Annotated in this window: 60 protein-coding genes and 1 tRNA gene (1 of these 61 cut by a window edge); 34 read left to right on the forward strand and 27 right to left on the reverse strand. The window is 66.5% G+C overall.

Translation table 11 applies throughout. From position 1 onward, the window contains the following. The 7 genes from BM282_RS02525 to BM282_RS18375 form a co-directional block, all read left to right on the forward strand. Positions 1-1945: the 3' portion of an elongation factor EF-2 gene (locus BM282_RS02525; RefSeq protein ID WP_089876471.1), read on the forward strand. 245 nt of this gene lie to the left of the window's left edge; the window shows 1945 of its 2190 coding nt (coding positions 246-2190); its start codon lies off the left edge, out of view; it ends in the stop codon at positions 1943-1945. 320 nt (positions 1946-2265) lie between these two features. Then, positions 2266-2820, forward strand: coding sequence for an amino acid-binding protein (locus tag BM282_RS02530; protein ID WP_089876472.1), 555 nt, complete (start codon positions 2266-2268; stop codon positions 2818-2820). Next, positions 2817-3776, forward strand: a complete 960-nt coding sequence (locus BM282_RS02535; protein WP_089876474.1) for a homoserine dehydrogenase — start codon at positions 2817-2819, stop codon at positions 3774-3776. The genes BM282_RS02530 and BM282_RS02535 overlap by 4 nt, the downstream gene beginning before the upstream one ends. A 188-nt stretch (positions 3777-3964) precedes the next feature. Further along, a complete protein-coding gene (gene tuf / locus BM282_RS02540) occupies positions 3965-5230 on the forward strand; it encodes a translation elongation factor EF-1 subunit alpha (protein ID WP_089876476.1) in 1266 nt (421 codons plus the stop codon). After that, complete coding sequence (gene rpsJ, locus BM282_RS02545) at positions 5231-5539, forward strand: 30S ribosomal protein S10 (protein ID WP_089876478.1); 309 nt, start codon at positions 5231-5233, stop codon at positions 5537-5539. 218 nt (positions 5540-5757) lie between these two features. Beyond that, positions 5758-5829, forward strand: a tRNA-Ala gene (locus BM282_RS02550). A gap of 492 nt (positions 5830-6321) precedes the next feature. Then, on the forward strand, positions 6322-6480 hold the full coding sequence (locus BM282_RS18375; protein WP_175501338.1) for a hypothetical protein: 159 nt from the start codon (positions 6322-6324) through the stop codon (positions 6478-6480). A gap of 43 nt (positions 6481-6523) precedes the next feature. On the opposite strand, the gene BM282_RS18380 is transcribed toward BM282_RS18375, so the two are convergent. Next, positions 6524-6691, reverse strand: coding sequence for a hypothetical protein (locus tag BM282_RS18380; RefSeq protein WP_175501339.1), 168 nt, complete (start codon positions 6689-6691; stop codon positions 6524-6526). A 172-nt stretch (positions 6692-6863) separates the two neighbouring features. Here BM282_RS18380 and BM282_RS02555 point away from each other — a divergent pair, with 172 nt between their 5' ends. Both BM282_RS02555 and BM282_RS02560 read left to right on the forward strand, forming a co-directional pair. Then, positions 6864-7268 (forward strand): CBS domain-containing protein, encoded by a 405-nt coding sequence (locus BM282_RS02555; RefSeq protein WP_089877316.1) that lies wholly within the window; start codon positions 6864-6866, stop codon positions 7266-7268. 64 nt (positions 7269-7332) lie between these two features. Beyond that, positions 7333-7566: a DUF7385 family protein gene (locus tag BM282_RS02560; RefSeq protein WP_089876480.1), complete on the forward strand. Its 234-nt coding sequence runs from the start codon at positions 7333-7335 to the stop codon at positions 7564-7566. A 41-nt stretch (positions 7567-7607) separates the two neighbouring features. On the opposite strand, the gene BM282_RS02565 is transcribed toward BM282_RS02560, so the two are convergent. Then, complete coding sequence (locus BM282_RS02565) at positions 7608-8930, reverse strand: ribonuclease catalytic domain-containing protein (protein ID WP_089876482.1); 1323 nt, start codon at positions 8928-8930, stop codon at positions 7608-7610. A gap of 53 nt (positions 8931-8983) precedes the next feature. Next, the gene (locus BM282_RS02570) at positions 8984-9559 is read right to left on the reverse strand and encodes a VIT1/CCC1 transporter family protein (RefSeq protein WP_089877318.1); all 576 of its coding nucleotides are present in this window, start codon (positions 9557-9559) and stop codon (positions 8984-8986) included. Positions 9560-9643: 84 nt separating this feature from the next. On the opposite strand from BM282_RS02570, the gene BM282_RS02575 reads away from it, so the two are divergent. After that, on the forward strand, positions 9644-10069 hold the full coding sequence (locus tag BM282_RS02575; protein ID WP_089876484.1) for a universal stress protein: 426 nt from the start codon (positions 9644-9646) through the stop codon (positions 10067-10069). A 16-nt stretch (positions 10070-10085) separates the two neighbouring features. Here BM282_RS02575 and BM282_RS02580 read toward each other — a convergent pair whose 3' ends face one another. After that, positions 10086-10394, reverse strand: coding sequence for a DUF7562 family protein (locus BM282_RS02580; RefSeq protein ID WP_089876485.1), 309 nt, complete (start codon positions 10392-10394; stop codon positions 10086-10088). Between the two features lie 152 nt (positions 10395-10546). Between BM282_RS02580 and BM282_RS02585 the strand changes: the two genes are divergently transcribed. After that, on the forward strand, positions 10547-11029 hold the full coding sequence (locus BM282_RS02585) for an RNA-binding protein (protein ID WP_089877320.1): 483 nt from the start codon (positions 10547-10549) through the stop codon (positions 11027-11029). On the opposite strand, the gene BM282_RS02590 is transcribed toward BM282_RS02585, so the two are convergent. Further along, on the reverse strand, positions 11026-11700 hold the full coding sequence (locus tag BM282_RS02590; RefSeq protein ID WP_089876487.1) for a DUF1028 domain-containing protein: 675 nt from the start codon (positions 11698-11700) through the stop codon (positions 11026-11028). The genes BM282_RS02585 and BM282_RS02590 overlap by 4 nt on opposite strands. Before the next feature lie 121 nt (positions 11701-11821). Here BM282_RS02590 and BM282_RS02595 point away from each other — a divergent pair, with 121 nt between their 5' ends. Further along, positions 11822-12175: a cell division protein SepF gene (locus BM282_RS02595; protein ID WP_089876489.1), complete on the forward strand. Its 354-nt coding sequence runs from the start codon at positions 11822-11824 to the stop codon at positions 12173-12175. Between the two features lie 98 nt (positions 12176-12273). After that, positions 12274-15222 carry an excinuclease ABC subunit UvrA gene (uvrA, locus tag BM282_RS02600; protein WP_089876491.1) on the forward strand — a complete coding sequence of 983 codons (2949 nt, stop codon included), beginning with the start codon at positions 12274-12276 and terminating at the stop codon, positions 15220-15222. Between the two features lie 27 nt (positions 15223-15249). Here uvrA and BM282_RS02605 read toward each other — a convergent pair whose 3' ends face one another. After that, the gene (locus tag BM282_RS02605) at positions 15250-15453 is read right to left on the reverse strand and encodes a hypothetical protein (RefSeq protein WP_089876493.1); all 204 of its coding nucleotides are present in this window, start codon (positions 15451-15453) and stop codon (positions 15250-15252) included. Positions 15454-15566: 113 nt separating this feature from the next. Here BM282_RS02605 and BM282_RS02610 point away from each other — a divergent pair, with 113 nt between their 5' ends. Further along, positions 15567-16553, forward strand: coding sequence for a WD40/YVTN/BNR-like repeat-containing protein (locus BM282_RS02610; protein WP_394327781.1), 987 nt, complete (start codon positions 15567-15569; stop codon positions 16551-16553). Between the two features lie 33 nt (positions 16554-16586). Here BM282_RS02610 and BM282_RS02615 read toward each other — a convergent pair whose 3' ends face one another. Next, complete coding sequence (locus BM282_RS02615; protein ID WP_089876494.1) at positions 16587-17345, reverse strand: hypothetical protein; 759 nt, start codon at positions 17343-17345, stop codon at positions 16587-16589. 117 nt (positions 17346-17462) lie between these two features. Between BM282_RS02615 and BM282_RS02620 the strand changes: the two genes are divergently transcribed. Beyond that, on the forward strand, positions 17463-18545 hold the full coding sequence (locus BM282_RS02620; protein WP_089876496.1) for a geranylgeranyl reductase family protein: 1083 nt from the start codon (positions 17463-17465) through the stop codon (positions 18543-18545). Between the two features lie 37 nt (positions 18546-18582). Here the strand turns inward: BM282_RS02620 and ygfZ are convergent, their stop codons facing one another. Beyond that, positions 18583-19677 carry a CAF17-like 4Fe-4S cluster assembly/insertion protein YgfZ gene (ygfZ, locus tag BM282_RS02625; protein WP_089876498.1) on the reverse strand — a complete coding sequence of 365 codons (1095 nt, stop codon included), beginning with the start codon at positions 19675-19677 and terminating at the stop codon, positions 18583-18585. Positions 19678-19827: 150 nt separating this feature from the next. After that, positions 19828-20127, reverse strand: a complete 300-nt coding sequence (locus BM282_RS02630; RefSeq protein WP_089876500.1) for a DUF6432 family protein — start codon at positions 20125-20127, stop codon at positions 19828-19830. A 175-nt stretch (positions 20128-20302) separates the two neighbouring features. Between BM282_RS02630 and BM282_RS02635 the strand changes: the two genes are divergently transcribed. Both BM282_RS02635 and BM282_RS02640 read left to right on the forward strand, forming a co-directional pair. Continuing rightward, positions 20303-21358: a DUF7093 family protein gene (locus BM282_RS02635; RefSeq protein WP_089876502.1), complete on the forward strand. Its 1056-nt coding sequence runs from the start codon at positions 20303-20305 to the stop codon at positions 21356-21358. 111 nt (positions 21359-21469) lie between these two features. Next, the gene (locus BM282_RS02640) at positions 21470-21850 is read left to right on the forward strand and encodes a DUF5611 family protein (RefSeq protein WP_089876504.1); all 381 of its coding nucleotides are present in this window, start codon (positions 21470-21472) and stop codon (positions 21848-21850) included. 80 nt (positions 21851-21930) lie between these two features. Here BM282_RS02640 and BM282_RS02645 read toward each other — a convergent pair whose 3' ends face one another. After that, positions 21931-22671, reverse strand: a complete 741-nt coding sequence (locus BM282_RS02645; protein WP_089877325.1) for an SDR family NAD(P)-dependent oxidoreductase — start codon at positions 22669-22671, stop codon at positions 21931-21933. Positions 22672-22840: 169 nt separating this feature from the next. Between BM282_RS02645 and BM282_RS02650 the strand changes: the two genes are divergently transcribed. The 4 genes from BM282_RS02650 (at position 22841) to BM282_RS02665 (ending at position 26469) form a co-directional block, all read left to right on the forward strand. Then, on the forward strand, positions 22841-23299 hold the full coding sequence (locus BM282_RS02650; RefSeq protein WP_089876506.1) for a universal stress protein: 459 nt from the start codon (positions 22841-22843) through the stop codon (positions 23297-23299). A gap of 113 nt (positions 23300-23412) precedes the next feature. After that, entirely contained in the window at positions 23413-24381 is a 969-nt protein-coding gene (locus BM282_RS02655; RefSeq protein ID WP_089876508.1) for an ROK family protein, read from the forward strand. 151 nt (positions 24382-24532) lie between these two features. Continuing rightward, entirely contained in the window at positions 24533-26035 is a 1503-nt protein-coding gene (locus BM282_RS02660; RefSeq protein ID WP_089876510.1) for an LVIVD repeat-containing protein, read from the forward strand. Between the two features lie 101 nt (positions 26036-26136). Next, positions 26137-26469, forward strand: a complete 333-nt coding sequence (locus BM282_RS02665) for a NifU family protein (protein ID WP_089877327.1) — start codon at positions 26137-26139, stop codon at positions 26467-26469. A 129-nt stretch (positions 26470-26598) separates the two neighbouring features. On the opposite strand, the gene BM282_RS02670 is transcribed toward BM282_RS02665, so the two are convergent. Beyond that, positions 26599-28026 (reverse strand): DUF402 domain-containing protein, encoded by a 1428-nt coding sequence (locus tag BM282_RS02670; protein WP_089876512.1) that lies wholly within the window; start codon positions 28024-28026, stop codon positions 26599-26601. Next, complete coding sequence (locus BM282_RS02675) at positions 28023-28400, reverse strand: DUF7532 family protein (RefSeq protein ID WP_089876514.1); 378 nt, start codon at positions 28398-28400, stop codon at positions 28023-28025. Before BM282_RS02675 ends, BM282_RS02670 begins: the two co-directional genes overlap by 4 nt. Positions 28401-28503: 103 nt before the next feature. Here BM282_RS02675 and BM282_RS02680 point away from each other — a divergent pair, with 103 nt between their 5' ends. Beyond that, positions 28504-29508 (forward strand): PrsW family intramembrane metalloprotease, encoded by a 1005-nt coding sequence (locus tag BM282_RS02680; protein ID WP_089876516.1) that lies wholly within the window; start codon positions 28504-28506, stop codon positions 29506-29508. Between the two features lie 19 nt (positions 29509-29527). Here BM282_RS02680 and BM282_RS02685 read toward each other — a convergent pair whose 3' ends face one another. Further along, entirely contained in the window at positions 29528-30196 is a 669-nt protein-coding gene (locus BM282_RS02685) for a riboflavin synthase (protein WP_089876518.1), read from the reverse strand. A 135-nt stretch (positions 30197-30331) separates the two neighbouring features. Between BM282_RS02685 and BM282_RS02690 the strand changes: the two genes are divergently transcribed. Next, on the forward strand, positions 30332-30979 hold the full coding sequence (locus BM282_RS02690) for a DUF502 domain-containing protein (RefSeq protein ID WP_089876520.1): 648 nt from the start codon (positions 30332-30334) through the stop codon (positions 30977-30979). On the opposite strand, the gene BM282_RS02695 is transcribed toward BM282_RS02690, so the two are convergent. Next, a complete protein-coding gene (locus tag BM282_RS02695) occupies positions 30980-32848 on the reverse strand; it encodes an SLC13 family permease (RefSeq protein WP_089877328.1) in 1869 nt (622 codons plus the stop codon). Between the two features lie 111 nt (positions 32849-32959). On the opposite strand from BM282_RS02695, the gene BM282_RS02700 reads away from it, so the two are divergent. After that, positions 32960-33199 (forward strand): DUF7533 family protein, encoded by a 240-nt coding sequence (locus BM282_RS02700; RefSeq protein ID WP_089876521.1) that lies wholly within the window; start codon positions 32960-32962, stop codon positions 33197-33199. 20 nt (positions 33200-33219) lie between these two features. Here BM282_RS02700 and BM282_RS02705 read toward each other — a convergent pair whose 3' ends face one another. From BM282_RS02705 to BM282_RS02730, 6 genes are all read right to left on the reverse strand, one after another. Then, entirely contained in the window at positions 33220-34386 is a 1167-nt protein-coding gene (locus tag BM282_RS02705) for a M24 family metallopeptidase (RefSeq protein ID WP_089876523.1), read from the reverse strand. A gap of 3 nt (positions 34387-34389) precedes the next feature. Continuing rightward, positions 34390-36249 carry a UvrD-helicase domain-containing protein gene (locus BM282_RS02710; protein WP_089876525.1) on the reverse strand — a complete coding sequence of 620 codons (1860 nt, stop codon included), beginning with the start codon at positions 36247-36249 and terminating at the stop codon, positions 34390-34392. 107 nt (positions 36250-36356) lie between these two features. Beyond that, positions 36357-36542 (reverse strand): HVO_0416 family zinc finger protein, encoded by a 186-nt coding sequence (locus BM282_RS02715; protein ID WP_089876527.1) that lies wholly within the window; start codon positions 36540-36542, stop codon positions 36357-36359. 110 nt (positions 36543-36652) lie between these two features. Beyond that, positions 36653-38137: a carboxypeptidase M32 gene (locus BM282_RS02720; RefSeq protein WP_089876529.1), complete on the reverse strand. Its 1485-nt coding sequence runs from the start codon at positions 38135-38137 to the stop codon at positions 36653-36655. Positions 38138-38280: 143 nt separating this feature from the next. Beyond that, entirely contained in the window at positions 38281-39819 is a 1539-nt protein-coding gene (locus tag BM282_RS02725) for a carboxypeptidase M32 (RefSeq protein ID WP_089876531.1), read from the reverse strand. Positions 39820-39895: 76 nt separating this feature from the next. Further along, positions 39896-40978: a M20 family metallopeptidase gene (locus tag BM282_RS02730; protein WP_089876533.1), complete on the reverse strand. Its 1083-nt coding sequence runs from the start codon at positions 40976-40978 to the stop codon at positions 39896-39898. A gap of 111 nt (positions 40979-41089) precedes the next feature. Here BM282_RS02730 and BM282_RS02735 point away from each other — a divergent pair, with 111 nt between their 5' ends. Then, positions 41090-42946 carry a PINc/VapC family ATPase gene (locus tag BM282_RS02735; protein WP_089876535.1) on the forward strand — a complete coding sequence of 619 codons (1857 nt, stop codon included), beginning with the start codon at positions 41090-41092 and terminating at the stop codon, positions 42944-42946. Positions 42947-43083: 137 nt separating this feature from the next. Here the strand turns inward: BM282_RS02735 and BM282_RS02740 are convergent, their stop codons facing one another. Then, the gene (locus tag BM282_RS02740; RefSeq protein ID WP_089877330.1) at positions 43084-43371 is read right to left on the reverse strand and encodes a MarR family transcriptional regulator; all 288 of its coding nucleotides are present in this window, start codon (positions 43369-43371) and stop codon (positions 43084-43086) included. A gap of 153 nt (positions 43372-43524) precedes the next feature. Between BM282_RS02740 and BM282_RS02745 the strand changes: the two genes are divergently transcribed. The 3 genes from BM282_RS02745 to BM282_RS02755 all read left to right on the forward strand — a co-directional run bounded on the left by BM282_RS02745 (position 43525) and on the right by BM282_RS02755 (position 45974). Beyond that, entirely contained in the window at positions 43525-43851 is a 327-nt protein-coding gene (locus tag BM282_RS02745; protein WP_089876536.1) for an EMC6-like membrane protein, read from the forward strand. 2 nt (positions 43852-43853) lie between these two features. After that, complete coding sequence (locus BM282_RS02750; RefSeq protein ID WP_089876538.1) at positions 43854-45686, forward strand: ribosome biogenesis/translation initiation ATPase RLI; 1833 nt, start codon at positions 43854-43856, stop codon at positions 45684-45686. A 78-nt stretch (positions 45687-45764) separates the two neighbouring features. Continuing rightward, positions 45765-45974: a hypothetical protein gene (locus BM282_RS02755; protein ID WP_089876540.1), complete on the forward strand. Its 210-nt coding sequence runs from the start codon at positions 45765-45767 to the stop codon at positions 45972-45974. Between the two features lie 61 nt (positions 45975-46035). On the opposite strand, the gene rtcA is transcribed toward BM282_RS02755, so the two are convergent. The 3 genes from rtcA to BM282_RS02770 all read right to left on the reverse strand — a co-directional run bounded on the left by rtcA (position 46036) and on the right by BM282_RS02770 (position 48102). Further along, positions 46036-47055, reverse strand: coding sequence for an RNA 3'-terminal phosphate cyclase (gene rtcA / locus BM282_RS02760; RefSeq protein WP_089876543.1), 1020 nt, complete (start codon positions 47053-47055; stop codon positions 46036-46038). Further along, positions 47056-47502: a universal stress protein gene (locus BM282_RS02765; RefSeq protein WP_089876545.1), complete on the reverse strand. Its 447-nt coding sequence runs from the start codon at positions 47500-47502 to the stop codon at positions 47056-47058. Between the two features lie 78 nt (positions 47503-47580). Then, positions 47581-48102 (reverse strand): archaemetzincin family Zn-dependent metalloprotease, encoded by a 522-nt coding sequence (locus tag BM282_RS02770; protein WP_089876548.1) that lies wholly within the window; start codon positions 48100-48102, stop codon positions 47581-47583. A gap of 39 nt (positions 48103-48141) precedes the next feature. Here BM282_RS02770 and BM282_RS02775 point away from each other — a divergent pair, with 39 nt between their 5' ends. The 6 genes from BM282_RS02775 to BM282_RS02800 all read left to right on the forward strand — a co-directional run bounded on the left by BM282_RS02775 (position 48142) and on the right by BM282_RS02800 (position 51424). Next, on the forward strand, positions 48142-48573 hold the full coding sequence (locus BM282_RS02775) for a UPF0146 family protein (protein WP_089876550.1): 432 nt from the start codon (positions 48142-48144) through the stop codon (positions 48571-48573). A gap of 25 nt (positions 48574-48598) precedes the next feature. Next, positions 48599-49474: a TIGR01548 family HAD-type hydrolase gene (locus tag BM282_RS02780; protein WP_089876552.1), complete on the forward strand. Its 876-nt coding sequence runs from the start codon at positions 48599-48601 to the stop codon at positions 49472-49474. A 31-nt stretch (positions 49475-49505) separates the two neighbouring features. Next, positions 49506-49889: a hypothetical protein gene (locus BM282_RS02785; RefSeq protein WP_089876554.1), complete on the forward strand. Its 384-nt coding sequence runs from the start codon at positions 49506-49508 to the stop codon at positions 49887-49889. Continuing rightward, on the forward strand, positions 49886-50077 hold the full coding sequence (locus BM282_RS02790; protein ID WP_089876556.1) for a DUF7534 family protein: 192 nt from the start codon (positions 49886-49888) through the stop codon (positions 50075-50077). Before BM282_RS02785 ends, BM282_RS02790 begins: the two co-directional genes overlap by 4 nt. 82 nt (positions 50078-50159) lie before the next feature. Further along, on the forward strand, positions 50160-50828 hold the full coding sequence (npdG, locus tag BM282_RS02795) for an NADPH-dependent F420 reductase (protein WP_089876558.1): 669 nt from the start codon (positions 50160-50162) through the stop codon (positions 50826-50828). Positions 50829-50980: 152 nt separating this feature from the next. After that, positions 50981-51424, forward strand: coding sequence for an ester cyclase (locus BM282_RS02800; protein ID WP_089876560.1), 444 nt, complete (start codon positions 50981-50983; stop codon positions 51422-51424). A gap of 45 nt (positions 51425-51469) precedes the next feature. Here the strand turns inward: BM282_RS02800 and BM282_RS02805 are convergent, their stop codons facing one another. From BM282_RS02805 to BM282_RS02815, 3 genes are all read right to left on the reverse strand, one after another. Next, positions 51470-52075, reverse strand: a complete 606-nt coding sequence (locus tag BM282_RS02805; protein WP_175501340.1) for a PepSY domain-containing protein — start codon at positions 52073-52075, stop codon at positions 51470-51472. 118 nt (positions 52076-52193) lie between these two features. Further along, positions 52194-52502 carry a phosphoribosyl-ATP diphosphatase gene (hisE, locus tag BM282_RS02810; RefSeq protein WP_089876564.1) on the reverse strand — a complete coding sequence of 103 codons (309 nt, stop codon included), beginning with the start codon at positions 52500-52502 and terminating at the stop codon, positions 52194-52196. Between the two features lie 54 nt (positions 52503-52556). Next, positions 52557-53810: an MFS transporter gene (locus BM282_RS02815; protein ID WP_089876566.1), complete on the reverse strand. Its 1254-nt coding sequence runs from the start codon at positions 53808-53810 to the stop codon at positions 52557-52559. Positions 53811-53831 lie beyond the last annotated feature (21 nt).

The raw sequence follows: 53831 nt of genomic DNA on the forward strand, positions 1-53831 counted from the left end.
GTACGAGGACCGCAACCACCTCATCAACCTCATCGACACGCCCGGCCACGTCGACTTCGGTGGCGACGTGACGCGTGCGATGCGCGCCGTCGACGGTGCGCTCGTCGTCGTCGACGCCGTCGAGGGTGCGATGCCGCAGACCGAGACGGTCGTCCGGCAGGCGCTCCGCGAGGGTGTCAAGCCCGCGCTGTTCATCAACAAGGTCGACCGCCTCATCTCGGAACTCCAAGAGGGTCCCGAGGAGATGCAGAAGCGTCTCACCGACGTCATCGGCGACGTCAACGAACTCATCCGCGGGATGACCGAGGACATGGACGACGTCGACGACTGGACCGTCTCCGTCGAAGACGGCACCGTCGCGTTCGGGTCCGCCCTCTACAAGTGGGGCGTCTCGCTCCCGTCGATGCAGGCGACGGGCATGTCGTTCGGCGACATCATCGACCTCGAACAGGCCGACAAGCGCCAGGAACTCCACGAGAAGACGCCGCTCTCGGACGTCGTTCTCGACATGGTCGCCGAGCACTTCCCCAACCCGCTCGACGCCCAGCCTCGTCGTATCCCGCGCGTCTGGCGCGGTGACGACGACCTCGACATCGCGCGCCAGATGCGCGAAGTCGACGACGACGGCGAAGTCGTCTTCATGGCGACCGACATCGGGATGGACCCCCACGCGGGCGAAATCGCGACCGGTCGCGTCTTCAGCGGGACTATCAAGAAGGGCCAGGACCTCTACGTCTCCGGGACGGCCGGGACGAACCGCGTCCAGTCCGTTGGTATCTTCATGGGTGGCGAACGCGAGGAACTGGACCGCGGTGTCCCCGCGGGGAACATCGCGGCCGTCACGGGTCTCCGTGACGCCATCGCCGGTTCCACCGTCTCCTCTATCGAGATGACGCCGTTCGAGTCCATCGAGCACATCTCCGAACCCGTCATCACGAAGTCCGTCGAGGCAGAGAACATGGACGACCTGCCGAAGCTCATCCAGACGCTCCAGCAGGTCGCAAAAGAGGACCCGACCATCCGCGTCGAGATTAACGAGGACACGGGCGAGCACCTCATCAGCGGTCAGGGTGAACTCCACCTCGAAGTCATCACCCAGCGTATCCAGAAGAACCAGGGCATCCCGGTCATCACCGGTGAGCCCATCGTCGTCTACCGCGAGTCGCCGCAGAAGCAGTCTCGCGAAGTCGAGGGTGTCTCCCCGAACCGCCACAACAAGTTCTACATCACCGTCGAACCCCTCTCGGAGGACATCGTCGAGCAGATCAAACTCGGCGAAGTCTCGATGGACATGCCCGAACTGGAGCGCCGTGAAGCGCTGCAGGAGGCCGGCATGGACAAGGACACCTCCCAGAACGTCGAACACATCCACGGGACGAACATCCTCATCGACGAGACGAAGGGTATCCAGCACCTGAACGAGACGATGGAACTCGTCATCGAGGGTCTCGAAGAGGCGCTCGACGACGGTCCGCTGGCGGCCGAACCCGTCCAAGGTGCGCTGCTCCGTCTGCACGACGCGAAACTCCACGAGGACACCATCCACCGCGGTCCCGCACAGGTCATCCCCGCGACGCGGGAGGCCGTCCACCGTGCGCTCATCGACGGTGACATCAAGCTCCTCGAACCCATCCAGAACGTCCGCATCGACGTTCCGTCCGAGCACATGGGTTCGGCGTCCGGCGAGATTCAGGGTCGCCGTGGCCGCGTCGACGACATGTTCCAGGAAGGTGACCTCATGGTCATCGAGGGCATCGCGCCCGTCGAGGAGATGATCGGATTCTCCTCGGACATCCGCTCTGCGACCGAAGGTCGCGCGTCGTGGAACACCGAGAACGCCGGCTTCCGCGTCCTCGCGGACAACCTCCAGCGCGAGACCATCATGGAGATTCGAGAGCGCAAGGGAATGAAGCTCGAACTCCCGCAGTCCATCGACCAGTTCTAAACTGAGACCCGCCGACCGCGCGCCGCCTTCCCGGCGCGCTCACGGTCGGCCTTCCGCCGCGGTCCGCGCCCGGCGGTGACCGTCGGCCCACGACGTTTCGCTTTTTTCGACGCGCCAGCGACGCCGCTCTCGGTACGGTGTCTCTCCCGCACCGGCGAGACGCCGGACAGATTTGCAATCGACGAAGGCTTATAACGCGCGGAACGAGTGTGAGGTAGTATGCTGACGGGGTCATACCGCCCGGCACGCATCGGCACGAAGCCACACAGCGACCGCTTCGAGCCGACAACAGGGACAGCGCGTGCCACGGAGGTGGCGCGATGACCGAGACCGAAGCCGTCCCCGAGACGGACGGCGGCGAGCAGCCGAAGCCGCACACGATTCGGCTCGAACTCGCCGACGAACCCGGTCAACTGTTGGACGCGCTCCGCCCCATCGCCGAGAACGGCGGGAACCTCCTGTCGATATTCCACGAACGGGGCAACCTCACGCCGCGGGGTCGCATCCCCGTCGAGGTGGATTTAGAGTGTCTCCCCGACCGGTTCGACGCCATCGTCGACGCTCTGCGCGCGGAGGGCGTGAACGTCATCCAGGCTGGTGCCGAACACTACGGCGAGACGGTGACCGTCCTCCTGGTCGGCCACCTCGTCGACAGCGACCTCTCGGACACGCTCCGCCGCATCGAGCAGTGTTCGTCGGCGTCGCTGTCGGACATCTCGCTGAGCGCCCCCGAGGGCCGAGACGACGTCTCCAGCGCGAGTCTCCGATTGGCGACGTACACCGGGCGGACGGAAGACGCGCTCGAAGTCGTCCGGAAGGTGGCCCGCGAGAAGGACCTGCACGTCATCGAGCCGTTGACGGAGGTGAGCCAATGAGCGACGGCAAGCGACTCGCCGTCCTCGGTGCGGGCGCGGTCGGCGGGTCCGTCGTCGAACTCGCCGCGGAGTACGGCCATACCGTCACGGCGTTCGCCGACTCCGCTTCGGCCGTCGTCGACGCCGACGGCATCGACACCGCGGCGGCCCTCGGGTCGAAGGCGGAGACGGGACGCGTCGGCACCGCGGACCCCGATGCGGCACTCGACGCCGACTACGACGTGCTGGTGGAGGCGACGCCGACGACGCTCGATGACGCGGAACCGGGATTCTCGCACGTGCGAGACGCCCTGGAACGTGACCGCCACGTCGTGCTGGCGAACAAGGGACCGGTCGCCGAACGCTACGCGGACCTGATGGCACTCGAACGAGAGAGCGCGGGCGACGTGCGGTTCGAGGCCACCGTCGGCGGCGCGATACCCGTGCTCTCGACCATCGAAGACCTCTCGCCCGCGCACGTCACCGCCGCGCGCGGCGTCCTCAATGGGACGGCGAACTTCATCCTCTCGCGGATGGCTGCGGAGGGACTCGGCTACGAACACGTCCTGGCCGAGGCGCAGGACCTGGGCGTCGCGGAAGCCGACCCCTCCTTCGACGTGGACGGCACCGACGCCGCGCTGAAGTGCGTCATCCTCTCGAACGTCCTCGCGGACGGCGACCGCGAGTACACGCTGGCGGACGCCGACGTGGAGGGAATCAAGAACGTTCCCGGGAGCGCCTTGGAACTCGCCGCGGAGGACGGGCAGACGATTCGACTCATCGGCGAGGCGACGCCGGACGGGGCGCGCGTGAGTCCGCGCCTCGTCTCACAGAACGCTGCGCTCGCCGTGACGGGCACTCGAAACATCGTTCAACTGGAGTCTGAGCACGCCGGGCAACTCAACATCAGCGGTCGCGGCGCGGGCGGCCCGGAGACGGCGTCGGCCGTGTTGGCCGACGTCGGCCGCCTCGACTGAGCGGTAGACCGGCGTCTCCACTCTCCTCCCGCACGATTTTCGCAGGGCGTGATACTCGTTCTCGCCCGTGGCATACGGTCCCACAAAACGCGATATGCGGCCGTCTCGGCGCGTATACGTATCGAAATGGTTTTAGGGCATTCAGGCCAAACACGGCATCACAGAGCGCCTTAGCGCGTGACCTATCCATGAGTGACAAACCGCACCAGAACTTGGCCATCATCGGCCACGTTGACCACGGTAAGAGTACGCTGGTCGGACGACTCCTGTTCGAGACAGGGTCCGTTCCGGAACACGTAATCGAGCAGCACCGCGAAGAAGCAGAAGAGAAGGGCAAGGGCGGGTTCGAGTTCGCCTACGTGATGGACAACCTCGCCGAAGAGCGTGAGCGTGGTGTCACCATTGACATCGCCCACCAAGAGTTCGACACCGACGAGTTCTACTTCACCATCGTCGACTGTCCGGGCCACCGTGACTTCGTCAAGAACATGATCACGGGTGCCTCGCAGGCTGACAACGCGGTTCTCGTCGTCGCCGCCGACGACGGTGTCGCGCCGCAGACCCGCGAGCACGTCTTCCTCGCCCGCACGCTGGGCATCAACGAACTCATCATCGCCGTCAACAAGATGGACGTCGTTGACTACAGCGAAGACACCTACAAGGAAGTCAAAGAGGAAGTCCAGAACCTCCTCAAGCAGGTTCGCTTCCGCTCGGAGGACGCGACGTTCGTCCCCATCTCGGCGTTCGAAGGCGACAACATCGCCGAGGACTCCGACAACACCGGCTGGTACGACGGGCCGACGCTGCTGGAAGCCCTCAACGACCTGCCGGCTCCGGAGCCGCCGACGGACGCACCGCTCCGTCTGCCCATCCAGGACGTCTACACCATCTCGGGTATCGGTACCGTCCCCGTCGGACGTATCGAGACGGGTACGCTCAACCCCGGTGACAACGTCTCCTTCCAGCCGTCCGACGTGGGCGGCGAAGTGAAGACGGTCGAGATGCACCACGAGGAAGTCGACCAGGCCGGCCCCGGTGACAACGTCGGGTTCAACGTCCGTGGCGTCGGCAAGGACGACATCCGCCGCGGCGACGTCTGTGGCCCCGCCGACGACCCGCCGAAGGTTGCAGAGACCTTCAAGGCGCAGATCGTCGTCATGCAGCACCCCTCGGTCATCACCGCTGGCTACACGCCGGTCTTCCACGCCCACACGGCGCAGGTCGCGTGTACCATCGAGGCCATCGACCAGAAGCTCGACCCCGCGTCGGGTGAGGTCGCAGAGGAGAACCCCGACTTCATCAAGTCCGGCGACGCAGCAGTCGTGACCGTGCGACCGCAGAAGCCGCTCAGCATCGAACCGTCCGGCGAGATTCCGGAACTCGGTTCCTTCGCAGTCCGCGACATGGGTCAGACCATCGCGGCCGGGAAGGTCCTCGAGGTCAACGAGCGATAGATGCAGCAGGCACGCGTTCGTCTCGCCGGGACCAGCCCGGAGGACCTCGACGACATCTGCGACGACGTCCGCGAAATCGCAAACAAGACGGGCGTCAACCTCAGCGGACCGATTCCGCTGCCGACGAAGACCCTCGAAGTTCCCGCCCGCAAGTCCCCCGACGGTGAGGGGACGGCGACGTGGGAGCACTGGGAGATGCGCGTCCACAAGCGTCTCATCGACATCGACGCTGACGAACGCGCCCTGCGCCAGCTGATGCGGATTCAGGTGCCGAGCGACGTCAGTATCGAGATCGTCCTCGAAGACTGAACTCGCCGCACCGTCGCATCGAATCGCTGCGTCGAGGTGACCCGCCTTCGGGCGGTGTCACCCCACGACGCTAAGGCGCGATGCCGTTCTTTCTCTCTTTGCCGACGCGTGAGCGACGGCGTCGTCGGTCCCACCACCGGCTCCGACGTGTGCGACCGACTGGCTCGGTGGCCGCGAAACAGAAGGTACAAATGAGCGGGTGCCTTCAAACAGAGTGCGGGCTCGTAGATCAGTGGCAGATCGCTTCCTTCGCAAGGAAGAGGCCCGGGGTTCAAATCCCCGCGAGTCCATCTCCTTCCGTCGCTTCACTTCGTCAGTCGATGGACTCGCTTGCCCCCACTCGCTTCGTCGCCGGCGCTACGCGCCGGCTTCCGGCGGGACCGAAGGTCCCGCACTGCTCGTGGGGACCCCGCGAGTCCATCATGCTTCTCGGTTGTCGTCGTGTGCGATAGCTTCTGATTCGGGTCGTCTACGAGGCGCGGCTATTTCGACGCGAGAATACGACTGCTGTTAGTGTGGGTTCCCCCTCGACGGCGGTGAGACGCGAGAGGTGACGGGTGAACTCGACGTGACTCGTGCAGAGATGCGTCGACACCTCGCACGCGAGGCTCGGTCGTCGCCGTTCGAGACGCCGGAGCAGTCGCTCGGGAACAACGTCGAAGTGTAAGAGGGACCTACGAAATGACCCTACCTAATCCTAAATTGGGAGTCCTCGTAGGTCCCGTTCGTCACTCGCGCACCCGCGCACGTAAGCGTACTGACTGCGCGGAGGTGGTCGACTCGTGACGCTCGTTGCAGAGGCACCCGTCACGACCATCTCCCACGGCACCGCGTGGTACCGCGAGTTCGGACACGACGGCGCGCTCCGGTACGAGAGCGGCATCGAACTCTACCGCGACTACGTTCGTCCCTGTGACTCGGCCGTCCTGTGCCCCCCATAAGAGAACGTTAGTGGAACAGCATCTCGACGCGTACCGACCCGCTTCACTCCCGATAGTCGGTCCCGTCGGGTTCCTGCAGAACACGCTGAAGGTCCCCGACGCTGTCTTCGCGCCACTTTCGCGTACACTCCTCACAGACGTAGTCCGCGCCGTCGGCGTCGTGCGGGTCCGCCTCTTGCAACGCGTGGCCGCAGTTCGGGCACTCGGTCATGTCCGGAGAGTCGACGCAGGCGGCATTCAAACTGGTGGCACCGCTCGCGACGGACGAAGACGCGGACAGCCCTGACGACGACTCCCCGACAGAACCGAACCGAGACGGAATCGCGGTCCGGCGACTCGATTCTCGGCGCTACGCTTATCAGTCGAGACTGTTAGATACGTTCATGGATGATATCTTCGTCGCCCGACTGATGTCCACCGAACTCCACACAGTCACGCCCGACACGCTCGTCGAGGACGCCGCGAAGGTGATGATGGAGGAGGGAATCGGGTCGGTTCTCGTCGTCGACGAGGAGAACCAGTTAGCGGGTATCCTGACGAACACGGACTTCGTCCGCATCGTCGCCGAACGGCAACCGAAAGACCAGACGCCCGTCTCCGAGTACATGACGCGCGACGTGGTGACGACGACGGCGCAGGTGGCCATCACGGACGTCGCGGACACGATGATGGAACGGGGCTTTCACCACGTTCCCGTCGTCGACGACGACGAGGGCGTCATCGGCATCGTCACCACGACGGACCTCGCGGCCTACGTCTCGACGGCCGAAGCACCCAGTCCGTCGTAGAACACGGCGACCGCGCCACGGTGTGCATCGGTACCACTAAGCGTACGCCGCTCGCACGGAGCGTATGGACGACGCGGAGTACGACGAACTCACCACCTCGTTGACGCCGAACGAGTCCGTCGACGGGGTCACGACGTACAGAAACACCGTGAGCATCGCCTGTCCGGCCTGCGAGAAACCGTTCGACGACCTGGTCGTCTGCGAGGACGAGTACAGCAGTCTCGAACTCAGTCGGATGTTGGACCTCTGCGTAACCACGCACGAGGACGAAGTCGTGCTGTTCACGCACAAGAAGTAATCGCGGCAGTCGCGACCGGAGGGCGTCTTCGGTCGGTCGGACTACTCTTCTTTCGGCGGGAGGCCGTCTTCGTCGACGACGGTGCCGTCCTCGTCGACGGTGACGATACCGCGGTTGTTCACCGCGTAGGGGTCGAGTCCGACCTCTTCGAGGAACTGCTTGTACAGTCGCTCTGCGGTCTCGGCGTCTTTCTGGCGGTCCGAGGCGCGGTCGCAGAGTTCGATGAGGTCCTCGGGGACGTCGTTCTCGTGGACGATCCAGTGGTTGATGAGGTCCGAGAGGCGTCGGATGGGCGAGGTGAAGTGGCCGTAGATGTCGAAGTTCAGCGCGTGGTGTCCGCCGAATGGGTCGTTCATGTACTTCGCGCGCGGCATCACCTTCAGCACGGCGCGCTGAATCTTGTTCAGCGCGCGTCCGGGCGAGTCTTCGAGCGCCGCGTTGACGGCCTTCCGCGGGTCGTCGAACGACGCGCTCGGAATCTTCACGCCGTCGAGTTCCATGATTTCACGGAGCGCCTTGTCCCACTGGTCCGGGGTCGGTTGCGGGTGGACGCGGTACATCGCCTCGACGCCGCGACCCCACATCAGTTCGTGCGTGACGGCCTTGTTCGCCTTCAGCATGCACTCTTCGATGATGGTGTGCGCGCGGTCACGGCTGGGATTCAGGACGAGCGAGCCGTCTTCTTTGCGCTGTTCGTGCATCTGGTCTGCGAGTTCGAAGACCAGCGCACACTCCTCGTGGAGGGGGAGACTCTCGTCGTCCAGCCGCTTCTCGGCCTGCGAGTAGGTGAGTCGCTCGTCGGACTCGATGACGGATTTGTAGATGTCGATGTTCTCGAACGAGAGGTTCTCCTTTTTGATCTCCATCTCGACGGTGTGGGCGAGCCGGTCTTCGTTGGGGACGAGAGAACAGACCGTCTCCGCCAGCGTCGGCGGGAGCATGTGGATGGTGTACGCGGGGAGGTAGACCGTGTTGCCGCGTTTGACCGCCTCGTCCCACATCTCCGACCCGGGGTGGACGTAGTGGCTCACGTCGGCGATGTGGACCCAGAGCGTGTACGTCTCCTCGTTCTCTTTGATGGAGATGGCGTCGTCGAAGTCCTGGGCGTCGATGGGGTCCGTCGTCCACGTCGTCAACTCGCGGAGGTCCTGTCGGTCGTCGACTTCGTCTCGAATCTCGTCGTGAACGTCTTCGGTTCGCGCTCTGGCCTCCGAGAGGACGGGGCCGGGGAACGCGTCGCGAATCTCGAACTCCTCGAAGAGTTCCTCACGTTTCTCTTGCAGTTGCCGGGCGACCTCGGGACTGATTTCGACGGGGCCTTGCCCCTCGGCGGTCCCGGCCTGCGCCTGCGCGTCGTTCGACATGCACCCGACTAGACGCGAGAGATAGTTAGTCGTGTCGCACACGCGGCGAACCGTCAGGCGACGCCGCCCAGCAGTGCCCCGACGGTGTACGCGACGCCGGCGGCGGTCATCCCGACGAGGAACATCTCTAATCCGTTGACGTACCACCGCCGACTCGTCACGAGACTCCGACTCGCGCCGACGAGAAAGAACGTCACTCCCGTGAACGCCACGGAGTACGCGAACGGCGTCGGAAGGGCGAGGAGGTACGGGACGAGCGGTGCTCCGCCGGCGGCGACGAACGCGGCGAACGTCACGCCCGCCGTCACTCGCGGTGACTTCCCGTCGCCTTCGTCCTCCGTCGGCGGGTGGTCTGCGTCCTCCGTCGGGTCGCGGTCCTCGCCTCTGACGGTGCGCTGGTAGTCGAGTTCGGACCGTCGACTCAGGTAGTTGCTCATCCCCATCGAGAACCCGTCGGCGAAGAGGTTCGCGAGGCCGAGAACGACGACGATAGAGGGACTCAGCGCGGCCCCGGCGACGCCGGAGACGACGGCGAACGTCGTCACGATGCCGTCGTTCGCCCCGTAAACGACCTCGGCGAGGTACCGTCCGGAGGATTCGACGTCGTCTCCGAGTATCCGTTCTAACACGTCCACCTCGTCGTCGCGAGACCGCAAAAACGCATCTCCAGTCGACGAGGAAACAGCTTCGACGTTCGGGATCCATAGAGTTGCATGGGTGAACGCGTTCTCGTTCCGTTCGACGGGTCGCCGCTCTCACAGCGAGCGCTCGAACACGCGCTCACGACGTACGACGACGACGTACTCGTCTTCTACGTCGTGGACCCGTTGTTGGCGGTGTACGAAGCCGAGACGAAGGGGCTCGCCGCGGCGGAAGCGTGGTCCGAGGAGATGGCCGAAGTGACCGCAGACGTGCGGGCGGCGGCCAGAGAGATTGCCGACGCGCACGACGCCGCGGTGACGACGGAGGTGGTGACGGGCCGTCCGGCCCGCGCGATACTGGCCTACGTGGCCGACCACGCCATCGACCACGTGGTGATGGGGAGTCACGGCCGCTCCGGTATCTCGCGACTCGTCCTCGGCAGCGTCGCAGAACAGGTGATGCGGCAGTCGCCCGTGCCCGTGACTATCGTCCGATAGCGGGGCGGGCGGGTCGCTACCGCTCGCGTTCGGTCTCTTCTGTCGGGCCGTATCGCTCCTCGACGGCGTCGAGGTAGCGTCGGAGGAACTCGCTTCGACTCAGGCCGTCGGCTTCGACGTCGACCAGGAGCGACTCGAGTTCCGCGCGCGGTTGGTGACACAGCCCTCGATAGCACGCCTTGCAGAGGTGTTCGAACTCCTTGCCGTGTCGGTTCCAGCGGTCACCCTCTTTGTCGTACTCCCGGGCTTCGCCGCGGAGGACGGAGGTACCACAGGCGATACAGACGACCGTTTTCCGGTCCCGGTTGGTCCGGGAACGCCACATACGACTGCGAAAGTACCCCCGTTACTTAGCGTTTGTTCCGCGTCAGACGGGCGCACGCCGCTGATACGTCGCAGAAGACGAACGTCGTCGAAGACGGAACGACCGCCTCGGATAACGGTCGATTTATTCACGACGATTGCGTGTTCACGCGTATGAACGTCAAGTCCCGTCACCACCTCCGGTCGGACGAGATATCGGAGTTGGAGGAGGAAATCGCCGAACAGACCGGTGTGGAGTTGGACGGCGACACGTACGAGATGGTCGAACTGACGGACGTCGACTTCGACGTCGTCCTCGTCGACGGCGACCCGTCCGTCGTCTACATGGACGGCGAGCGACCGTTTCTCACCGTCGTCGGCGCGAACGCCTACGACCCGACGAAGAACGTCGTCACCGTCGACGCCGGTGCCGTCTCGTTCGTCAGCGGCGGCGCGGACGTGATGCGTCCGGGCATCGTCGAGGCCGACGAGGGAATCGCGGCCGGTGACCTCGTCCTCGTCGCCGAAGAGACGCACGGAAAAGTGCTCGCCGTCGGCCGCGCCCTCGAACCCGGCACGGAGATGGTCGGCGACTCCGGCAAGGTCGTCGAATCGCTCCACCACGTCGGCGACGACCTGTTCGAGTTCGCGGTCTAATCCTGGTACTTCGCGACCGCGGCCTCGTACCCTTCTTTCGCCGTCTCGTAGGTCGCTCTGAGGTCCGCAATCGGGTCGCGTGTCGCGTCAACGCGCAGGTCGTTGTAGTACGGTTCGGGGGTCTCGTCCGCCGTCGAGGTCACGACGAGGGCCGCACTCTGTACCTCCAGGTCGTCGCGCTTGTCGCCGCCTTCCTCGTGTCCCGCTTCGAGGGCGTCGACGAGTCGCTTCGCCAGCGGTTCGTCTCGGTCGCCGGACTCGTACGCCTCGGCGGTGGCGTCGACGACGGACTCCCCGGTGAGGAGGTTGCCCGCGACGGTGTAGTTCTCGCCGACGCGGTGGCCGAACCAGCCCTGACACTCCGCGCCGGAGAACGCGAACGTCTCGTCGCTGTCCACGCCGTGCAGTTGTCGCTGTTCGCGGCCGTCGTCGGCGTTCAAGAGCGCTTGGAGGGCGTCGTCGACGGCGAGTCCGTCGTCGAGGTATTCGACGCCCTTCCGCCCCAACTCCACGTTCACGAGACTCTGCGTGGCCACCACGCCGTTCTCGGAGGCGAACGGGCAGAGCGTCCCCACGGCGGGTAGGCGCGTCGTCACCGCGACGCCGAACCGCGTCCGGTCCGCGCCCGTCTCGTCGGCGTACGTCTCTCGGACACAGATGCTAAACGTCATGGTGGGTGGTCACGGCCGGGGTGGAAAAACTTCGGCGTGGCGGCACGAGACGCCCGTTCTGTCGGGTGTCTGACCACCGTCTGACGTAAGAACTAACCCGGCGGTCGCGTTTGTAGAGTTTATGGGAATCATGAGCAAGATCCTCAGTGGCGGCGAGAACCACTCGACTGAGGACTACGTCGAACTCGACTTGGACGACTTCGACACCGCTCGCGGCGAGGCGGGAATGAGCGTCCGAATCGCGACCATCGGCGACAAACAGGACGTCATCGGAATCAAGGACGCCGTCTACGACGGTGACCTCGTCATCGCCGACATCACGCGGCACACCACCTCCGACAGCACGATGGAACACATCATCGACGACCTGCGACAGGTCGCAGACGAAGTCGACGGCGACATCGTCCAGAAGGGCGACGACCAACTCATCATCACGCCGACCGGCGTCACTATCGCCCGCGAGAAACTCTCGTAACGCGACGGCCTTCGCTCCGCTTCGACACCGTTCTGTGCCGTGTGCTACACCACCGCAACCGATGGGTTTAGCCGTGCGCTCTCCTTACCCGCGCGTAGATGAGCAAGGACTTTATCGAGGTCCGGGGTGCGGAGGAACACAACCTCAAAAACCTCGACGTCCGGATTCCTCGCGAAGCGTTCACCGTCGTCACCGGCCTCTCGGGGTCGGGTAAATCGTCGCTCGCGTTCGAGACGATCTACGCCGAAGGGCAACGTCGGTACATCGAATCGCTGTCCGCGTACGCCCGGAACTTCCTCGGGCAGATGGACAAACCGCAGGTGGAGGCCGTCGAAGGTCTCTCGCCGGCCATCTCCATCGACCAGAAGAACGCGGCGAACAACCCGCGTTCGACCGTCGGGACGGTCACGGAGTTGCACGACTACCTCCGTCTCCTCTACGCCCGGGTCGGCACGCAGTACGACCCCATCACCGGCGAAGAGGTGGGCGAACAGTCCGCACAGGACATGGTCTCGCAGATTCTCACGCTCCCCGAGGGGACGAAGGCGAAGATCGTCGCGCCCGTCGTCCGCGACCAGAAGGGGGCGTTCGAGGACCTGTTCGACGAACTCGTCGCCGACGGCTACGCGCGCGTCGAAGTCGACGGCGAGGAGTTCGACCTCACCGTGGAGCGACCGGACCTCGACAAGAACTACGACCACACCGTCGACGTGGTGGTCGACCGGGTGAAGATTCGCCCCGAGGACCGCTCTCGAATCGGTGACAGCGTCGAGACGGCGTTAGAGGAGGCCGACGGCGTCCTCAAGTTGGTCGTTCCCGACCCGCCCGAAGACGTGCCGTTCGCCTCGAACACCCGGTCGACGGGTGACCTCGCGGGCGAGGACGACGACCGACTCGTCGTGGAGTTCTCCGAGGAGTTGGGCAACCCGAACTCCGACTTCCAGTTCTCCGAGATAGAGACGCGGTCGTTCTCGTTCAACAGTCCGCACGGCGCGTGTCCCGACTGCGAGGGCCTCGGCCAGACGAAGGAGGTGGACGAGAACCTCGTCGTCGTCGACCCCTCGAAACCCATCAAGCACGTCTTCGAACCGTGGTCGTACAACCGGTCGTACTACCGGACGCGACTCGACTCGGTGGCGAAGCACTTCGACGTGAGCGTCGACACGCCGTTCGAGGACCTCGACGAGTCCGTCCGGCAACAGTTCCTCTACGGGACCGATTCGCAGGTCGTCTTCGAGCGACAGACCCGGAACGGCACTCGGCGGAAGAAAAAGCGGTTCGAGGGCGTCGTCCCGAACCTCCAGCGTCGTCACGTCGAGACGGACTCGGACTCCACGCGCGAACACATCGAGGACTACATGGCCGTCACCACCTGTCCCACCTGCGACGGCACGCGCCTGAAAGAGCAGTCGCGACACGTCCTCGTCGCCGGCACGGCCATCACCGAGGTGAACCGGATGAGCATCGGCGACGCCCTCGAACACTTCGAGGGACTGGAGGCGAAACTCGACGAACGCGGCCGAACTATCGCCGAGGAGATTCTGAAGGAGATTCGCGCCCGTCTCGGCTTCATGGAAGAGGTCGGACTGGAGTATCTCACCTTGGACCGCGAGGCGGCCACGCTCTCGGGCGGGGAGAGCCAGCGGATTCGCCTCGCCACGCAGGTCGGGTCCGGTCTCGTCGGCGTCCTCTACGTCTTAGACGAACCGTCCATCGGTCTGCACCAACGCGACAACGACCGCCTCCTGAACACCTTGGAGGGCCTTCGCGACCTCGGAAACACGCTCATCGTCGTCGAACACGACGAGGAGACGATGCGCCGCGCGGACAACGTCGTCGACATGGGTCCCGGCCCCGGCAAGCGCGGCGGCGAAATCGTCGTGCAGGGCGACTTCGACGACATCTGCGACGCCGAGGACTCGCTGACCGGCGACTACCTCTCCGGTCGAAAGGAGATTCCCGTCCCCGAAGAACGACGCAGTTCGGACGCCGCGCTCACCGTCCGCGGCGCGCGCCAGCACAACCTGAAGGACCTCGACGTGGACCTGCCCATCGGCCAGTTCACCGCCATCACCGGCGTCTCCGGGTCGGGGAAGTCGACGCTGATGCACGAGATTCTGTACAAGGGGCTCGCGCGGCGGATGAACGACAACACCTCCGTCCACCCCGGCGAACACGACGCCATCGACGGACTCGACCATATAGAGACGGTGCGTCTCATCGACCAGTCGCCCATCGGCCGGACGCCGCGTTCGAACCCCGCGACGTACACCGGCGTCTTCGACTACGTCCGCGAACTGTTCGCCGAGACGAAACTCGCCAAACAGCGCGGCTACGACAAGGGCCGCTTCTCGTTCAACGTGAAAGGCGGGCGCTGTGAGGCCTGTGGCGGGCAGGGGACGGTGAAGATAGAGATGAACTTCCTCTCGGACGTGTACGTCCCCTGCGAGGAGTGCGGCGGCGCGCGCTACAACGACGCGACGCTGGACGTGACGTACAAAGGCGAGACCATCTCCGACGTGTTGGACATGGAAGTCGCGGACGCCCTAGAGTTCTTCGAGGCGAACTCGCAACTCCGTCGGCGTCTCCAACTCTTGAAAGACGTCGGACTCGGCTACATGACGCTCGGTCAGCCCTCGACGACGCTCTCCGGCGGCGAGGCCCAGCGCATCAAACTCGCAGAGGAGTTGGGCAAGAAACAGACGGGCGACACGCTCTACCTCCTCGACGAACCGACGACCGGACTCCACAAAGAGGACGAACGGAAACTCATCGACGTCCTGCAACGCCTCACCGACAACGGCAACACCGTCGTCGTCGTCGAACACGAACTCGACCTGGTGAAGAACGCCGACAACATCGTCGACCTCGGCCCGGAAGGCGGCGAGAACGGCGGCGAGATAGTCGCCACCGGGACGCCGGAGGAGGTGGCTCGCACGGAGGAGTCACACACCGGCCGATATCTGCGTGACCTCCTCCCGAAAGTGGACGAAGAGGGCCCGCGCTCCGACCGGCGCAAACCGGCGAAGGCGCCGAGCGACGACTAACACGTTCTCGGCTCTGATTCTTCGGCCTCACTCGACGGTCGCGAGCAGCGTCGTCGCCGCGACGAGTGAGACGGCGAGCGCGAAGATACCGACGCTCTTCGTCGCCGTCGCTGCGTTCGGTCCGGCCGTCGTGCTCACTTCCCCAGAGAGCAGGAACGCCGCGAGCCAGAACCCGCCGACGGCGATGCCACCCATCCCGAGCGCGTACCTCGCCGTCACGTTTGCGGACATACCTTCACTCTCGGCTCGGAGGCAATGAAGCTGTGCCGCCGTTTTTCGAATACGATAATTTGAACCCGACTCGCCACACAACTGTCAAGTTCTCTCGTGTGGTACGAGACTGCATGACCGTGTGTTACGTCGCGATGCGTGAGGGTGTGCTCGTCGTCGACGGTGCTGCGGGTGACGCACCGACGGGTGACCACGTGTTCGAGGGGCACCAGGTGGAATGTCTCACCGCCGGTCCGGACGACGCGCGGGCGTTCTGCGGGACGTTCGACGCGGGTCTACACCGGACGACCGACGGCGGCGAGACGTGGCACCGCGTCGGACGCGACGTGCTCGCGGAGTCGGTGACGAGCGTCGCCGTCTCGCCGCACGACGCCGACGTCGTGTACGCGGGGACCGAACCGAGCGCGGTGTTTCGCTCGGCGGACGGCGGCGAGACGTGGACCGAACTCGACGGCCTCACCGACCTTCCGTCCGCGTCGTCGTGGTCGTTCCCGCCCCGTCCGCACACCCACCACGTGCGGTGGATCGAACCCGACCCGCACGACGCCGACCACCTCTACGTCGGCGTCGAGGCGGGCGCACTCGTCCAGACGCACGACGGCGGTGAGACGTGGGAGGACCGTCTCCCCTCGGCGCGGCGAGACACGCACTCGATGGCGACGCATCCGGACGAACCGGGGCGCGCGTGGACCGCCGCGGGCGACGGGTACGCCGAGACGCGCGACGGCGGCGAGACGTGGCACCACCCGCAGGCGGGACTCGACCACCGGTACTGCTGGAGCGTCGCCGTCGACTCCTCGCGGGTTCTCCTATCGGCGGCACAGAGTGCGCGCGCCGCCCACAACGTCGGCGACGCGGAGTCGTACCTCTACCGGCGCGAGGGAGACGAGGAGTGGGAGCGACTCGACGCGGGGATTCCGACCGGTGCGGGCGTCGCTCGGGCCGTCCTCGCGCGCGGTCACAGCGAGGGGGCGTTCTACGCCGTCACCAACCACGGCCTGTTCCGAACCGACGACGGCGGCGACTCGTTCGCCCGCGTCGCCGTCGACTGGCCGGACGCGTTCGAGCGACAACTGCCGCGCGGACTCGCCGTCGTCTGACGCCGACGCCGCTTCGCGACTCGACCGTTCGGGTCAGGCTCTGATGCCCTGCTCTGTCGTTCGGAGGCGACGGACCCGGTTCTCCGCGGCGGCGGCGAGAAGCGAGATGCCGAGTGGGAGCACCCACGCGACGGCGTACAGCGTCCCGAACGACAACTCCCCGCCCGTCGGCGCGACCACGACGAGGCCGAACCCGGTGCCGACGACGGCCGCGGGCGAGAGGCGACTGGTCTTCAGCGAGACGTAGATGGGGACGGACCCGAGAACGACGAGTCCGGCCGTGACCCAGAGGGCGAACCCGACCGTTCCGAGGTCGAGCGTCTGGAACTGCAGTCCGGAGAAGCCGACGACGATGGCGGCGTGGAGGACGCCGACGGTGAGCGCACCGACGCCCGTCTGGCCGTCGAGTGCGTGATTGACGCGCGGTTCTTTGAGCGCCAAGTGTTCTATCGCGGCGAGCGTGAAGACGACGACGCCCGCGATGACGACGCCGACGAGGAAGTCGACGACGACGAGCGACTCCGGCGACACCGCTCTCGGCCCGGACCCGACGCGGGGTCCGAAGCCGATCCACGGGACGAGGAGGAGCAGCGACGTGGTGACGGGAAGCGGCGTGAGGAGGCCGAGTCGGTGGCCTTCGGCGACCAGCAAGCCGACCGCTGCGAGGAGTCCGACGTACAACAGAGCGGTTCGCGGGTCGCCGACCGCCCCCGGGCGAACACCGAGACTCAGGAGGTAGCTCGTGAACGCGACGGGGGCGAGGGCGGCCGCGAGGAGGGCGTCCCGGCGCATACGTAATAGTTCATCATGTAAGGACTTATCATTTCGCCTCGGCTTCACTGTGTGGGCACGCTCTACCGTCGTGCAGACAGCGAAGGTATTAGTCCGACGCCGAACGAACCGGGAGTAATGTACGACTTCGCCGTCGTCGGCGTCGGCCCCGCCGGTGCCCGCTTCGCTCGCCGGGCCGCCGAGGCCGGATACGACGTCGTCGCCTTCGAGAAAGGCACCGTCGGTACCCCCTTGGCGTGTTCCGGTCACGTGAGCACCGACATCTGGGCGTACGTCCCCGACGACGCCAAAGACCGTCTCCTCCAGAACCGCGTCTACGGCGCGAACTTCCGCGTCGGCGGACCGAACAGTCGCGCGTATCCGTTCTACAAGACCGAGGAGGTGTCGAACGTCATCGACCGTGTCGAACTCGACCGGACGCTGGCCGACTGCGCGCGCGAGGCCGGTGCCGACGTCCGCGAACGCCACACCGTCACCGCCGTCGACGAACGCCACGACGGCGTCGAACTCACCGTCTCCGCCGAGGGCGACGAACGGACGTTCGAGGCGAAGATGGTCGCCGGCTGTGACGGCCCCGTCTCGCGCGTCCGTCGACAGGTTGGCTTGGCGGAACCCGAGGAGATTCTGCACGGCGTCCTCGCGTTCGACGAGACGCCGGACCACGAGGACTTCGTCGACGTCCACCTCACCGTCCCGCGCTTTTTCGCGTGGCGCATCCCCCGCGGCGACGCCGGCGTGGAGTACGGCCTCGCCGCCCCGCCGGGCGCGGAGGTCAACGAGATGTTCGACGTGCTCACCGACACCTACGACGTGGAGACGACGCACTTTTGCTCCGGCGGGATTCCCATCGGCCCGCCCGAACGCGTCACCACGCGCCGCGTGTTCTTGCTCGGCGACGCCGCCGCCCAGACCAAGCCGTTCACCGGCGGCGGAATCCTGTACGGGATGACCGCCGCCGACTGCGCCGTCGACGCTATCGACCCCGACGACCCGGCGACGCTCCGCGACTACGAGTCGGCGTGGCGGTCCGAACTCTCCCGAGAGATTTCGATGGGCCACTGGGTGCGCCGCGCGTACTCGCTCCCGGAGCGAGTCCAACATCTCGGCCTCAGAAGTCTCTCCGGCGAAATCGCGGTGCACATGGACAAGCCCACCTCGTTCTTCTCGCGCGAACACCTCGGCAAAGTCCTGAGTCGCTGACCGTCCCGAGCCTACTCGTAGACGCCGCCGACTCGCCTCACTCCCGGTCGACGTACGTCGGCAGTCGCTCGGACACGGCGCTCCCCTCCACGAACGGGAGCGACGTCCGCTCTGCGGTCACGTCGTCGCCGTCGACGCGGACGTCGAACGAGTCCGCGTCGGCGTCGTAGTCGACAAGCGCCAGCGCGATTGGCCGCTCCAGCGTCGGACTCTCGACGGCGCGCGTCACTTCGCCGACGGAGGCGTCACCGGCGAACACGGCCGCACCCGCCTCGGGCAGTTCCTCGGGAAGGAGGCCGACGAGACGCTGACTCGGTCGCCCGCGGTTCTCCACCTTCGAGACGACTTCTTGCCCGACGAAACAGCCCTTGTCGAAGTCGACGGCGTTGCGAACGCCGAGGACGTTCGGGAGCCGTCCCGATAGCTCGGAGTCGAAGAGCGGGGTGCCCGCCTCCGCCGTGAGCGTGTCCCACGTCGCGTAGCCGAACGGGGCGGCGCCGTTGCCCATCGTGAGCAGGATGTCGAACACGTCCTCTGCGGCGTCGGCCGCGCAGACTATCTCGTACCCCTCCTCGCCCGTCAGGCCGTCGCCCGCGACGACGGTGACGCCCGCCTCGCCCAGCGACCCGCGGACGAACGAGAGGGCGGGTTCGGGCGCGCCCGCCTGGTGGAGGACGCTCGCGACTTTCTCCGTCGCCTGCGAACCGTGGACGCCGAAGACGCCGAAGTCGGCGGAGGCGTCGCGGACGGACACGTCCTGGATGAACACCTTGCTCGACCAGTCTTCGACGAGGGGTTCGGCCCGTTCGGGCGGCGTGAAACAGAGCAGTCGCTCGCCCGCGTTGTAGACGTACATGTCCGTCTCGACGCGGCCCTGCGGGTCCAACAGGAGGGCGTAGACGCCCTCGCCGTCCTCGTCGGGGACGCGGTTCGAGACGGCGTTGTCGACGAACTCGACTCGGTCGTCGCCCTCGACGACGACGACGCCGTACCCCATCTCTATCACGCCCGCGCCGTTCCGGACGGCGCGGGTGGTTCGCTCCGGGCGGCCGTAGTCCCGGACGACTTTCCGACCCGCGCGAGTCTCGAACGTCGCCCCGTACCGTTCGTGCATCTCCTCTACGACGGTCATTGTCGCCTATGCGCACTCGGGAGTGAAAACGTCCGCGTCACGCGACCGAACCGCGCGCGCCGTTCGGCGGGACGGGGCACGGGGGGACAGGGCACGTCTCGACGCCGCACGCCGCGACGCCGCACGCCGCGACGCCCGCCGACGTTCCGTCTAGAGGCCGAATCGGTCGCGGATGCTGTCGAGGAGGCTCTTGTCCTCTTCGACCTGTTCGCTCGGGTCCGGAACCACTCGGTCGGCGGGGAGGATGACCACCCGTTCGTCGCCCGCGTCCACGGAGATGAGCCCGTCCGCTTTCAGCGCGGCCAGCGCCTCCTCTATGGTGTCGATGTCGGCGTCGACGGCCGCGCGTAACTCGAAGACGGTCATCCCCTCCTCCGCCCGTTCGACGAGTGCGTCGAGGAGGGACACCTCTACGTCTCGTCGGTTTCGAAACTCCCGCCGCGCTCTCATGGTCGGTACATCGACCGCAGTCGGTTTATACTGTCCCCCCACGCTCCTCGGGGTACTCCACCCACCCGAATCGAGTGCCGCGGGGACGGCGACGGCGACGAACGCCCGTCTCGTCTGCCGGGCGTCGGACGGCGAGGGGGTACATTTTAGTCGCTGAGTTTCCGAAAGGCGGGTAATGGGACTCAAGTGCCGTCTACTCGGGCATCAGTACGGGGACCCCGAGATAGAACGCGAACGCGAGGAGAACGGTGACGAAGTCGTCGTCACCATCCGGGAGGTTCAGGTGTGCCAGCGGTGCGGGACCGAACACGTCGTGAGCGAGAACAAAGAGATCACGTCGATTCGAAGCCCCGCGGACGTGGGCTTAGACGAGTCTGCGGCCGCCGCCCCCGAGGCGGCCGACCCCGTCGCCGCGGACGACGCCCCCGCCGGCCCCGAGACGACGCCGACCGACGCCGGGTCGCCCATCGCCGAGGCCGAACCGGGCGCCGAGTCGGGCGACGCCGCACCGGGCGCCGAGGAACCGGACGAGGTGACGGCCGACACGGTGCCCGAGACGTTCGGCGACGACGACGACTTCGAACCGCCGGAGAACCCCGAAGAGGACGACGCGGTCATCCTCGGCGACGAGGAGGAGACCGAACGCGACGAGACGCAGTGGCCCGAAGATGCCGGACCCGACCCGGCGACGGCGGCCCAGGAGTCCGCGGCGGTGGAGGGCGACCAACCCGTCGACCCCGACCCGGCCCCCGCCGACTCGGGGGACGCCGTCACCGACGACGCGGAGTTCATCGACGCCGACGAGGTGGCCGCCGAGGAGTCGGAGACGGCGACGGACCGCGGCCACGGCGAGTGGCCCGAACGCGACGACACCGAGTCGGAACCCGCCTGGCCCGTCCACGAGGGAGAGGACGAGGGGTTCGCCTCGCAACCGTCCGACGGAACTCCCGCGGAGGTGTCGTTCGGGAGCGGTCTCACGCCGGAGGCGAACGGACAACTCGACCACGACCACGACGCCGGCGACGAAGCCGAGTACATCACCGCCGGCGACGACGGCGGGTTCACCCGCGCGGAGTCCCAGTCGGACCTCCAGTCGGACGTGCCGGACGACGAGATAGAGTTCTACTGCCCGAACTGCGGACACGCCCGGACGGCCGGTGCCTCTTCGATGCGGGCGGGCGACATCTGCCCCGAGTGCAAGCGGGGATACATCGCGGAGCGACAACTGTAACCTCCGCCCCGCGCTTGTAAACGAGTTATAGGCGGCCCGAGACGCATTTATAGGGCATAAGAAGCGACGAGGGACGAAACAGGTAAACCGTACCCTGTCAAACCACCGGCCATGAAGGAGTACAAGATGCGTCGCGGTGAGACCCTCGAAGAACGCGTTCCGGACATGGAGTCGTACGTCGAGGAGACGTTCGGTCCCATCACCGAGACGATGGACTACAAGGGGAGCGACCTCTACGTCGTCGGCGAACCGGCCAACCCCGTCTTCGAACGCGTCGTCGCCGGCGCGGTGAAGTACAGCGGTAAGAAGGACAAACTCGCCGTCGAGTTCAAAGAGCGCGACCCGACGGAACTGAGTCCCGACGAACTCGAAGCCGCCGGCGAGGCCGTCGACGCGAAGAACACCTTCCTCCTCGAAGCGACCGGTCGCGACGCGAAGTCCCGCCGCGAATCGCTGAAGCGGCAGGTCGAAGACGACGCGCCGGACTACTGAGCGACGCCGGTCCTTCTTCGTGTGGGTCGGACGGAATCCGAACGACACTCCGTGCCGAGTGACGACGCCCGCCCGTCTCGCTACAGCGTCTCCGGAAGCCACCCGCCGTCGACTTCGACGTTCTCGCCCGAGACGTACGCGGAGTCTTCGTCCCAGAAGAACGCCGCCGCGTGCGCGATGTCCTCGACGGACGCCCACCGTCCCCGCGGGGCGTCGTCGGGGAACTCGTCCGACGTCTCGACGACGTACGGCGACACGGCGTTGACCGTCACACCGTCGTCTTGGGTGTCCGCGGCGAGCATCCGCGTGAACATCAGCACGCCCGTCTTCGCGACGAAGTACGGGAAGTTCTTCGGGTAGACGAGCGCCTTCTCGCTGCCGGCGTAGCCGACGTTGACGACGCGCCCCCACGATTGCTCGCGCATCCCCGACAGCGCCCGCTTCGAGCAGAGGTAGGTGCCGTAGAAGTTCGTCTCTATCACGCCCTTCCACGCGTCGAACTCGATGTCCTCCCAGTGGGCCGGTGCGAAGTCGCCGACGTTGTTCACGAGGACGTCGACCGGACCGAGTTCGTCCTCGACGGCCGCGAACAGTTCGTCCACCGAGTCGGGGTCCGTCACGTCGCCCTGCACCGTCGTCGCGTTCGGCGCGCCGAGTTCCCGGGCCTCTTCGGCCGCCTCCTCGGCGGCGTCTTCGCTCGTGTGGTAGTGAATCGCCACGTCTGCGCCGGCGACGGCCGCGCGGAGGGCGATGGCCCGCCCGACGCCGCGCGCGCTTCCGGTCACCAACGCGACTCGTCCGTCCAACTGCGGAGAGAGCATGTCTCGACCGTCGGAGGGAACCCACATAGCAGACTCGGCGGAGAAAACTACATAGTGCTAGCACGAGACACGACCGTAGACGACGAGTCTCCGTAGCGTTCCTGAAAGTTTATTCGGAATCGAGTAAAAAGTCGCCAGAGTTAAGGCTCCGGAGAATGTTACCTCATACATGGCAATCGAAACGATTCTCCTCGCCGTCGGCCCGGGAGACGAAGAGCGACTCGACCGACTCGCCGAAGAGACCATCGACGTCGCCGGACCGACCGGCGCCCGCGTCGTCCTCGGTCACGTGTTCACGCGCGAGGAGTACGACACCGCCGTAGACAACCTCGACTTCGACACGACGGCCGACGAGGTCACCGCCGACGACGTGGCGACGCGTCACTCGACGACCCGTGACCTCGCCGCGAAACTCGACGCGGCGGACGTCGACTACGAGATTCGCGGGAGCGTCGGCGACCACGGCGAGTCCATCGTCGAACTCGCGAAAGACGTCGACGCCGACCGCGTCCTCGTCGGCGGTCGGAAACGCTCCCCCACCGGGAAGGCCGTCTTCGGCAGCGTCGCCCAAGAGGTCATGCTCTCGGCTCCGTGCCCGGTCACCTTCGTCCGGTCGGACACGAAGTAGTCGAGTTTCGTCCCGCGCGGTCGGGCGGACGCTCGTTTCGGGACCTGCAAACCGTACCCGAATTCGCGTGAGAAACCTCTTAGTTAAGTGCGGGGCAAACGGGTATCGGTACAATGGCCTACTACGTGGGTGTCGACCTCGGGGCGACCAACGTCCGCGCGGTCGTAGCCGACGAAGATGGCACGGTCATCGGCAACAGCAGCGACGGTACACCTCGCGGGCCCACCGGTATCGCGGTGACGGAGGCGGTTCTCCGCGTCACCCGTGAGGCGTGTGCCGAGGCGAACGTGCGACCGAAAGACGTGGTCGCCGCGGGTATCGCCGCTATCGGTCCGCTGGACTTAGCCGAAGGTGCCGTCGAGAATCCGGCGAACCTCCCCGACACCATCGACCGCATCCCGTTGACGGGACCGCTCTCGGTCTTGCTCGACACCGAGCGTGTCTACCTCCACAACGACACGAACGCGGGCGTCATCGGCGAACGATTCCACTCGGAACGCAACCCCGACGACATGGTGTACGTCACCATCTCCTCGGGCGTCGGTGCGGGCGTCTGCGTCGACGGGAACGTCCTCTCGGGATGGGACGGCAACGCGGGCGAAGTCGGACACATGACGCTCGACCCGCAGGGGTTGCTCACCTGCGGATGCGGCCACGACGGCCACTGGGAGGCGTACTGTTCCGGCAACAACATCCCGCGCTACGCCGAGTATCTCCACGAGGAGGACCCCGTCGAAACCTCGCTTCCCATCGAAGACCCCGACTTCTCCGCCGCTGACGTGTTCGAACACGCTGAGGACGACGAGTTCGCACGCTACGTCGTCGACCAGGTCGGCCACTGGAACGCGATGGGTATCGCCAACATCGTCCACGCGTACGCACCGCTCACCATCTTCGTCGGCGGTGCCGTCGCACTCCACAACCCCGACCTCGTCTTGGACCCCATCCGCGAACGGATGGACGAGATGGTAATGGTGAACGTCCCGCAGATTCAGTTGACGACGCTCGGCGACGAAGTCGTCGTACAGGGGGCGTTGGCGAGTGCGTTGACCGGAGGAACGGGCGACCGTTCGCGCCTGTAGGGCGCGAAGACTCGGGCGTTCTTTCGCAGGTGGGACCGGCGACCGGTCTCGTCTGTAGACCACGGCTATCGACCACGCGCCCATCGACCGAACCGACGCCGCTTCTCGCGCCCGTCGCCCAACTTATCAACACGGAACCCCGAGGAGCGATATGCGCCGCCGCGACTTCCTCCGCACGGGTGCCCTCCTCGGTGCGGCCGGCTTCTCCACCTCCCTCTCGACGCGGGCCCGCGCCCACCCCGGTCCGTACGAACCGTTCGGCCACGTCGACGTCGAGGGGGCGAAGGACGTCGTCGTCTCGCCGGACGGCGGCGTCGCCTATCTCGCGGCGGGAACCGGATACGCCACCGTCGACGTGTCGACGCCCGACCGTCCGCGGGTCCTCGCGAACGTCCGCGACCCCGTCGACGAACACGAGAACGGCCCCCTTCGCGGCATCTACGACGTGAAACTCGACGTGACCGACCCCGAGACGCTCGTCGTCGTCGGCCCCGCGAACCCGCTTCCGGGGGCCGTCGCGGGCGTCCTCGTCGTCGACGTCTCCGACCCCGCGGCCCCCGAACGCGTCTCGTTCTTCGAGACGGGATTTCCCGTCCACAACTGCTTCGCCCGCGACGGCTACGCCTACCTGACGAAGAACACTGGCGAGACGAACGCCCTCGTCGTCCTCGACTACGCGGCGGGCGAAGTCGTCGGCCGGTGGGCGCTCACCGACGTCGCGGCGGGATGGGCCGACGTCGCGAACGGCCGCCGACCGCTTCACGACGTGTACGTCCACGAGGAGACGGCCTACCTCGCTCACTGGGACGCCGGCACGTGGATACTCGACGTGTCGGACCCGACGGCCCCGACACACGTCGGGAGCGTCGACGCGCCCGCCCCCGGAGCGCTCGCGGGTGACGGACGCGGGGAGGCGCTCGTTCCACCGGGCAACCACCACTACGTCGCCACCGACGAGTCCGGGACGCTCCTCGGCGTCGGCAAGGAGTCGTGGGCGCGACGCGTCGGCACGAACGACGAGGACGAGACGGCGCGCCTCGTCGGCGGTCCCTCGGGTATCGACCTCTGGGACGTGTCGGACCCGCGTTCGCCGAGGCGACTGTCGACTATCGACCCGCCGCCGACGCCGGACCCGACGTACGGCGGCGTCTGGACGACGGCGCACAACTTCGAGTTCCGCGACGGCCGTCTGTACTCCTCGTGGTACCGCGGCGGCGTCAAGCGTCACGACGTGTCGAACCCCGCCGACCCGGAGGAACTCACGTGGTGGCGGATGCCGAGCGAAGCCTCGTTCTGGTCGGCGCGGGTCGGGAAACCGGGTGCCGAGACGGGTTACTTCGTCGGGTCGAGTCGGGGCGTCGGCGACACGCCCGGACGACTCTACACGTTCCCGGACCACGCGGGCCAGCAGGTGTCGCCGCCGAGTCTCACGCCGAACGGAACGGCGGCGACGAGAACTGGCGCGGGAACGAAGACGGAGACGGAGTCGCTCGTCGTGACGGGGACGCCGACTGCGGACGCCTCGACGGAGTCGACACGGACCGACCCGACGGAGACGGCCGCGGCGGACGCACCCGGATTCGGCGTCGGTGCGGCCGTCGGCGCGGTGGGGTACGCCTCGTGGCGCTTGTTCCGGCGAACGCGCCGCGAGTGACGCCGAAAAGGCGGCGATAGACCGTGAACGAAACCAGATTCGGTGTCGCTCGCGCGTCCGTAACCGCAAGGCATCAAAAGATGGGGTGCCAAGAGCGTATCATGAGCGACGCTGGGGACTCGTTGAAACGGCGAATCGAGGACTGGATGGTCGGCCAGATGCCCATCATCCAGATGCACGGCGGCGACAGCGTCGTGCGCAAGGCCGACCCCGAGACGGGCGAAGTCGTCGTCGAACTCGGCGGGGCCTGCGCGGGATGCGGTATCTCGAACATCACGGCGAACAACATCAAAGCCGACCTCATCATGGACTTCGACGACGTGACGGACGTGCAGGTGAAGGTCCCCAGTTCGGGCGACCACGGGGCCAGTACGGTCGAAGGCGGCCGCGGCGGCGAACTCCAGTACGGCGACGAGGACCCGGGTCACTTCTAACGAGCTTTTTGCACGTTCGGGTCGCGCGGAGCGCGACCGCTCACCGCAAAAAGCTCGACCAAAACCTGCCGCGAGGCGGGGCCTCGCGGTACGATGCAGTGGCCGTCCGTCTCAGCGCCGTATCCGTAGCTACTTCGAGAGCGCGTTCTCCAGACTCGACGCGACAGAGCGTGCTTTCTCCGCGAGTTCCTCGTTCAGGTTTCCGCTCTCGACGGCCGCGTCCAGTTCGTCGTCGTCGACGCGTTCGACGGTGCCGTCGGGGTGCTTTATCACGTCCACGTGCAGGTCCACGTAGCGCACCTCGTCGGGGAAGCACTCGACGGGGGTACAGACGTTCACGTACGTTCCCTTCAGGTCGCCCTCCGAACTCCGGTAGACGGTCGGATACCACCACCGACCCTCGCGGAACTTCGTGAGGGCGGTATCGCCCGACTCGCGCGCCGTCCCGAGGGCGTCGTACTCGCCGCCCCCCGACAGCGTCCGTTCGACGGAGAGCGTCCCGTCCTCGTCCCATTCGACCACCTCTCCTCGGCCGAGTGAGAACGCGCGGCCGTCGGGCTTGCCGTGCCCGATGCTCACTCTGTCGCCCTCCGTCGGCCCGAACTGTCGCGTCACGACGTCGAACGGGAACTCCCCCGAAGGCGAGCACATCGCCTCGACGAAATCCACGCCCGCGGAGGCCGCCTCGCAGGAGGCCTTCGTCCGGTGGTGTCCGGGCATCGTCGTCTCCACCTCTCTGCGATGCTCGTCGAGGCCGAACCGGGACTCGCGGCCGAACCAGCACCACGTTCCCGCGCCGGGTGTCGCGAGGCGTCGGAGGGGTTCGGGGTCGCCCGCGTCCGAGAGTTCGTCGTCTATCGTCGCCGCGCGTTCGACGGCGCGTTCGAGCGCCGACCCGAGGGCGTCCATGTCGGCCTTCGTCGCGGCGTGTGACCACTCGATACCCCACCCGTCGGGGGCGTCGACCGAGAGGAAGTCGGTCATGCCGACGAGTTCCCGCCCGGCGGCGTCGTCGCGGGTGTTCACGGTGACGCCGTCGCGGCCGCGGACGAGCGTCGCCAGCCCCCCGTCGACCCTGACGTCGGTTCCGAGCGACGTTCGCCGGTCGCTCCACGGCGGTTCGGGGTCTCTGACTTGCACCCGCACGGCGTCGCCCTCCTCGATTCTGTCGTCGGTCACGCGAAACGGGAGAAAGCCCTCCGTCTCGCCCAGCGAGCAGACCGCACCGGAGCCTTTCGTCTCGGTCACGCGAGCGTCGAAGACGGTGCCGGGCGGTGCCGGGTCGGCCCACGCGAGGGTGTCGATGCCGACGGCTTCGAGGTGGTCGGTGACCGTCGCCACCGCGTCGTCGTCGCCGTGGACGCCGATGCCCTGTCGGTCGTCCGTCGTCGCCACCGTCACGTCGTGATGCCCGTCTGCGAACTCGGCGTCGAAGCGGGCGCGGATGGGTTCGGAGGCCTGGACCACGTCGTGTCCGGCCGCTAGGAGGAGGCGCGTCACGGCCGTCGTGTAGATGCCGCGCACCCGGACGCGAACGGGGTCGACGTCTCCGGTCATCGGAGTAGGTCCGGGTCGCGGGCGAACCGGACGCGGGCGTTCACCGTCGGACCGAGCGACAGTTCGACCTTCTCGTCGGTCAGGACGCGGCCCCCCTCGACGGGCACGCCCCACGAGTCGAAGCGGAGGTAGCCGCGGATGTCGCTGCCGTGCGTGAACAGGTCGAGATACGCCACTTCGTGTTCCTGCACGTCGCTCGCGCTGTGTGCCATCTCCATGTCCGAGTACGTCGTCCCGCCGTCGTCGAAGAACGCCTGTAACGCGTCTGCGTCGCGTTCGACCGCGTCTACGACGGCGTCGGACGCCGCCCGAATCTCCTCGTCGGTGAGGCCCGCCTCGCGGAGGGCGGCCTGCGTTCGTTGGTCGAAGTGCATCTGTTACCGGGCGTTGGTCCCCGGACCCTTTCAAGCGCCCGTTTCGGTATCTCGTCGGTTCGGCCGAAGATATTACGCGGCATCGGCTTGTATCGTCAGGCAGATGTCCGATAGACGAGACCCAGTCGAACGCGCAGGAGACGGCTCCAGAGACCTGTACGACATCTCCACGTGGGAGGAGCGAACGTCGGTCGACGGTCTCGCCGTCGCACTGTACCGATTCCTCGCGGCCTCCGCGAGAGTTGCGATCATCCTCGTCGCGTTCGCCCTCCTCCTCCTCGTCGGCGGGTTCGCCGCCCTGACGAACCTCGAAATCGGGACGCTCACGGTGTTGTCTGCGGTTCCCGCACTCGGTCTCGCGGCGTACGTCTACTACTCCGACGTGACGACGAGCGAACCGCTGTCGCTGCTCGTCGGGACGTTCCTCCTCGGCGTCCTGACCGCCAACTTCGCCGCCGTCCTCAACGGCGTCACGAAACCGTTCTTCCAGGGGTTCGGCTTCCTCGGGACGGTGCTTTTCTTCTATCTCGTCGTCGGTCCCGTCGAGGAGACGGTGAAACTCCTCGCGGTTCGCCTGTACGCCTACACGGACGACCGGTTCAACTCCGTCGTCGACGGTGCCGTCTACGGCGCGATGGCCGGCCTCGGCTTCGCGTTCGTCGAGAACGCTCTCTACATCAGCCGCGAACTCCCCACCGAGGGGCTGGACCTCGGACTCGACCTCATCGGCATGGGCGGCGGTATCACGGCCGTTCGCGCCCTCGCCGGGCCGGGACACGTCATCTACACCGCCATCGCGGGCTACTACCTCGGGTTGGCGAGGTTCAACCCGGAGAACCGCGGCCCCATCGTCATCAAGGGTCTGCTCATCGCGTCGTTCGTCCACGCGACGTACAACTCCACCGTCGGCATCGGGTCGGGACTCATCTCGATGGTGACCGGGCTGGAGGGACTCGCGCCGTTCGTCGTCTACGTCCTCATCTTCGACGGCGTCTTCGGCTTCTACCTCATCCGAAAGATTCGGCGCTACCGCGACGCCTACCGAAACGCGCACACGCCGTCGTACGACGACGCGTCGGCACACCCGGAACCGAGCGAGTCCGAGTAGGGCCGACGTCTCGACTCGGTCACTCGGCTGACGCGTCGGCGTCGCCGTTGGTGTCGATGTCGACGTCGGCGTCGGCCTCAACGCCGGCGTCGACGTAACCCGACACCATGTTCTCGACGTACTTCGCGACGACGTCCACTTCGACGTGGGCGGGGTCGCCGACGTCTTTCTCCGAGAGCGTCGTCAGGTCGTACGTCGTCGGGATGATGGCGACGGCGAAACTCGACGCGCGGCGGTCGGCGACGGTGAGACTGATTCCGTCCAGACAGACAGAGCCCTTCTGGACGACGTAGTTCGCCATCTCCGCGGGCAACTCGAACCCGAAGTACCAGTCGTCGCCGACGCGTTCGATTTCGGTCACGCGCGTCGTCGTGTCGACGTGTCCCTGTACGATGTGTCCGTCCAGACGGCCGTTCGCCGGGAGTGCGCGTTCGAGGTTCACCCGGTCGCCCTCCGTGACCGCTCCGAGGTACGTCTTCTCGACCGTCTCCCGGGCGAGGAACACCTCGAACCACTGCTCGTCGACCGAGTAGTCTTCGACGGTGAGACAGACGCCGCTGACCGAGATGGACTGGCCGTGGTGGAGGTCTTCGAACGTCGCGTCGGGGCCGAGACGGAGTCGGCGGCCGCCGTCGTCGTCCGTCGCCGCGACGACGATGCCGATGGTCTCGACGATGCCTGTGAACATACGCTCAGTCGTGTCCCACTGGTGAAAAGCATCACGAATGTGGTCGTCGCGTCGTCGTTCGGTTTCGGGCCGACTCCCCTCTCACCGACCTTCGGCGGGAGTACACTTTTGGTCGCTTCTCACCACCGCCTCACGATGACGTTCCTCTCACGACTCCGAACCAGTTTCATCACGGGCGTGTTCCTCGTCGCACCACTCGCGGTGACGGTTCTCGTCCTCGATTTCATCTTCGACCGGCTGACGGGAATCATCCTCAACCCCATCGTGACGACGACGCGCCTCCAGAACTTCACCGGCGACGAACTCCTCCTCGCGCAGTTACTGGCCGCGCTATTGCTCGCCGTCACCTTGACCGCCGTCGGCTACGTCGCCTCGCGCGAACTCGGTCGTCGGTTGTTCGGCGGCTTCGAACGCGGCGTCCGACTCGTCCCACTGGTGCGCACCATCTACTTCGGCGTGCGACAGGTCTCGGAATCGCTCACGCGGCAGACGGAGGGGTTCGACCGCGTCGTCCTCGTCGAGTACCCGCGCGAGGGGTTGTACTCCATCGGGTTCGTCACCAACGACGGCCCGCAGTCGGCCGAACGCGCCACCGAGAGCGACGAACTGTTCACGGTGTTCGTCCCGCACAGTCCGAACCCGACGGCGGGAGCGCTGGTGATGGCCGCCCCCGACGAGGTGTTCGACGTGGACATGTCGGTCCGACACGGACTCCGCCTCATCGTCACGACCGGGTTGGGCGGCGAGACGATGGAGGAACTCCCCGAGGGCGTCGTCCGCTGACTACAGCCCCCACCAGAACGCGATGGCCACCGACGTGACGACGGCGAGGAGCAGTTGGAGCGGACCGCCGACGCGGACGTAGTCGGTGAACGTGTAGCCGCCGGGGCCGTACACCATGAGGTTCGTCTGGTAGCCCACGGGCGTCACGAACGCGGTGGAGGCGGCGAACGTCACGCCGAGGACGAACGAGAACGGGTCGGCACCGACGCTCTCGGCCGTCGAGACGGCTATCGGCAGAAAGAGCACGACGCTCGCGACGGGCGTGATGACGTTGGCGAACAGTCCCGTGAGCAGGTAGAACAGCGCGAGGACCGCGAGTATCGGGAGTCCGGCCGTCGCGCCGACGACGGCGTCGGCGACGAGGGCCGCCCCGCCCGTCTCCCGAAGCGCGATGCCGAGGGGGACGATGCCCGCGAGCAGGAAGATGACGTTCCAGTTCACGGCGTCGTACGCCTCGTTCGGCGAGATGACGTCGGTGACGACCATGGCGACGACGCCCGCGAGGGCGGCGATGGCGATGGGGAGGACGCCGAGGGCGGCGACGGCGACGACGGAGAGGAGGATACCGACTGCGACGACGGTGGCGCGACTCACTCCCGTCTCGCGGACGCGCGCCATCACCTCGTCGAACACCTCGTTCGTCACGACGAAGTCGTCGGTCTCAGCGAGGAAGTCCGCCGCCTCGGCCGTCGTCTGCAGGAGGAGTGCGTCGCCGCCGCGGAGTTCGGTCGCGCCGATGCCGTCGCGCACGAGTTCGCCCCCGGCCCGTCGCACCGCCAGCACGATTGCGTCGTAGCGTTCGCGGAGACGGGCGCTCTCGACCGTCTCCCCTTCCAACGGCGAGTTCGCGGGAACGACCAGTTCGACGAGCGTCGAGCGCTCCGGGTGGTCGAGTTCCGCGTCCGTCACCGCCGCGCGCGGGAGTTGTCTAAGTGCCGCGTACTCGACGAACCGTTGGATGCTCGGGGGATTCCCGCGGACGGTCAGGATGTCTCGGGCCTCCAACTGCCGGTCGGAGTCGGCGGCGACGAAGTGCTGGTCGCCGCGCACCACGTCCACCACGTCGATACCGAGGTCACGGCGGGCGTCCTCGGCGACCACCTGTGCGAAGTTCCCGACGAGTGGCGACCGAGACGTGACGAGAACCCGCGCGAGGTACGGTTGCACCTCGTAGCGCTCGGTCCGCGACCCCGGCGGGACGCGGGCGGGCAACAGCCACTTCCCCACGGTGAGGAGGTAGACGCCGCCGACGAGGAAGACGACGATGCCGACGGGGGTCAACTCGAAGACGCCGAACGACCGCCCCAACAGGTCCGCGGACAGTTCCGAGGCGACGAGGTTCGTCGCCGTTCCGAACAGCGTGAGCGTTCCCGCGAGCATCGACGCGTACGAGAGCGGGATGAGCAGTTTCGACGGCGACACGCCCGCCTCGTTCGCGAGGTCAGTCACCATCGGGATGAAGACGGCGACGACGGGCGTGTTGTTGACGATGCCCGCGATGGGACCGGTGAGACCGACGATGGCGGCGAGGAGGCGGTTCTCGTCGCCGCGGGTGAGGTGGGCGACTTCGACGCCGAGGCGGCGGACGATGCCCGTCCGTTGGACGCCCGCGCTCAGGACGTACATCGCGATGATAGTCACCGTCGCGGGGTTCGAAAAGCCCGAGAGTCCGTCCGCCGCCGAGACGTTCGTGAACGGTTCGAGAGCCACGAGGACGACGACGACGCCGATGGCCGTCACGTCCGGCGACACCGCCTCCGAGACGAACAGGGCGACGGCGGCGACGAGGACGGCGAAGACGACGAGAACGTCCGCCGAGACGGACGTACCGAACACGTCGACTGCGGCGACGAGGCTCTCGATGTGCATACGAGACGACACGTCGGACGCGGACATATACTCTCGTCCGACCCGTTCGAGGTCCGCAGACGTTCACACACCGCGGCGCTTTTCGTCTCCGATGTAGTAGGCACGCCTACGATGCGACTCGGAATCCTCGGAACGATTCAACTCGCGGCGACGCTGATATTCGCCGTTCCGGTCGGCGTCTTCGGGTTGAACACGCTCCTCGACGGACAACAGATTCTCGGCGGGGGTCTCCTCGCCGTCGCGGTGTTGATGGTCGTCCTCCCGCACGTCCTCACGACGCCCGGCGACATCCCCGCGAAAATCGGCGAGAAACTCGTCGGAAGCGCCGTGAAGACGCCCGACGACGAGTAGACCGCTTCTCGACGACGTCGTTACTCCGTCCGCGGTGCGAACGACCGCGGATACTCGTGCAGCACCTCGTGGCCGTCGTCGGTGACGGCGACCAACTCTTCTAGTCGGACGCCGCCCCGTTCGGGGTCGTAAACGCCCGGTTCGACGGTGAACACCATCCCCGGTTCGAGTTCGACCGGGTCGCGGAGCGACGGTCCCTCGTGCAGTGAGACGCCGACGCCGTGGCCGGTGCCGTGCGTGAACCCCGCCTCGCCCTCGTCCGCGTTCGGGTCGAAGCCGTAGGCGGCGAGTTCGGCGGCCGCCTCGCGGTGGACGTCGGCGGCGTCCGCGCCCGGCGCTATCTCGTCGAGTGCGGCGTCGAGTGCCGCTTCGACGGCGACGTAGGCGCGGCGTTCCCACCCGCCGTCGCTGTCGACGACGTACGTCCGCGAGAGGTCGCCGTAGTAGCCGTGCGGGCCGCGCGGTGAGAGGTCGAGGAGGACCGTCTCGCCGGGGTGAAGCACGTCCGTGCCGGTGTAGTGGAGGTCCGCGCAGGTCGGTCCCGCGCCGACGACGGTGTTGCCCGCGTCGCGGACGCCGTAGACGGCGAACTCGGCGTTCACCTGTCGACGGAGGCGTTCCGTGGAGAGAGGGCCGCCCTCCCAGACGAGTTCGTCTCCCTCGACGCGACTCTCGGCGAGTATCGTCTCCGCGCGGCGCATCCCGCGAACGGCGGCGCGTTGGACCCGCCGGAGGCAGTCCAGTTCCGCGTCGGTCTTCACGAGGCGCGCGTCGGCGACGGCCGTCGTCGACCGGAGGTCGTAGCCCGCGCGTTCGAGGTGGACGGCGGCGTCGTGCGGAATCGACTGCGGGACGAGGACGAGTCCGGCGTCGACGCCGAACGCGGCGAGTGCCTCTGCGGCGCGGACGCCCGCCGGGTCGCCGACGCCGTCCATCCGGACGGTGCCGTCGAACTCGCGGGTCGCCTGCTCTTCGAACAGTCCCGGTGCGCAGAGGACGCTCTCGCCGTCAGCGCGGACGAACGCGTAGTCGCGGTCCGGGCCGTCGAACCGCGTGAGATATCGCAGGTCGTCGTCGAACCGGTCGCCGACGGCGACGAACCCGACGGCGTCGGCCGCGTCGAGTGCGTCGTCGAGGAACGCGCGGTCCGTCGTCGGTGCGGGCAGCGAGTCGGGGGCGTCGCGCATCGACTACGCTTCGGGTTCGGGCGTCGGCGTGTCGCCCGTCTGCGCCTCTTCGAGGAGTTCCTCTATCGGCGTGTCGCGAACCTCGTTGTGGAGCAGGACGCTCACGGGGAGCGTCGGCGCGCCCTTCACGACGTTCTCCAAGATGACGAGGCGTTCGCGGGCACGCGAGAGGCCGACGTAGAACACGCGACGTTCGTTGTCGGTGAGGATGGGGACGGGGTCGGTCGTGGAGGTGAACTCGTCGACGCCCGGCACCTCCTCGTCGTCGATGGAGGCGGCCATCTGCTCGACCACCTTCTCGGTCAGGTCGGTGGAGACGAACACGTGGTCGGCCTCGCGACCCTTCGCGGAGTGGATGGTGCCGACGCGGACGCGGTTGGGGTCCATCCCGCGGTACTCGCCGTCGAAGTAGGCCTCGACGGACTTGCGCTGGAACGACGTGACCTTCCGGACCATGTCGCCGGCGGCGGCCCCGTCGGGGACGAACGGCGCGTGGTCGGTGATGACGTCGGGTTCGACTTCGAGCTCGGTCAGGTCCTCGACGCCTTCCGTGTCCTGCAGGTCGTCGATGTAGTCGAACAGGTCGTCGCGTTCGTTCGACCCGAACGCGGAGTCCTGCAGCATATCGGCGAGTCGACGGGCTTCCAGACCGTTGATGTTCTCTTCGCGTTCGAGTTTCTCGATGGCCTCGACGTACTGTGTCAGGCGGTCGGTCCACATCCGCTGGTCGGTGAGGACCGAAAAGGGGATTCCGAGCGGGAGGAACTCGTCGATGAACTGGAACATCTGGTAGCGCGCGCGGAACAGGAGCATGATGCTCTCGTCGTCGTCGTCGTCCTTCTCGATGGTGTAGCGGACGTTCCGCGCGAGGTCCAGCATCGAGGGCGAACTGACGCCCTCGACGACGCCGCCCTCTTTCCGGGGTCTGAGGTCTTTCTCCTGGCGCTTGTCGATGTGGCGAATCTCCTTGTTCACCACGTCGAGAATCTTCGAGGGGAGGCGGTAGGAGTTCGGCAGGACCACGTCCTCGTCGCGTTCGGTGTCGAGGAGGAGGTTCGGGTCCGCACCCTGCCACGCGTAGACGACCTGGTCGTCGTCACCGGCGATGAGGACGTTCTCTAAGTGGGGGAGCCACTCCTGATAGACGTCGTACTGCAGGGTGGTGATGTCCTGAAACTCGTCGATGACGAGGTAGTCCACGTTCGGGACGAGCGAACGCTGTTTCACTCGTTCGAGCATGTCCGCGAAGCCGACGAGTCCGTTGTCGCCTTTGTACTTCCGCCAACCGCGGATGACGCTCGGCACGTCGATTCGGTCGTCGTCGCCGGGCCACGTCGGCGTGTACTTGTTGCCCTCCTGCGCGTTGGGGTCTATCTCGGGCGGCAGACGGACCTCCTCGACGTTCCAGTTGAATGGCACGTCGTACCAGTCGGCCACGTCGCGCCGCGTCCGCTGGAGCCACTGACTTGTCGCGATAATCTTGTTCCCGATGGTCGTCGAGCGCGCGGTTCGACGGCCCGCGCCCCCGTACTCGTCTTCGAACTCGACGCCGAAGTCCTCGCAGAACTCCTTTTTGTCCTTCTCGCCGACGACGTCGTTCCGCGAGAGGTCGAGCAGTTCGTACGCCTTCGCGTGCATCGTCGCGACGTTGCCCTGTAACGCCCGCGGCGAGATGTCGAGTCGCTCTGCGAGGCGTTCGCGAATCTCCGCGGCGGCGGCGCGCGTGTACGAGACGACGAGTATGTCCCGAATCGTCACGTCGTCGTCTTCGAGAATCTCCTCGACTCGGTCGAGGAGGGCCGTCGTCTTCCCGCTACCCGGACCCCCGAACAGACGGGTGACTGTCGCGTCGGAGTCGGTCATTGTACACGTTCACGGACTTATCCCTGATAAACTGCCTGCTTTGGGGAACGGCGAAAATTGCGGAGAACGAGGGTCGAACGTCGATACGACGGCGGCGTGTGTGCACCCTATCGCGCTCGCGGGTCCCACCCACAGACGGTGCAGTCGATGGCTGCTTTGTCGTGAATCGCCCCGCAGTCTGGACACTGCTTCTTGTTATAAGATGTCTCCCAGTCTTCCTCGGATACGTCGTGACCGCGGTCGTCCAAGAACTGGTCGAACAGCGCCTCATCGGCGTTGGGTGCTGAGGCCATACATGGTGTGCTATGGCGTACCACTACTTAGTCTTGTTGCCCGTCCCCATCCGGTGAGAGCACTCCATAGACTCCCGAGACCGAAGGGCACCGTTTCGAGCCGAGCGCTCCTACAGGTCGTACAGCGACCCGAACTTCGTCGTCGCGTAGTCGCAGAAGGCGTCCGCGGAGAGCGGTTCGCCCGTCGCCTCCACGACGAGTTCGTCCGTCGGGTACCGGCGGCCGCGTCGGTGGACGTTCTCGGCCAAGAACTCGTGGACGGGCGCGAACTCGCCGTCGCGAATCAGGGCGTCTACGTCGTCCAGTTCCGCGCGCATCGCGGCGTCTAACTGCGCCGCCAGCACGCTCCCGACGGTGTAGTTCTGGAAGGCGGCGAGGTAGCCCGCCGTCCAGTGGATGTCCTGCATGCATCCCTCGGCGTCCGTCTCCGGCCGAACGCCCAGATACTCCTCCATCTTCTCGTTCCACACCGCGGGCACCTCGGACACCTCGATGTCGCCGCCGAGGAGTGCCTTCTCCGTTTCGAAGCGCACGAGGATGTGCAGGTGGTAGGTCAACTCGTCGGCTTCGACGCGAATCACGTTGTCCGGTTTCACGCGGTTGACGGCGGCGTAACCCGCCTCCGCGGTCGTATCCGTGCCGAGTCGGTCGTTCACCGTCCCGACGAACCCCTCCCAGAACGCCTTCGACCGGCCGACGTGGTTCTCGAAGAACCGCGATTGGGACTCGTGGACGCCGTGACTCCCCGACTCGCCGAGGGGAGTCGCGTAGTGCTCTTGCGGCAACCCGAGGTTGTAGGTGGCGTGGCCGAACTCGTGAATCGTGGAGGTGAGCGCCGCGAGCGGGTCGTCCTCGTCGACTCGCGTCGTCACGCGGCAGTCGAACTGCGTGCCGAAGGTGAACGGGTGCGCGGAGGTGTCGAGTCGGCCCCGGTTCCAATCGTAGCCCACGAGGTCCAACGCGTCCTCCGAGAGCGCCAACTGCGACGCCTCGTCGTACGTCCCGCCGAACGGCGTCGGCAACTCCTCGGCGGCGCGAATGTCGTCGATGAGAGGGACGAGCGTCTCTTTCAACTGCGCGAATATCTCTTCCACCGTCGAGAGCGGCAGGTGCGGTTCGGAGTCCTCGTAGATGGCCTCGAACGGGTGTTTCTCGGGGTCGAGATGTTCGGCGCGTTCCCGGTACAACTCGACGATTCGCTCCAGCGTAGGCGCGAGTGCGTCGAAGTCGTCCTCGGCCTTCGCCTCCACCCACGCCTCGTGCGCGCTCGACTCCACGCGCGAAATCTCTTCGACGAGTTCGTCCGGGACGCGGACGGCGCGTTCGTGTTGCCGCCGAATCTCGCGGACGACCGCTCGCCGTTCGTCGTCGAGGTGCGCCTCGTCCGCCTCGTCGAGTAACGCGCCGAGTTCGTCGGCGGTCAACAGGTCGTGTCGGACCGCAGAGAGCGTCGAACGCTGTTCGGCGCGGGCGGGCGTTCCGCCCGCGGGCATCATCGTCTGTTGGTCCCACATCAGCATCCCGTCGGCGTGCCGGACGTTCGAGACGCGTCGGTAGTGGTCGAGGAGGGCGTCGTACGTGTCGCTCGTGGACATGTCTCGTGGCTCTCGCTCGCGACGTAAGAAGCTCCGTCACCCGGCAGTCCGCGAAAGAACCGTGGTGCGTGCCCGCACCTTCAGCGTCGTTTACGCGCCGGGTTCGTCGTCTGCACCACCCGCGTCTGCGCCGCCCGCGCCGTCTACGCGTCGATGCCGTACAGGTCGCCGTACTTCTCGGTCACGTAGTCGAGGAAGTCGTCCGCGGCGAAGTCCTCGCCCGTCGCCTCCACGACGAGTTCGTTCGTCTCGTAGCGCGCGCCGTGCTGGTGGACGTTCTCGGTCAACCACTCGTGGAGCGGTTCGAAGTCACCGTCTTCGATGTGCGATTCGAGGTCGTCCACGTCGTCCTCGGCGGCGGCGTACAGTTGCGCGGCCATCACCGACCCGAGCGAGTACGTCGGGAAGTAGCCGAAGTTACCGTGGCTCCAGTGGATGTCCTGCAGACAGCCTTCCGAGTCCGTCTCGGGGCGGATGCCGAGATACTCCTCGTACTTGTCGTTCCACACTTCCGGCACGTCTTCGACGTCGATGTCGCCGGAGATGAGCGCGCGCTCTATCTCGAACCGGACGATGATGTGCAGGTGGTAGGTCAGTTCGTCGGACTCGACGCGGATGAGGTTGTCCTCGTACACCTGATTGGCCGCCTCGTACGCCTCCTCCAGCGTCACGTCCTCCGCTTTCGGGAAGTGCTCTTTGAACTTCGGGAGGAGCACGTTCCAGAACGCCTTCGACCGGCCGACGTGGTTCTCCCACAGACGCGACTGCGACTCGTGGACCGAGAGGTCACGCGACTCGCCCAGCGGCGTCGCGTAGTGCTCGTCCGGCAGCCCGAGGTTGTAGGTGGCGTGGCCGAACTCGTGGACCGTCGAGAACAGCGAGCCGAGGGGGTCCGTCTCGTCGAAGCGCGTCGTCACGCGAGCGTCGAACATCGTCCCCGAGGAGAACGGGTGCGAGGAGGTGTCCAGACGGCCGCGCTCCCACGGATAGCCGAGCGTCGACAGCACGTCGCGGCAGAGTTCCTCTTGGTCTTCTTCGGGGTACTCGCCCGCCCGCGTGAAGGCGTCCGTCGCGATGTCGTCGCCCTCCTCGCGAATCTGCGTGATCATCGGCACGAGCGTGTCGCGGAGTTCGTCGAGGATGGACTCCGCCTGTTCGAGCGGCAAGCAGGGCTCGAAGTCCTCGAACAGCACCTCGTAGGGGTCTTTGTCCGGGTCGATGTGTTCCGCGTACTCGCGCTTGAGTTCGACGTGCTTCTGCAGGTGCGGCGCGAAGATGGAGAAGTCGTTCTCGGCTTTCGCTTTCTCCCACGCGGGAAGCGCCTCCGAGGAGGCGGTCGAAATCTCTTCGACGAGTTCCGAGGGGACGCTCACCGCGCGGTCGTACTTCCGGCGAATCTCGCGGACGACGCCCGCCTGTTCGTCGGTCAGGTCGGCGTCTTCGAGTTCGTCCAGCGCCTCGCCCACCTCGTCGTCGGTGAGCAGTTCGTGCGACAGCGACGAGAGCGTCGAGAGCTGCTGGGAACGCGCGGGATTGCCGCCCTCTGGCATCATCACCTGCTGGTCCCACGAGAGGAGTCCGGCCGCGTTGCGGACGTTCGAGACTCGCTTGTACGTCTGGAGGAGTTGCGTGTAGGCTTCGGGGGCCGACTCCGCGTCGGCACCTGTTGCTTCGGTCGCCATATCGAACCGAAACACCTCCCGCATTATCAACCATGTGTATCCGGGTGTGCGGCTCGTTCACATTTCTCTCTCTTCGCTACTCGCTCGGCCACGACTCGGCCGCCCCGAGATACGTCCGATAGCACCGCGCCAGAACCTCGACGGAGACGCTCTCGTCTCTCGTGTGGGCCTCTCCCGGCTCCGAGGCTCCGCAGATGACACAGGTCGTCCCCGCCTGCGAGAGCCATCCGGCGTCCGTCGCGTGCGGTTTCGTCACCTGTTCCGGCACGCCGTCCTGCGCCGCCGTCGCCGCCGCCAACACGGCGTCGGCGAACGCCTCGTCGTCGCACGCCATCGGCGGCAGGTCCTGTTCGAGCACCCACTCGACTCCTTCGACGGTTTCGACCCGCGCCAGGTCGGCGTACTCGCCGGGGACGGTTCGCTCGTCTATCGTCACCTCGCAGCGTTCGGGGACGACGTTCCACGCCGACCCGCCGTCTATCTCCGTGACGACGACGGTACCCGAGAGACGTTCGCCGAACACCTCCGCCTCCGGGGCGGGGAGTTCGCGAATCACGTCGACGGCGTCGCAGGCGCGGTAGACGGCGTTGACTCCGGCCTCGGGTTCGCTCGCGTGCGATGCGGACCCGCGGGCGACGACGGAGGAGGCGCGACGGCCCTTGTGCGCCACCACCACGTCGGTCACGCCGTCTTTGGAGTAGTTCGTGGACCCCTCGGCGACGATGGCGTAGTCGGGGACGACGCCGTCTTCGATGGCTCCGCGCGCGCCGTCGCCACCGGTCTCTTCGGCGACGAACGAGGCGAAAATCAGTTCGCCCGCCGGGTCGGCGTCGCGGAAGGCGAGCATCGACGCCGCGACGGCACCTTTCATGTCTGCCGCGCCGCGGCCGTAGATACGCCCGTCTCGCTGTTCGACGACGTACTCGCCGCTGTCGACCTGTGACTCGTCCGGCGGCACGACGTCGTGGTGGCCGACGAGTGCCAGCGACTCCGACCCCCCGTCACCTTTCCGAGCGACGACGTTGCCGTGGTCGTCTCTCGTCACCGCTGCGTCCGTCTCCTCGCGAAGCCACGCTTCGATGGCGTCGCCGCAGGCCGTCTCGTCCTCGTGGCTCGGGATGGAGACCAGATGCCTCGTGAGCGCGTTCAGTTCTTCCATGGCTCCTCGGTCACCCTCCGCCGGTATAAGTATCGCCGACGTCCGTGGTATCGGCACCATCCGTCCGCCGTGATACGTTCTTTTATCCGTCTCGCACGCCAAACCCGGGCCATGAAGCTAGTGCCGGACACGAGCGCGGTCATCGACGGTCGCGTGTCCGAGCGAGTCGAGTCGGACGACGAGGAGACGACGGTCTGTGTGCCCGAAGCCGTCGTCGGGGAACTCGAATCGCAGGCGAACCAGGGGCACGACACCGGATGGGAGGGTCTCTCCGAACTCCAGCGACTCTCCGAACTCGCCGACGACGGGGCGATTACGCTGGAGTACGTCGGCCGACACACGAAACCGAGCGAGGCGACGGGTGCCCACGAGGGCGACATCGACGCGGTCATCCGCGACGTCGCGGAGGAACAGGGCGCGACGCTCCTCACGAGCGACCAGGTGCAGGCCGAAGTCGCCCGCGCGAAGGGCCTCTCCGTCGAGTTCGTCGAGGCGCGCGTTCGCGGGTCCGGCGACCTGGTCATAGAGGAGTTCTTCGACGACCAGACGATGTCGGTCCACCTCAAGACCGACACGAAACCGAAGGCAAAGCGCGGCGCTATCGGCGAGATGCACTACCAGACCATCTCCGAGGAGGTGTCCGACGAGGCGACGATGAAGTCGTGGGCCGACGACATCGAGAACTCCGCGCGGGCGAGTCCCGACGGCTTCATCGAACTCTCCGAACCGGGGATGACCATCGTCCAGTTCCGCGACTACCGAATCGCCATCGCCCGTCCGCCGTTCGCGGACGGCATCGAGATAACCGCGGTCCGCCCCATCGTCAAGACCGACTTGGACGACTACGAGTTCGCCGACGAACTCCGTGACCGCCTCGCCGAACGTCAGCGCGGCGTCCTCATCTCCGGGTCGCCCGGTGCCGGGAAGTCCACCTTCGCGCAGGCCGTCGCCGAGTTCCTGAACGACAGCGACTACGCGGTGAAGACGATGGAGAAACCGCGCGACCTGCAGGTCGGTCCCGAGATTACGCAGTACACCGCGCTCGACGGGCAGATGGAGAAGACGGCGGATTCGTTGCTTCTCGTCCGTCCGGACTACACCATCTACGACGAGGTTCGCAAGACGAACGACTTCAGCGTCTTCGCGGACATGCGACTCGCCGGCGTCGGCATGGTCGGCGTCGTCCACGCGACGCGGGCCATCGACGCCCTCCAGCGACTCGTCGGCCGTGTCGAACTCGGCATGATTCCGCAGGTGGTCGACACCGTCGTCTACATCGAAGACGGCCGCGTCGACACCGTCTACGACGTGCAGACGCAGGTGAAGGTGCCCGAGGGACTCACCGCCGAGGACCTCGCACGCCCCGTCATCCAGGTGGTCGACTTCGAGACGAACACCCCCGCGTACGAGATTTACACGTTCAACCGGCAGGTCGTCACCGTCCCCCTCGGCGAGGAGGCGGAGGGTCGCGACGAGACGGGCGTGAGTCGTCTCGCACGACAGGAGATAGAGCGGGAGATTCGCTCCATCGCCCGCGGTCACGTCGACGTCGAACTGCAGGGACAGAACAACGCCGTCGTCTACGTCGACGACGACGACATCTCGTACGTCATCGGGAAGGGCGGCGGCCGCATCTCCGACGTGGAGGACCGCCTCGGTCTCGACATCGACGTGCGGACGCACGACGAGAACCCCGCGAACACCGGTTCCAGCGGCGGGTCGGCCGCGGCGACGCCCGACGACGACTCCGGCGAAATCGTCACCCCCGAGGTGACCTCCCGGCACGTCGTCGTCCGGATGGACGAACACGTCGGCGAGACGGTCGAAGTCCGCGCTGACGGCGACTACCTCTTCACGGCCACCGTGGGGCGCGGCGGCGACATCCAGGTCTCGCGCGGCAGCGCCATCGCCGACGAACTCGAACAGGCCATCGACCGCAAACAGAAGATCACGGTCCACCCGGCGTAAGCCGGTTCGACGCCTCTTTTCGCCCGACCGTCACTCGCCGCGAGCGTCGGGACTCCGCGTCCGGAAAGAGAGAATAACGGGGGTTGCCGCGTGATCGTCGGTCGGTACTGTGTCGCCTCCGCACCCGTGCCAGGGGGTTACTCGGCGTGGCAGGCTTCTGCCTCGTCAACTTCGTCTGCGGACTGTTTCGGGGCCGCGTCGGTGAGTTGATAGAGGTTCTGCCGCGCGTCTGCGAAGTAGACGTCTTCGTCGACGACTCCGATTCCTTCCAGTCGCTCGAGAGCGTAGCGGACCGTTCGAGCCGACAGCATCGACTCCTGAACGATGCCCTTCTGTGTGAGCGGACCGTTGTATTCGAGCACTTTGAAAACTAACTTCGCACTCGGGGGGAGGTCGTCGAGACTCTCCTGTTCTGCCTCAGCCATCGTTACGAATCGAAACGTCGAGACGGCATAAACCTTCGTGGACCTGTCCGAGCGTTCGGGTTCGTTTCGGTCTCCCGTTCGGCGTCCTCGACGCGTCGTCGCCGCCGCCACGGGAACGAACGCCTTTTGACGCCGGGTATCGCACTCGTACGCATGGCAACGGAAACGCAGACGGGCCTCTCGGGTCACTTACGAGGGGTCACTGTCACCACGCTCGCCTGTCTCGCCGGCATCGGGGCCGCACTGGCGTCGGGCGCGTTAGTCGGACTGGGGTCTGGTCCCGTGGGCGACGCGGCGACGAACCAGCAGACGCTGTTCGTCCTCGGCGCGTTCCTCCTCGCGCAGTTCCCCGTCCTCCGAGTTCTCGGCGTCGACGTGAGTGATTTCGGGGCGAAAGACTACCTCTACGTCGGCTTCATGACGTTCACCCTCTGGTACATCTCGTACGGTATCCTGCTGACTTCGGGTGTGTCTCTGTAAACATGGCCGACGACAGCATCGCGGTCGTCGACCTCGACCGGTGTCAACCGGACCGCTGTAGCTACGAGTGCGCGAACTACTGCCCGCCGAACCGAACGGGCAAAGAGTGCATCGTGACGCGCGGGGAGTACTACGAGGACGACGAACCCTACGACGGCGGCCCGGACCAGATTCGCATCTCCGAAGAGGTCTGTCTCGGCGAGACGTGCGGTATCTGCGTCGAGAAGTGTCCGTTCGACGCTATCGAGATAATCAACCTCCCGACGGAACTGCAGGAGGACCCGGTCCACCGCTACGGCGAGAACTCCTTTGCCCTCTACGGTCTCCCGGTCCCCGAGTCGGGTGCGGTGACGGGTATCCTCGGCCCGAACGGTATCGGGAAGACGACCGCCGTCCGCGCCCTCGCGGGCGAGATGGTCCCGAACCTCGGCGACTACGGTCGAGAGGCGACGTGGGACGCCGTCCTCGACCGCTACCGCGGGACGGAACTGCAGAACTACATCGAGCGCGTCCGCCGAGAGGACGTCACCATCGCGCGGAAACCCCAGTACGTCGACCAGATTCCGAAGCAGTTCGACGGCGTGACGAGCGACCTCTTGAACTCGACGGACGAACGCGGCAAACTCGACGAGTACGTCGACCGACTCGGCATCGCTCCGGTCGTCGACCAACCCCTCGACACGCTCTCGGGCGGGGAACTCCAGCGCGTCGCCCTCGCGGCGACGCTCTCGCGTGACCGCGACTTCTACTTCCTCGACGAGATTTCGCCGTACCTCGACATCGGTCAGCGCGTCACCGCGGCGCGACTCATCCGCGAACTCGCCGAAGAGGAGGACAAGGCGGTGCTGGCGGTCGAACACGACCTGGCCATCCTCGACCTCCTCGCGGACACGCTCCACATCGCCTACGGTGAACCCGGCGCGTACGGTGTCGTCACGGACCCGAAGTCCGTCCGCAACGGCATCAACGAGTACCTGAAGGGCTATCTCTCCAACGAGAACATGCGGATTCGCCCCGACGAGATAGAGTTCCACGAACACGCGCCGCGCGAGACGGCCAAGAGCAAGCCGCTCATCGACTACCCCGACCTCTCGAAGTCCTACGGCGACGGCGAGTTCTCCTTGGACGTGGAGGGCGGCACCATCTACAAGTCCGAAGTGCTCGGCATCGTCGGTCCGAACGGTATCGGGAAGTCCACCCTGGCGAAGATGTTCGCGGGCGCGCTCGAACCCGACGAGGGCGAACTCAACTTCACGCTCGACATCGCCTACAAACCGCAGTACATCGAGATAGACCAGCCGATGCGCGTGGACACGTTCCTCTCGTCTATCACCGACGACTTCGGCACCTCCTACTGGAAGACCGAAGTCGCGAACCCGCTCCAACTCGGCCGCATCATGGAACGGAACTTAGACGACCTCTCCGGCGGTGAGAGACAGCGCGTCGCCATCGCGGCCACCCTCTCGGAGGACGCCGACCTGTTCGTGCTCGACGAACCCTCGGCGCACCTCGACGTGGAACAACGCGTGCAGGCGACGACGGCCATCCGCCGCTACGCGGAGAACCACGACGCGACGGTGATGGTCATCGACCACGACATCTACATGATAGACCTCTTGGCGGACCGCCTGATGGTGTTCGACGGCGAACCGTCCGTGGAGGGTCACGCCGGCACGCCGCAGGAGATGCGCGCGGGCATGAACGACTTCCTCTCGGACCTCGATATCACGTTCCGCCGGGACGAACGCACCCAGCGTCCCCGCATCAACAAGCCCGGGTCGCAACTCGACTCGAAGCAGAAAAAGCAGGGCGAGTACTACTACTCGCCGAACTGACCAGTCTCTCTTCGACTCTGTCTCTCCGCCGAGGACGTGGCCTCAAGCGTTAACGGGCCGTAGCGTGCATCTCGGTGTATGGCACGCAAAGGCGGCAACTCGAACAACATCAACTTGCTGAGCGCCGCGGTACCCCTGATACAAGCAGTCCTCGCACTGGTCCGAAAGAAACCGAAGCGGGCGGTGCTCCTCCTCGGCGTCGCACTCGTCTCGGCGCGGTCCGCGAAACTCGGCACCGTCGCACAGGTGCTCTTGCGGGTGCTCATGCGAGCGCTCGACCGCAAGTAGCCGAGACACCGAGACAGTACCGTCTTCGAGCGTCTTCGAGCATCCTCCGAGCATCCTCCGCTCACGCGTCGGGCGGCGGCGCCGTCACGACGACTCCGTCTCCGTTCTCCCGTCGGACCTCGATATCGTACCCGAACGCCCGTATCACCTCGACGTTCGTCCGCACGTGGTCGGTGACGCGGGGGATTCGAACCGCGCCGCCGGCGAGTGCGACCCAGACGAGGAGTTGGTCGCCGAGGAACTCGTCGGCGGGCGCGCCCGTCTCTCGCCACGCTACAAACGCCTCGGCCGCGTCGTCTCCGACCCGTTCGGCCGGGACACCGCGACGACCGAGCGCATCGAACCCCGCTCTCGACGCTCCGCAGTCGGCGACGAGGGTGACGACGGCCCCCGGCGAGTTCGCCTCCGCGTACGTCACTCTCGTCCTCGTCTTCGCCACGCCGCCGACTCGTTCGTGGACGGCGGTCGCCATCCGGTCTGCGACGTTCGCCGACTGGAGCGTCGTGGAGGCGACGGCGTGGACGGACAGGCGACGGAGCGCGCCGGGGGTTCGCAGCGTCAGCGGCCTCGCGGAAGACGGGCGGAGCGAGAGCGTGAGACGGCCGCCGCCCGCCGGATAGAACCCCCGTCGCTCGACGGTGAGGTGCGCGTCGAGGCCGACGTCTCTGAGCAGTGGCAGTTTGACGTATCGGAGGTAGTCGGCGGGCGGCGACCACCGAACGTCCGTCCCGCCGATGACCGTCACGCGGAGGGTGTCGTCGAGAGCGAGTGCGAGTGGCGCGAGGGCGTCACAGACGAGCGTCGCACTCCCCGCGGTCGGAATCTCGACGCGCGTCTCGCCGCCGCGGACCCTCCCGGGGTCGAACGAGAACGTCTCGCTGCCCGCGTCGACGCCGGCCGTCTCCCCCTCCGTCACCGACCCCACGGCTTCGATAGCCGCGACGTGTTGCGCCTTCAGGCCCGGAGACGGTCGGTCGCCTCGGACGTTCCGCATCCGCACCGCTCGGCCCGTGAGTGCGGACATCGACACGGCGGTCCTGACCAGTTGGCCGCCGCCGTCGCGTCCGTCGAGTTCGAGCATCTAGCGGACGACGGTCACGGGGACTGACGCCCGCTTGAGGAGGTCTTTCGCCACGCTCCCGAGCAACCCTTCCGCGCGGTGCGACAGGCCGCGGTGCCCGACGACGATGCCGTCGACGCCGTTCGTTTCGGCGTACTCCGCGATGGTCTCGGCGGGGTCGCCGTACAGCATGACCGTCTCGGCGGCGACGCCCGCTTCGTCCGCGTGCGCCTCGGCCTCCGCGAGAATCGACTCGCCGCGCGTCTCGGCGTCGTCCGGGTCCTCCGTGTAGAGGCGGTCGTCCGACGCGTTCGCCGTCGACTCGTCGGCACCGCCTTCGACGACCATCTGCGGTTCGACCGAGTAGGCGACCGTCAGCGTCCCGTCGAGTCCCCTCACGAGTAGTAGTGCGTGGTCGAGTGCCTGTGCGCCCGACTCGGACCCGTCCACGGCCACGAGATAGTGCATCGTTTCACCGACCCTACTACGCGCGCTGAACGTTTATGCGTGGCTGTGTCACGGCGGTGAGAAGAGCGAGACGGTCGGTCAGTGGACGAGACGGCTACAGGTGCCACAGAGGTTCTCCTCTTTCACGTCGACTTCCCGAACCGTCGGCGAGAAGGACATGACGCACTTGGAGTTGTCACAGTGTTCGAGCCCGAGCGTGTGGCCGATTTCGTGGACGACCTCTTTGCGGACGCGGTCTGCGAACACCTCCGACTGGGGCTTCGTGGTGATTCCGCCGTCCGAAGACGTCTGGAGGCGATACGTGGAGATGACAGAGCCGTTGCCGTTGAGGTAGGCGAGTCCGAACACGTAGTTTCGACGGCGGTAGTAGAGGTCCTGTGCCGTGATTCCGATGTTCTTCTCACCGCTCCCGATTCGGCTGGCGAGTTCGATGAACTGCTCGGCTCGGTACTGGTTTCGGCCGCGGTCGAACGCGCCTTCGGGGATGGACTGCTCGTTGTGCACGGTGACGTCGCAGTCGTAGACGCCGCGGAGGGCCGCAGATGCCTCGCGCTTCACCTGCGCTGGGAGGTCCCCGATAGGCACGATGTCGACAAGCATGAAAGTTGTTAAGCAGGGTGGTATCATAAATATCCCGCCGTGGAAACCGAACTTCGAGACGCTCTCGCTGCCCGTCTCGCACACTACGAGACGCTCACAGAGGTCGGCGTCGGTCGCCAACCGACGGTCGCCGCCGCACTCGCCGCCGCCGGCAAACGCGTCGTCGTCACGGACGTCCACGAGTTCGAGGTGCCGCCCGAACTCCGATTCGTGAGAGACGACGTCGTCACCGCGAGCGAACGCCCCGACCCCGGCCCGGCCTACCGGTCCGCCGCCGTCTACGCGCTGAACCTCCCGCCCGAACTTCACCGGCCGACCCGCGACGTGGCCGCCGCCGTCGGCGCGGACTTCCTCTTCACCACGCTCGGGTACGAGACGCCGGACGTGCCGTGCGAGACGGAGACGCTCGCGGGCGGGCGAGAGACGCTGTACGTCGTCTCCCGCGACCGGCGGCCGAAAGGACAACGCTAAGGGTTCCGTGCCGTCGTCTCTCGGTATGCACGCAGACGCAGTCGTCCTCGACATCGACGGAGTCCTCGTCGACGTCGCCGACTCGTACCGACGGGCCATCGTAGAGTCCATCTCGCGCCTGTACGACCGCACCATCGACAAGTCCGACATCCAACGGTTCAAAGACGCCAGCGGGTTCAACAACGACTGGGAACTGACGTACGCCGCCGCGCTCTACCTCCTCGCGGACGACCGTCGACCCGTCTCGCTCGCCGCGTTCACCGACCGCATCCACGAGCGAGGCGGTGGCCTCTCGGCCGCCGAAGCGGTCGCCGAAGCCCACCTCTCGGCCGACGACTACGCCGCCGTCCGCGACGAGTGGGACCCCGAGGGTCTCAGAGAGGCGTTCCAAGCGCTCTACCTCGGGACCGACCTGTACCGCGACCTCGAAGGCGGCGACCCGCCGTTCGAGGCCCCGGGCTACATCCACGACGAACCCGTCGTCGTCGACGGCGAGACGCTGGACTACCTCACCTCGAACCACCGCGTCGGCGTCCTCACGGGCCGTCCAGAGGCGGAAGCTGAAATCGCGCTCTCCCGCGCCCTCCTCTCCGTCCCGCCGGAGCACCGGTTCACAATGGACGACTGGGAGGCGGGAAAGCCGGACCCGCACGCGCTCACGACGCTCGCCGAACGGTTCGACGCGGACTCGGTCGTGTTCGTCGGCGACACCCTCGACGACGTGCAGACGGCCGTCAACGCCGCCGCCGCGGACGAGTCGCGGACCTACCACGGCGTCGGCGTCCTCACGGGCGGCCTGACCGGCGAGGACGGGCGAGAGAAGTTCGCGTCGGTCGGTGCAACCGCCGTCCTCGACTCCGTGAACGACCTCCCGGCGTTCCTCGGCGACGCAGAGGAGTAAGCTTAGGCCGACGGCGAACCGAGCGAACGATATGGATGCGCTTCGTCTCGAACGACTCGTCTGGTCGGTGGTGTTCGGCGCGTTCGTCGCGATTCCGGTCGGACTCCTCGTCGCACCGGACCCGACGGGACTCCTCCCGGTTCTGCTCGCGGGCGCGACGCTCGCCGTCTCGATTCCCGTCGCCTTTCGCCTGTTCGAGTACTCCGAGTCTCGACTGGCAGAAGCGGGCGACATGACCGCTCGGTTCGTGACGCTGTTCTCTGTCGCCTTCGCGCTTCGATTCGCGCTCTCGGCCGTCGGCGTCGGTGGCTTCGTCGGGAACCTCGTCGCCTTCGGGGGCGGGTGGCTCTCGGCGTCGTACGCCTCCGAACGGCTGAACCCCCGTCGCTGGGGGGGCGGAGGTGTCTCCTCGTGAACGACACGCTGTCGCACCTCTCGCGGTTTCTCACCGTGATGATTCTCGTCGACTTCCTCGGACTCGGCGTGTTCGCACTGCTCCCGCCGTCGGTGGGGATACGGCAGTACGTCCTCCTCGGAACGCTCGTCGTCGCACCGCTCGTCGCCTTTCTCGTCACCTACGGTCCCGAGTTCGACGCCGCCTGAGACGGGCTGTCGCCCTCGCGAGGCCCCGGCAGATGCTCCCGGTCACACAACGCTTTACCCCTCACCGTCCCGAGGCGATAGCATGCGAATCGCACTCCTCGGTGGGACCGGCGACATCGGCGAGGGACTCGCCCTCCGGTGGGCCTACCATACGAACCACGACGTGATTCTCGGCTCTCGCGACCCGGAGAAGGCTCGCGCGAAGGCCGACGAGTACGAGACGGAACTGTCCAGTCGCGGCCGCGACGTGAAGGTGAACGGCTTCACCAACGAGATGGCCGCCGACCGGGCCCGCATCGTCGTCCTCGCGGTGCCGCCGTACCACGTCGCCGACACCGTCGAGTCGGTCGAAGACAGTCTCTCGGAGGGCGACGTGCTGGTCACGCCCGCGGCGGGCGTCAAACGCGACGACGACGGCTTCCACTACCACCCGCCGAGCGCGGGGAGCGTCACGAAGTTAGTCGCCGACGCCGCCCCCGACGGCGTTCCGGTCGTCGGCGCGTTCCACAACCTCGCGGCGGGGCGACTCGCGGACTTGGACGCCGAGTTGGGAATCGACACGCTCGTCGTCGCCGACGACGACGACGCCAAAGACACCGTGGTGCATCTCGCGGAGGGTATCGACGGTCTGCGGGCCCTCGACGCGGGCGGCATCGCCAACGCCGCCGAGGTGGAGTCGGTGACGCCGCTTCTCATCAACGTCGCCCGGCACAACGAGAAGATGCACGACTTGGGCGTGCAGTTCCGGTGACGTTCTCTCGGTGAATCAGACGATTCGCTGCTCATTTCTCGGGGAACCTCGTTCGAGAGTGCGAACTTATCGTGTCTCGGCGTCTCCATTCGAGTAGTGGTCTCCCCGTAACCCGTCGCTCGGGCGCGGCGCGAGGCCGGAGGTGACAAAAGATGGCCGGGACACAGAACACGCGCAACAAAGAACTCGTCCGGCACCTCCTGACGGAGGTGTGGCAGCGAAAGAACGTCGACGCCGTCGACGAACTGTTCTCCGAGGACGTCCTCGTCGGCGGGACGCGGACCAGCACGGGCGACCGAACGATACGGCGAGACGACCTGAAGGAGATATTCCGCGAGTGGCTGGAGGCGTTTCCCGATGCGAGCGTCGAGTCGCACGCGCTCCTCGCCGAACACGACGCCGTCGTGAGTTTCGCCACGCTCCACGGGACGCACGAGGGGGCGTTCCGCGGCGTCTCCCCCACGCACGAACCGGTCGAGATGCGGGCGTTCGCCCTCTACCGCATCCGCGACGGCCGCGTCGTGGAGTACACTGCCATCGGCGAACTGCTGAAACTCATGGAACAACTCGAGTCCGAGCGACCGCTAGACGCCTGAACAGCGTTCTCGACCGCGAAAACAGTCGGTCTCTCGTCCGCTCGGTCAGTCGTCTTCCTCTTCCTCGTCGTCCTCGTCGTCACCGTCGGGTGACTCGGTCTGCACGTCGAGGACGTCGCCGTTCGTCGCGTCGACGTACACCTCCGTCTCGTCGCCGTCAGCGCTCACTACTTCGACTTCCCAGACGGGCGTACCATCCACGCGGGCGGGGAACAGTTCGCCTTCGACGGCGACGCCGCCGTCGACTTCGCCCTCGGCGATGACGACGGCATCACGCAGCGGAACCTCGACCAGACTCGCGTTGGCCTCGTCTTCGTCGTCCGCCTCGTCCGCGTCGGCGGGTTCGGTCTCGACGTTCAGCACGTCGCCGCTCGTCCCGTCGACGTACACCTCCGTCTCGTTTCCGTTCTCGTCGACGAACTCCACCTCCCACACCGGTAACCCGCTCAGGATGGAGGTGAACGCCTCCAGTTCGACCGCCGTGCCGTCGGACTCGCCTTCGGCTATCTCGACCGCTTCCGCGGCCGAAACCTCGACGTCCCCGAGATTCACCGGGCCGTCGTCGACCTGCGCGAACGTCGACGCCGGTCCGAGTGCGCCGCCGACGCCGACCGCCCCGATTACTGCCACGAGGGCCACGATTCCCACCACTACCGCACGTGTCGTTGGTACGTTCATCACGGTACCTCACACGGAAGACGTTGGAAAGAGGCATAACCGCCGCTCACGGCGCACCTGACGCTCAGAAACACGATACTGTCCCCCCTCGTCAGAACCGTTCGCGCAACTCCGCGCGCAAGTCGTCCAGCGAGGCGTCCTTCATCGACAGGAGGACGAGGAGGTGGTACACCAAGTCGGCGCTCTCGGCCAAGAGTTCCTCTCTGTCGTCGTCTTTCGCCGCGAGGATGGCCTCCGTCGTCTCCTCGCCGAGTTTCTCCAAGACGTAGTTCTCGCCTTTCTCGTGGGTGAAGAGCGTCGTCGTGTACGACCCCTCGGGCAACTCCCGCTTTCGGGACTCGATGGTGGAGAAGAGTTCGTCGAGCACCTCGTCGGGGTTCGACGCGGATTCGTCGCTCATACCGGTGAGTCGAAACGTCGGGAGAAAACGGTTCTGACTCGACCGCACCGACGCTCAGGAGAGTCGCGAACGCGGGACGGGGTCCGTCTCGCCGTACAGCGTCTTAGCGACGAGTACGCCGACGACTGCGACGAGTCCGACGCAGGCCAGATACTCCGCGCGAAAGCCGACGTACTCGACCAACGGGACGGCGACGAGTGGGCCGAGCGTCGACCCCACGTCGCCGAAGACGTTGTAGACGCCGCCGAGTTTGCCGACGTCGTCGGCCGGGCTGATGTCGCCGAGGTAGGCGAGAAGCGGCGGGTTCGACGCGCCGACGCCGACGCCGACGAGGGCGACGCCGACCAACACCGCGGGGAGCGTCGGGACCAGTGCGAGCGTCGCGAACCCGGTTCCGAGAATCGCGAGGCCCGGAAGCGCCAGCGACGCGCGGTTCGCGAGGCGGTCGGAGTACCGCCCCACGAAGAGCGTGGTCACGCTGGACGCGACGACGGCGACGGCCATCACGACGCCACTCACGCCCGTCTCCGAGAGGAGTCCGATGGAGAGGTTCGACGCCCGCGCGTAGAGGACGGCCGTCGAGAGGAGGACGCCCGCGAAGAGGAAGCGGACGACGAAGTTGACGGCGCCGACGGTGAAGATGCGGACGTCGGCGCGCACCAACCGCGGCACGTCGCGGAGCGAACTCGCCGTCTCCACGTCGGTGTCGACGTTCGGGAGGACGACGGCGGCGACGACGGCGGCGAACGACGCCGCACAGCCGGCGACGAAGAAGGCGGTGGAGTAGCCGAACGCGTCCGTGACCAGTCCGCCGACGACGAGGCCGGCGGGAAAACCCAGGCTCTGCCCGCCTCGCATGTAGCCGACCCACTTGCCGCGGTTGCCGGGCGTCGTGACGTGGGTGATGGTGCTGAACGCGCCGACGAAGACGAACGCCGACCCGACGCCCCACAGGGCCCGAGAGAGCAGGAAGATGCTCGCGGCGTCGAGGGGGACGAGCGAGGCGTTGAGGCCGAGGACGTAACCGAACGGCGACAGTCCCTGCACGACGAACCCGGCTATCATCGGCCGCCGCGTCCCCATCGTGTCGAGTATCTGTCCCGCGGGGGTGTTCATCACGAGTCGCGTAAAGCGGTTCGCCGAGAGGATGAGTCCCACCAGAAACGGCGAGATACCCAAGAGGGGGCCGAGCGTGGGGAGCGTCGGGAAGGCGACGCCCGCGCCGACGCCGCCGAAGAAGACGCCGGCGATGAGACTCCCGGCGACGAAGCGGACGCTCGGGTCGTCGCCGCCGAACAGTCGGCTCATCCCGCGTTCCTCGGTGCTCCT

Origin of the sequence: Halogeometricum limi (genome assembly GCF_900115785.1) — an archaeon.
In the GTDB taxonomy this organism is placed as follows: Archaea; Halobacteriota; Halobacteria; order Halobacteriales; family Haloferacaceae; genus Halogeometricum; species Halogeometricum limi.

Excerpts from the sequence above, each read along its gene's own strand:
- BM282_RS02530 (WP_089876472.1), top strand. The coding sequence starts at position 2,266 with ATGACCGAGACCGAAGCCGTCCCCGAGACGGACGGCGGCGAGCAGCCG.
- BM282_RS02535 (WP_089876474.1), top strand. The coding sequence starts at position 2,817 with ATGAGCGACGGCAAGCGACTCGCCGTCCTCGGTGCGGGCGCGGTCGGC.
- tuf (WP_089876476.1), top strand. The coding sequence starts at position 3,965 with ATGAGTGACAAACCGCACCAGAACTTGGCCATCATCGGCCACGTTGAC.
- rpsJ (WP_089876478.1), top strand. The coding sequence starts at position 5,231 with ATGCAGCAGGCACGCGTTCGTCTCGCCGGGACCAGCCCGGAGGACCTC.
- BM282_RS18380 (WP_175501339.1), bottom strand. The coding sequence starts at position 6,691 with ATGACCGAGTGCCCGAACTGCGGCCACGCGTTGCAAGAGGCGGACCCG.
- BM282_RS02555 (WP_089877316.1), top strand. The coding sequence starts at position 6,864 with ATGGATGATATCTTCGTCGCCCGACTGATGTCCACCGAACTCCACACA.
- BM282_RS02560 (WP_089876480.1), top strand. The coding sequence starts at position 7,333 with ATGGACGACGCGGAGTACGACGAACTCACCACCTCGTTGACGCCGAAC.
- BM282_RS02565 (WP_089876482.1), bottom strand. The coding sequence starts at position 8,930 with ATGTCGAACGACGCGCAGGCGCAGGCCGGGACCGCCGAGGGGCAAGGC.
- BM282_RS02575 (WP_089876484.1), top strand. The coding sequence starts at position 9,644 with ATGGGTGAACGCGTTCTCGTTCCGTTCGACGGGTCGCCGCTCTCACAG.
- BM282_RS02580 (WP_089876485.1), bottom strand. The coding sequence starts at position 10,394 with ATGTGGCGTTCCCGGACCAACCGGGACCGGAAAACGGTCGTCTGTATC.
- BM282_RS02585 (WP_089877320.1), top strand. The coding sequence starts at position 10,547 with ATGAACGTCAAGTCCCGTCACCACCTCCGGTCGGACGAGATATCGGAG.
- BM282_RS02590 (WP_089876487.1), bottom strand. The coding sequence starts at position 11,700 with ATGACGTTTAGCATCTGTGTCCGAGAGACGTACGCCGACGAGACGGGC.
- BM282_RS02595 (WP_089876489.1), top strand. The coding sequence starts at position 11,822 with ATGGGAATCATGAGCAAGATCCTCAGTGGCGGCGAGAACCACTCGACT.
- uvrA (WP_089876491.1), top strand. The coding sequence starts at position 12,274 with ATGAGCAAGGACTTTATCGAGGTCCGGGGTGCGGAGGAACACAACCTC.
- BM282_RS02605 (WP_089876493.1), bottom strand. The coding sequence starts at position 15,453 with ATGTCCGCAAACGTGACGGCGAGGTACGCGCTCGGGATGGGTGGCATC.
- BM282_RS02610 (WP_394327781.1), top strand. The coding sequence starts at position 15,567 with ATGACCGTGTGTTACGTCGCGATGCGTGAGGGTGTGCTCGTCGTCGAC.
- BM282_RS02615 (WP_089876494.1), bottom strand. The coding sequence starts at position 17,345 with ATGCGCCGGGACGCCCTCCTCGCGGCCGCCCTCGCCCCCGTCGCGTTC.
- BM282_RS02620 (WP_089876496.1), top strand. The coding sequence starts at position 17,463 with ATGTACGACTTCGCCGTCGTCGGCGTCGGCCCCGCCGGTGCCCGCTTC.
- ygfZ (WP_089876498.1), bottom strand. The coding sequence starts at position 19,677 with ATGACCGTCGTAGAGGAGATGCACGAACGGTACGGGGCGACGTTCGAG.
- BM282_RS02630 (WP_089876500.1), bottom strand. The coding sequence starts at position 20,127 with ATGAGAGCGCGGCGGGAGTTTCGAAACCGACGAGACGTAGAGGTGTCC.
- BM282_RS02635 (WP_089876502.1), top strand. The coding sequence starts at position 20,303 with ATGGGACTCAAGTGCCGTCTACTCGGGCATCAGTACGGGGACCCCGAG.
- BM282_RS02640 (WP_089876504.1), top strand. The coding sequence starts at position 21,470 with ATGAAGGAGTACAAGATGCGTCGCGGTGAGACCCTCGAAGAACGCGTT.
- BM282_RS02645 (WP_089877325.1), bottom strand. The coding sequence starts at position 22,671 with ATGCTCTCTCCGCAGTTGGACGGACGAGTCGCGTTGGTGACCGGAAGC.
- BM282_RS02650 (WP_089876506.1), top strand. The coding sequence starts at position 22,841 with ATGGCAATCGAAACGATTCTCCTCGCCGTCGGCCCGGGAGACGAAGAG.
- BM282_RS02655 (WP_089876508.1), top strand. The coding sequence starts at position 23,413 with ATGGCCTACTACGTGGGTGTCGACCTCGGGGCGACCAACGTCCGCGCG.
- BM282_RS02660 (WP_089876510.1), top strand. The coding sequence starts at position 24,533 with ATGCGCCGCCGCGACTTCCTCCGCACGGGTGCCCTCCTCGGTGCGGCC.
- BM282_RS02665 (WP_089877327.1), top strand. The coding sequence starts at position 26,137 with ATGAGCGACGCTGGGGACTCGTTGAAACGGCGAATCGAGGACTGGATG.
- BM282_RS02670 (WP_089876512.1), bottom strand. The coding sequence starts at position 28,026 with ATGACCGGAGACGTCGACCCCGTTCGCGTCCGGGTGCGCGGCATCTAC.
- BM282_RS02675 (WP_089876514.1), bottom strand. The coding sequence starts at position 28,400 with ATGCACTTCGACCAACGAACGCAGGCCGCCCTCCGCGAGGCGGGCCTC.
- BM282_RS02680 (WP_089876516.1), top strand. The coding sequence starts at position 28,504 with ATGTCCGATAGACGAGACCCAGTCGAACGCGCAGGAGACGGCTCCAGA.
- BM282_RS02685 (WP_089876518.1), bottom strand. The coding sequence starts at position 30,196 with ATGTTCACAGGCATCGTCGAGACCATCGGCATCGTCGTCGCGGCGACG.
- BM282_RS02690 (WP_089876520.1), top strand. The coding sequence starts at position 30,332 with ATGACGTTCCTCTCACGACTCCGAACCAGTTTCATCACGGGCGTGTTC.
- BM282_RS02695 (WP_089877328.1), bottom strand. The coding sequence starts at position 32,848 with ATGCACATCGAGAGCCTCGTCGCCGCAGTCGACGTGTTCGGTACGTCC.
- BM282_RS02700 (WP_089876521.1), top strand. The coding sequence starts at position 32,960 with ATGCGACTCGGAATCCTCGGAACGATTCAACTCGCGGCGACGCTGATA.
- BM282_RS02705 (WP_089876523.1), bottom strand. The coding sequence starts at position 34,386 with ATGCGCGACGCCCCCGACTCGCTGCCCGCACCGACGACGGACCGCGCG.
- BM282_RS02710 (WP_089876525.1), bottom strand. The coding sequence starts at position 36,249 with ATGACCGACTCCGACGCGACAGTCACCCGTCTGTTCGGGGGTCCGGGT.
- BM282_RS02715 (WP_089876527.1), bottom strand. The coding sequence starts at position 36,542 with ATGGCCTCAGCACCCAACGCCGATGAGGCGCTGTTCGACCAGTTCTTG.
- BM282_RS02720 (WP_089876529.1), bottom strand. The coding sequence starts at position 38,137 with ATGTCCACGAGCGACACGTACGACGCCCTCCTCGACCACTACCGACGC.
- BM282_RS02725 (WP_089876531.1), bottom strand. The coding sequence starts at position 39,819 with ATGGCGACCGAAGCAACAGGTGCCGACGCGGAGTCGGCCCCCGAAGCC.
- BM282_RS02730 (WP_089876533.1), bottom strand. The coding sequence starts at position 40,978 with ATGGAAGAACTGAACGCGCTCACGAGGCATCTGGTCTCCATCCCGAGC.
- BM282_RS02735 (WP_089876535.1), top strand. The coding sequence starts at position 41,090 with ATGAAGCTAGTGCCGGACACGAGCGCGGTCATCGACGGTCGCGTGTCC.
- BM282_RS02740 (WP_089877330.1), bottom strand. The coding sequence starts at position 43,371 with ATGGCTGAGGCAGAACAGGAGAGTCTCGACGACCTCCCCCCGAGTGCG.
- BM282_RS02745 (WP_089876536.1), top strand. The coding sequence starts at position 43,525 with ATGGCAACGGAAACGCAGACGGGCCTCTCGGGTCACTTACGAGGGGTC.
- BM282_RS02750 (WP_089876538.1), top strand. The coding sequence starts at position 43,854 with ATGGCCGACGACAGCATCGCGGTCGTCGACCTCGACCGGTGTCAACCG.
- BM282_RS02755 (WP_089876540.1), top strand. The coding sequence starts at position 45,765 with ATGGCACGCAAAGGCGGCAACTCGAACAACATCAACTTGCTGAGCGCC.
- rtcA (WP_089876543.1), bottom strand. The coding sequence starts at position 47,055 with ATGCTCGAACTCGACGGACGCGACGGCGGCGGCCAACTGGTCAGGACC.
- BM282_RS02765 (WP_089876545.1), bottom strand. The coding sequence starts at position 47,502 with ATGCACTATCTCGTGGCCGTGGACGGGTCCGAGTCGGGCGCACAGGCA.
- BM282_RS02770 (WP_089876548.1), bottom strand. The coding sequence starts at position 48,102 with ATGCTTGTCGACATCGTGCCTATCGGGGACCTCCCAGCGCAGGTGAAG.
- BM282_RS02780 (WP_089876552.1), top strand. The coding sequence starts at position 48,599 with ATGCACGCAGACGCAGTCGTCCTCGACATCGACGGAGTCCTCGTCGAC.
- BM282_RS02785 (WP_089876554.1), top strand. The coding sequence starts at position 49,506 with ATGGATGCGCTTCGTCTCGAACGACTCGTCTGGTCGGTGGTGTTCGGC.
- npdG (WP_089876558.1), top strand. The coding sequence starts at position 50,160 with ATGCGAATCGCACTCCTCGGTGGGACCGGCGACATCGGCGAGGGACTC.
- BM282_RS02800 (WP_089876560.1), top strand. The coding sequence starts at position 50,981 with ATGGCCGGGACACAGAACACGCGCAACAAAGAACTCGTCCGGCACCTC.
- hisE (WP_089876564.1), bottom strand. The coding sequence starts at position 52,502 with ATGAGCGACGAATCCGCGTCGAACCCCGACGAGGTGCTCGACGAACTC.
- BM282_RS02815 (WP_089876566.1), bottom strand. The coding sequence starts at position 53,810 with ATGAGCCGACTGTTCGGCGGCGACGACCCGAGCGTCCGCTTCGTCGCC.